The following is a 57,671-nucleotide window of genomic DNA, read 5'->3' as shown; positions in this document are numbered from 1 at the left end:
CGAAGGAGGGATTTATTCCTTTCGCCACCACCTATGCCGCCTTTGCAACCCGTCGCGCCTATGATTTTATTCATCAGGTCATCGCCGAAGAGCATCTGAACGTGAAGATCTGCGCGGCGCTGCCGGGCCTGACGACCGGTTATGGCCCCAGCCATCAGGCCACTGAAGATCTGGCGATTATGCGCGGTATCCCCGGCATGGTCATCGTCGATCCTTGCGATGCGCTGGAGATAGAGCAGGCGGTGCCGGCCATTGCCGATCACCAGGGGCCGGTGTATATGCGCCTGCTGCGCGGTAAGGTGCCGCTGGTGCTGGATAAATACGACTATCAGTTCGAACTGGGTAAAGCAAAGCTGCTGGAGGACGGCAACGATGTGCTGATCATCTCCTCCGGGCTGATGACCATGCGCGCGCTGGAGGCGGTTGATAAGCTGCGGGCCGATAACATCAGCGTGGCGGTCCTGCACGTGCCGACCATCAAACCGCTGGATGAAAAAGCGATTATTGAACAGGCGTCGAAGCCAGGTCGTCTGGTGGTGACTGCGGAAAACCACACCGCGGTCGGCGGCCTGGGGGAGGCGGTGGCCGCGCTGTTGATGCGTAAGGGTGTGCGCTGTGAGCTGGATACTGTGGGGCTGCCCGACGCGTTCCTGTTAGCCGGCGCGCTGCCGACCCTTCACGATCGTTATGGCATCTCCACCGCGAAGATCGTTGAAAAACTTAAGTATCGTCTGCGTTAATCGCTTTGCCATGACGCACCAGGCCGCTGAGCGCGCTCAGCGGCCTTCTCATGCCCGCCAGCCAGGCGCGGTATTCTTTTGCAGATTTTATGCGGCCTGTCACAAAATCTGCTAGACTGCGCCCCTTCATGGCATTGTGGTTTTTGCCATTTCTTATCGCAATAATCTCCCTGAAAACTACGCCCTTCACCGGGCCGGGGCGGTTCGGAGTTGTTATGTCTTTTGATTCCCTTGGCCTGAATCCCGATATCCTGCGCGCTGTCGCTGAGCAGGGCTACGTTGAGCCGACCCCTATCCAACAGCAGGCGATCCCGGCAGTAATGCAGGGGCGCGACCTGATGGCCAGCGCCCAGACCGGTACCGGTAAGACGGCGGGCTTTACCCTGCCGCTGCTGCAGCGCCTGATTGACAAAGAGCCGCACGCAAAGGGTCGCCGTCCGGTACGCGCGCTGATCCTGACCCCGACCCGTGAGCTGGCGGCGCAGGTGGGCGAGAACGTCCGCGATTACAGCAAGTACCTGAATATTCGCTCGCTGGTGGTATTCGGCGGCGTGAGCATCAACCCGCAGATGATGAAGCTGCGCGGTGGCGTCGACATCCTCGTTGCCACCCCGGGCCGTCTGCTGGACCTCGAACATCAGAACGCGGTCAGCCTTGATAGCGTGGAAATCCTTGTGCTGGACGAAGCGGACCGCATGCTGGATATGGGCTTTATCCATGACATCCGTCGCGTACTGGCTAAACTGCCGGCGCGTCGACAGAACCTGCTGTTCTCGGCCACCTTCTCCGACGAGATCAAGGGCCTGGCCGAGAAACTGCTGCACAACCCGCTGGAAGTGGAAGTGGCGCGTCGCAACACCGCGTCCGAGCAGATCACCCAGCACGTCCATTTCGTTGATAAGAACCGCAAGCGCGAACTGTTGTCGCAGCTGATCGGCGAAGGCAACTGGCAGCAGGTGCTGGTGTTTACCCGCACCAAGCATGGCGCCAACCACCTCGCGGAGCAGCTTAATAAAGACGGCATCCGCAGCGCGGCGATCCATGGCAACAAGAGCCAGGGAGCGCGTACCCGCGCGCTGGCCGACTTTAAATCCGGCGGCATTTGCGTGCTGGTGGCGACCGATATCGCCGCCCGTGGTCTGGATATCGAAGAGCTGCCGCACGTGGTGAACTACGAGCTGCCGAACGTACCGGAAGATTACGTCCACCGTATCGGCCGTACCGGTCGCGCGGCGGCCACCGGTGAAGCCTTGTCGCTGGTGTGTGTGGATGAGCATAAGCTGCTGCGCGATATCGAGCGCCTGCTGAAAAAAGAGATCCCGCGCATCGCGATTGCCGGCTATGAGCCGGATCCGTCCATTAAAGCCGAACCTATCCAGAACGGTCGCCAGCAGCGCGGCGGCGGTCGTGGGCAAGGTCAGGGACGCGGTGGCCAGGGTCAGGGACGCAGCGGACAGCCGCGCAGCCAGAACAGCGCCCCGCGCCGTCAGGACGGCGAGGCGCCGAAAGCGCGTACGCAGGACGGCAAACCGCCGCGCCGCCGTCGTCCGCGTAAACCGGCTGGCGAATAACACGCTGATGCCCCGGCCGCGATAACGCGGCCCGGCTCAGGCCCGTCTGTCCGCTACGCGGCGGCGGGCCTTTTTCTTTCCATTACACTATTTGTCGAGCACGCTTCCACACTCAGCAGAAAGCAATACCTCCAGGCGGGCAAAAATGGCACAATAGTGGCTGTTTATACAGTATTCAGGTTTTCTCATGGCTTTGACCGCTGCGCTGAAAGCGCAAATCGCCGCCTGGTATAAGGCGCTTCAGGAACAGATCCCGGACTTTATTCCCCGCCCCCCGCAGCGGCAGATGATCGCCGATGTGGCGAAAACTCTCGCCGGGGAAGAGGGCAGGCATCTGGCTATCGAAGCGCCGACCGGCGTAGGTAAAACGCTGTCATACCTGATCCCGGGCATCGCCATCGCCCGGGAGGAACAAAAAACGCTGGTGGTCAGCACCGCCAACGTCGCCCTGCAGGATCAAATCTACAGTAAAGACCTGCCGCTGCTGCGTAAAATTATTCCCGACCTGCGCTTTACCGCCGCCTTCGGTCGTGGGCGCTACGTCTGTCCGCGTAACCTGACGGCGCTGGCCAGCACCGAGCCGTCGCAGCAGGATCTGCTGGCCTTCCTCGATGACGATCTCACCCCGAACAACCAGGCCGAGCAGAAGCTGTGTGCGACCCTGAAGCAGGACCTCGACAGCTACCGCTGGGACGGCCTGCGCGATCATACCGATAAAGCCATCGATGACGCGCTGTGGAGCCGGCTGAGCACCGATAAGGCCAGCTGCCTGAACCGCAACTGCCACTACTATCGCGAGTGCCCGTTCTTCGTGGCACGGCGGGAAATTCAGGAGGCGGAAGTGGTGGTGGCCAACCATGCGCTGGTGATGGCGGCGATGGAGAGCGAGGCAGTGCTGCCGGAGCCGAAAAACCTGCTGTTGGTCCTCGATGAAGGCCATCATCTGCCGGACGTCGCCCGCGACGCGCTGGAGATGAGCGCCGAGATCACCGCCCCCTGGTTTCGCCTGCAGCTGGATCTGTTCTGCAAGCTGGTCGCCACCTGCATGGAGCAGTTTCGTCCGAAAACCACACCGCCGCTGGCCAATCCGGAGCGGCTCACCGGCCATTGCGAAGAGCTGTTCGAGCTGATTGCGTCGTTGAATAATATTCTCAATCTCTACATGCCCGCCGGTCAGGAAGCGGAGCATCGCTTCCCGATGGGCGAACTGCCGCAGGAGGTGATGGAGATCTGCCAGCGGCTGGCGAAGCTCACCGAGATGCTGCGCGGGCTGGCGGAGCTGTTTCTTAACGATCTCAGCGAAAAGACCGGCAGCCATGACGTGGTGCGCCTGCATCGGGTGCTGCTGCAGATGAACCGCGCGCTCGGCATGTTTGAAAGCCAAAGCAAGCTATGGCGCCTGGCGTCGCTGGCGCAATCCTCAGGCGCGCCGGTAACCAAATGGGCGACGCGAGTGGTGCGCGACGGCCAGATCCATGTCTGGTTCCACTGTGTCGGCATCCGCGTCAGCGATCAGCTGGAACGGCTGCTGTGGCGCAGCGTGCCGCATATCGTTGTGACGTCAGCGACGCTGCGCTCGCTAAACAGCTTCTCGCGCCTGCAGGAGATGAGTGGTCTGAAGGAGAAAGCGGGTGACCGCTTCGTGGCGCTGGATTCGCCGTTCAACCACGTGGAGCAGGGGAAAATTATTATTCCTCAAATGCGCTATGAACCGCTGATGGATAACGAAGAGCAGCACATTGCCGAGATGGCGGCCTATTTTCGCCAGCAGGTAGAGAGCAAGAAACATCTCGGGATGCTGGTGCTGTTTGCCAGCGGGCGGGCGATGAACCGCTTCCTGGAGCATGTGACCGATCTGCGCCTGATACTGCTGGTGCAGGGCGACCAGCCGCGCTATCGGCTGGTGGAGCTGCATCGCAAACGGGTGGAAAGCGGCGAGCGCAGCGTGCTGGTGGGTCTGCAGTCCTTTGCCGAAGGGCTGGATTTAAAGGGCGATCTGCTAAGCCAGGTACATATCCATAAAATCGCCTTTCCGCCCATCGACAGCCCGGTAGTGATCACCGAAGGCGAATGGCTGAAAAGCCTTAATCGTTACCCTTTCGAGGTACAGAGTTTGCCCAGCGCCTCCTTTAATCTTATTCAGCAGGTGGGGCGTCTGATCCGCAGCCATCACTGCTGGGGAGAGGTGGTGATTTACGATAAGCGTCTGTTGACCAAAAACTATGGCGCGCGTCTACTGAACGCGTTACCTGTTTTTCCCATAGAGCAGCCGGGCGTCCCGGAGGTTATAGTAAAACGGAAAGCAAAACAGACAGCAAAACAGTCAGGCCGCAAACGTCGCTGACGCCGGCGCGTGATGCACCAGGGGGAGCCATGGAGTACAGCAAAATTATAAAAGAGGTGGGTCGCGGTAAGAATCATGCCCGCGACCTCGATGAAGAGACCGCCCGTGCGCTCTATGCGCGGATGCTGGACGGCGAGGTGCCGGAGCTGGAGCTGGGGGGAATATTAATCGCCCTGCGCATCAAAGGCGAAGGCGAAGCGGAGATGAAAGGGTTTTACGCGGCGATGCAGCAGCATACGCTGCGCCTGACCCCGCCGGCCGGCAAGCCGATGCCGATTGTCATCCCCAGCTACAACGGCGCGCGCAAGCAGGCCAACCTGACGCCGCTGCTGGCGATGCTTCTGCACAAGCTGGGGTTTCCGGTGGTGGTTCACGGCGTCAGTCACGATCCCACCCGGGTGCTGACCGAGACCATTTTTACCCTGCTGGATATTCCGGCCACCCGGCACGCCGGACAGGCTCAGGCGCAGCTGGAGGGCCATGAACCGGTGTATATCCCGGTGGGGGCTTTCTGTCCGCCGCTGGAGAAACAGCTGGCGATGCGCTGGCGGATGGGCGTGCGCAACAGCGCCCATACCCTGGCCAAGCTGGCTACACCGTTTGGCGAAGCGGAGGCATTGCGTCTCTCCAGCGTGTCGCATCCGGAATATGTTCCGCGGGTGGCGAACTTCTTTCGTGAGACCGGTGGCCGCGCGCTGTTGATGCACGGTACCGAGGGCGAAGTGTATGCCAACCCGCAGCGCTGCCCGCAGATCAGCCTGATCGATGAGCAGGGCGTGCGGGTGCTGTACGAACGCCAGACTGAGACGGCAGCGGAGGCGGTGGTCCTGCCGGCCTCGAAAGATCCCGAGGTCACGGCGCGCTGGATCGAGCGCTGCGTCGCCGGCGTCGAACCGGTGCCCCACTCGTTGAAAATTCAGCTTGCCTGTTGTCTGCTGGCCAGCGGGGAAGTCACCACCCTGGAGCAGGGCCTCAGCCGCGTCAACGACTGCTGGTGATCGGATCTGCAGGATAAAAAAAAGCCCGTCCGGTGGCTCGGACGGGCAAGGCAAGGGTATTAAAGGTCTTTTCAGGGTTAATTCAGTGGCTTACAGAGGGAACAGCGATTATTTATAGATAACCGCAGTACCGCTCAGTTTGTTGTTGGTGTTAGCGGAAGTAATGCTGTAGCCGGTCGCGCCAGCGGCTTCGGCTTTAGCAGCCAGTTTTGCTTCCAGACCATCTAAAGTGGTTGCGCCTTGCGCAGACACCACACCGATTTTATTCATGCTTTCTGCCTGAGCGGGGGTGACCGGTTCGGCGGCAAAGGCGCCGAAGGAAAGGGCGGTCAGAGCGATGGCAGCGGCAGCATATTTGATGTTTTTCATAGTTAATCTCTCGCAGGTTGTTCTGTTCAGGGGACGATGTTCCGTCGATGTGATAAGTATCACGCTTTTTTGCGGGAGATAAAATCGAAGGAAATTCACAGTCTTCATCGAATTTTTTGAATGATTAATAATTTACTGATTATTAATAAATTATTTCTCATTCTTTTCGTCACGAAGCGTAGCGAGGAAGACCGACGCGTTTAAGGGCACATATTGCGACTTTTTCCGCCAAAAAATGTGCGCGAAAAGATAATGCGAAAGGCTGTCATGAACGGTAAAGGAAAGTCAGCGTAGCTGGCTATCCTTGGATCCGCGGCGATTATATCCTGAAAATGTATTGTTATGTAAATCTTTCTCCTGCTGGCACTTCACGCAATATCTGACCCCTGGGATGGCCTGTCGACGGGCCTCCGGAATCGGCTCCCCACATTCATCACAAAATTTGTTGCTTTCGCCGCGCGGAAGCTCGCGGCGCGCGCGAGCCACCGCATCGTCAATGGTGCTGTCGATCTGATCCTGAACGGCCCCATCGCCTGCCCAACCTGATGCCATCGTCTGCCTCCTGTGAAAGGTTATTGATAAATTATAGCTGAACCGTGCAGTCGGTTACCGCTGCTGGCGGCATTGACCCGCCAGGCTATCGCCCCCTGGCGGTGGGCCTTATCCGCGAGGGCGGCCACCAGATCATCAAGGGTGCTGGCACCGGAGGCGGAGACGGTGCCGACAGGGCGGAGCGGCCCGGCATAGGGCAGTACGGGTGTCGGTGGCAGGGGAGAGGCCGCGGTGGCATGAGCGGTGAGCGCAGCGGCGAATAGCAGCGAGGTGATTTTCATCAGTATATCCTCATAAACAGCATGGGACATAGCTTAAGTGTAGGTCTTTCCAGACCGTGCGATAGGGGATTTTTAATGCAAAACAAGGCGTTTTGTAGGCTACCGGCGCAGGGCAGCGGTACTCTGGCCGGTAGATTATTTAGCGGGCGTCAGGGCGGATCATGTCAAAACGCAGACTATCATCAATACTGTAATAGGCGCTCGGACCTCCGGCGCGCAGGATCGGCTGGGCGCGGGCGGTTTGATAGATGCCGTTGTCCAGCAGTGATTCATCAATATGCACGGCGACCACTTCGCCGAGCACCAGCCACGTATCAACAGGGTTACCGTCGGCGGTGGTGAGTTGAATACACTGCGACAGACGGCACTCAAAGTTCACCGGACTCTCCGCGACTCGGGGGGCGCTGACCAGGCGGCTGGCGGCGGCGGTGAGACCGGCGCGCACGAACTCGTCCTCATCGTGCGGGATCGAGGCAGACGTTTCATTCATCGCCATGGCCAGCGGTCGCGTCGCCAGGTTCCAGACGAACTCCTTTGTTTCGACGATATTTCGCACGCTGTCTTTCCAGCCACTGCTGGCGAAACCAATGATCGGCGGGCGATAGTTAAAGCAGTTAAAAAAGCTGTATGGCGCCAGATTTCGCTGGCCCTCGGCGTCCTGCGAGGCGATCCAGCCTATCGGGCGAGGCCCGATTATCGCGTTCAGCGGGTCGTGCGGCAGGCCGTGGCCCTGCGAAGGTTGATAAAAGTACATGCTGCACCTGTCACGGATAAAGGAGATATCCAGACTCCCTTATTTACCGCGCCGCCGTCAACGGGTATCTTACGCGGCTGTTCAAAGGAGATTGTCATGAAAGCCCAGAAACCGGGGTTACACCCGCGTAACCGCCACCATCAACGCTACGACCTGCCTGCGCTCTGCCAGGCGCATCCTGACCTGCAGGGATACATTACGCTCAATCCGCTGGGTGAGCAGACCATTGATTTTGCCAATCCGCAGGCAGTAAAGGCGTTGAATAAAGCGCTGCTGGCGCATTTCTACGCGGTCAAACACTGGGACATTCCTGACGGTTTTCTCTGTCCGCCGGTGCCCGGGCGTGCCGATTATATTCATCATTTGGCGGATCTGCTGGCGCAGGATAGTGGCGAGGTGCCGAAGCAAGCCACGATCCTTGATATTGGCACCGGCGCCAACCTCATCTATCCCCTGATCGGCGTTCACGAGTACGGCTGGCGCTTTACCGGCAGCGAAATCAGCACGGAAGCCTTCGCCAGCGCGCAGGCGATTGTCAATGGCAACCCCGGATTGACCCGGCAGATCCGTCTGCGTCGGCAAAAAGAGAGCCAGGCCATCTTCCACGGCGTGATCCACAAAAACGAGACCTATGACGCCACGCTGTGTAATCCGCCGTTCCATGACTCCGCAGAGAGCGCCCGGGCAGGCGGTGAGCGCAAGCGCCGCAATCTCGGACTCGGCGCCGACAGCGCGCTTAACTTTGGCGGTCAGCAGCAGGAGCTGTGGTGCGAAGGAGGCGAAGTGGCCTTTATCTCGCAGATGATCCGCGAAAGTCAGGCCTTCGCCCGCCAGGTGAAATGGTTTACCTCGCTGGTGTCGCGCGGCGATAATCTGCCGCCGCTCTACCGCCTGCTGACCGAGGTTGGGGCCGTGAAAGTGGTGAAAAAAGAGATGGCCCAGGGTCAAAAGCAGAGCCGCTTTATCGCCTGGAGCTTTATGGACGACGCCAAACGCCGCCGTCCGTTCTAACTACTCGGCGGCCGGGCTGTCTGAGCCCGGCATCGGCAGCTGTTGCCAGGTCTGTACCGGGGCGCGAACCCCGGCGCGATCGAAGTGCTTTTTCACCTGAGTGTCGAGGGCAAAGCGCACCGTCCACTGCTTCAGCGGCAGGGTAGTGAAGCTGACGCGTAGCGTAAAGGCGGTATTGCTCAGCCCCACCAGCCCGGCGAACGACGGTTCGCCAATGATCAGGCCGCGGATCTCCTCCTGGGCCAGCAGATCGTCCACCGCCGCCTTCAGCGCCTGGCTGGCTTTATCCAGATCCTCATGACGGTCGACATCATAGTTGGCGACTACCGAGCCAATGCCGCGCACGAAGTTGGCAAAAGTGGTGATCGAGGACCAGGGAATAATGTGATAGGCGCCGGTATCCTGCCGTACCCCCACGGAGCGAATCGACATTCGTTCCACGGTGCCGGTCAAAGGGCCGATGGTGACCAGGTCGCCGGTATTCATCCCGTTCTCAAACTGGATAAATATGCCGGTGATAATATCTTTAACCAGCGTTTGCGCGCCAAACGAAATCGCCAGCCCTAACGCCCCGGCGCCCGCCAGCAGCGGCGCAATGTTAACCCCAATCTCCGAAAGCAGGATCATCACCGTGATGGTGCTGATCACCACCGCCAGCGCGTTGCGAAACAGGGTCAGCAGCGTCCGGGCCCGCGCGCTGGGCAGCGGGCGGCCATGGATATCCGAGGCCAGCCGGTTTTCGATCAGGCTGGCCAGCACCGTCCAGCCGATGGCAGAGAAGAAGAGGATGAGGGCGATGCGGATCAGCACATCCACCGTTTTTTGCCCGGCATCGTTATGCAGCCATTCGCGGAAGTCAAACAGGCCCCAGGCGCTCAGCAGCAGCATGACGGCGACGCAGACGGTGAGAATGCGCGCGGCCTTCAGCGAGGCGGAGATCCAGCCATTCAGCCGCTTTTGCAGCTCAGGATAATTGCGCTGGGTGGCGGGTGACAGGGTGATGGTTTTGGCTATCCAGCGCGACAGGATGCCGGACACCAGCGCCGCGCCGCCGATAATGGCCAGGCTGCGCAGGGTGGCGCCCATCATGAATTTCAGGCTATTGCCCGGGTCGAACAGGGAGAAGAAAAAGAGCACCACAAAGTAGGCGCAGGCCAGCCAGTGCCAGACCAGCGCGAAGGCGCGGATAAACAGGCTAAAGAAGGAGAGCGAACGGTCGGCCAGATGGATTAGACCCTGCGTAATCAAGGTCTTGTTATGAAAAATCAGGTACAGCGCCCACAGCGTAATGCACAGCATGATGACGACGTTAGCCAGCGCGCCAACCTGAACATTCACCTGATTGGAGATAATCGGCACCGCGACGATCAGGCCATAGCCAATCAGGCTGCTGAGCGCGCTCAGGCGCAGGCTCCAGTATGACGCGGCTTCGTCGCTGAGGTTAAAAGGCCGGAGCGCCGGGATGCGCGGGCAGAAAATGAGCCGCAGAATGGCTTTAAAAAACTCGATCAACGCGAAGGCATTGAGGAAAAGACTCTGCTGGAAGGCGATGGTGGGGTTATTACTATTCAGGCGATCGCTTAACAACTGGCCGACAAACAGGGTCAGCGCCAGCAGCAGCAGGTCGATAACAAACGCCCCGGCGATGGTCAGGGGCAGCTGGAGCCAGTTTCCGCGATCGCGGTTTTTATGCCGCCCCCATTCACCCATTTTGCGATACAGCGGCAGCGCCGCAAGACGCACCAGCCACCAGAAGGCAAAGACCAGGCCGGCCAGCAGTAAAAAATGCCAGGCCGCGCTGGTGAAGGTTTGCGAATTAAAAGGTTTATGCGGTGAGCCGGTTATATTGCGCCACAGTTGAGAGAAGCGAGACGAGAGCTGCTCGCCGTATTCCCGGCTGATCTGCGTGACGTTCTCCAGCACCGTGGTCTCTTCTTTCACCGCCGGCGGCGTCAGTGTCGGGGTGCTGTCTGGCGGCGGCGTGGCGGCTGCTTTACGCAGCTGGTCAATGAGCTCCTGACGGGCGCTGTCGTTAGCCAGCACGTCAGCCAGCGCGGCGTAGGCCGCTCTTTTCTGTTCCGCATCGGGTTCGCTGGCGCTGGTTTTATCGGCGTTAGCTGTCGGCACGCCGGGCAGGGCGGCGGCGGAAAGCGGGGCAGTAAACAGTGCTGCGAGCAAAAGCAGGATCCACGGCATGGGCACCTCCGTTGCAACGTAAACGGGTAAGTATAGAAGCCGATGGCGGAAGGGGAGGGAAGAGGAATCTGGAAAAGCGGCTCTCTCCGCGGAGGAAGAGAGCCGTTGCGGGTCAGGCGACGTGCTGCAGGAATTCGCGCAGGCGCGGGCTTGGCGGGTTCTTCACCAGCTCCTGCGGGTTGCCGTCTTCAGCAATGCGTCCTTTGTCGATAAAGATCAATCGCGAAGCCACTTTTTCGGCAAAGCCGATTTCGTGGGTTACGATCACCATCGTCATCCCCTCTTCAGCCAGATCCTGCATCACCTTGAGCACTTCATGGCGCAGTTCCGGGTCGAGCGCGGAGGTCGGTTCATCAAACAGCATCATCTTTGGCTTCACCGCCAGCGCGCGGGCGATGGCCACACGCTGCTGCTGGCCGCCGGAGAGTTCAGACGGATAGTGATGCGCGCGCTCGGCCAGGCCGACTTTCGCCAGCAGATCTTTCGCCTGCTTCTCTGCCGCCTGCTTGCTGGCGCCGCGCACCCGCAGCGGACCAAACATGACGTTCTCCAGCGCCGTGAGGTGCGGGAACAGATAAAACTGCTGAAATACCATCCCGGCTTCCTGACGAATCAGACGTTCGTCCACCTTCGGATCGTTGACCTTTAAGCCATCGACAATCAGATCGCCGCTGGTGATCTCTTCCAGTTTATTGATGCAGCGCAGCATCGTTGATTTACCGGAGCCGGACGGGCCGATAATGACCACCACTTCACCCTGATTAATTTTCAGGGAGATATCGTGCAGCACCTGGGTCGGGCCAAAGTGCTTGGAGACGTTTTTAAATTCAATCACAGGATTTTCATCCTTCTTTCAAGACGACGCAGAATAAAGCTCAGGACCAGGGTGATAATCAGGTAGATCACGGCTACGGCGCTCCAGATTTCCAGGGCGCGGAAGTTGCCCGCGATGATCTCCTGTCCCTGACGGGTCAGTTCGGCGACGCCGATGACGATGAACAGCGAGGTATCCTTGATGCTGATAATCCACTGGTTGCCTAGCGGCGGCAGCATGCGGCGTAGCGCCAGCGGCAGGATCACGTGGCGAATGGTTTCGCGACGCGACAGGCCCAGCGCCAGGCCCGCTTCGCGGAAGCCTTTATGAATGGAGAGCACCGCGCCGCGGGTAATTTCCGCGATATAGGCGCCCGAGTTAATCATGATGGTCACTACCGCTGCGGAGAAGGGGTCGATGCGCAGGTCGCTAAAGGCCATCGGCAGCGCAAAGTAGATGAACATAACCTGCACCACAATCGGGGTGCCGCGAATGATTTCAATAAACACCAGTGCGATGTGGTTGGCGATCCAGCCGCCGAAGCAGCGGGCGAAACCGGCCACCAGACCGATTATCAGGCCGCCGGCCAGGCCGAGGACGGAAATCCACAGCGTCATTTTGGCGCCTTCCAGCAAAATCGGAATGGCAGGCCAGATGGCACTCCAGTCAAACTGCATAATACGTTCCTGTTACCGTGTCGAGAGCAGAGGAAATCCTCCGCCAAAATACGGTCTCCCGCCGAGTCTGTGCCGGAAGACCGTTGTGATGTCGCCGGAGCTGCGTCTGGCGAAGTGTGTTCTTATTATTTTGGTTCAGTGCCGAACCATTTTTTATAAATTTCGTTGTAGGTACCATTCTCGCGCAGCGTTTTCAGCGCACCGTTCACTTTCTCACGCAGCTCGTCGCTGCCTTTCGGGAAAGCGATACCGTAGTTTTGCGCTTCCAGTGATTCGCCTACCGCTTTGAACTTGCCGTTGCCTGCGGTTTTGATGAAGTACAGAATATTTGGCGTATCGTGCAGCACGGCATCAGCGCGGCCGGTACCCAGTTCCATATAGGCGTTATCGATGTTCGGGAACTGACGCAGATCTTTGGTTTTGATATTGGCTTTCGCGTAATCAACGGAGCCGGTACCGCTCTTCACCGCGACCACTTTACCGTTCAGATCTTTCACATCTTTGATGTCGTTATTATTGGCGTTAACCATCACCAGCAGGCCGCTTTTGTAGTAGCCGTCGGAGAAGTCGATCGCTTTTTTACGTTCGTCGGTGATGGTGATCCCGGCCAGCGCCAGATCGATATTTTTAGTTTGCAGCGCCGGGATAATGCCGCTGAAGTCCATTGGCTTCAGGGTGTAGTCGAGCTTCAGCTCTTTGGCGATAGCCGCCCACAGGTCAACGTCAAACCCGACATATTTATCGCCTTGCTTAAATTCGAACGGGACGAACGCCGTATCGGTGGCGACAACCAGGGTCTTATTGGCGGCATGGGAAGAAACCGCAAAAGCCAGGGTCAGTGCAGCCAGTGAAACTTTCAATACAGACTTCATAGCATTTCCTTTTATATCCACGGGACGATCCCCTGCGAGAACGACTAGCCTAATGAAAAAATCGTGCCACTTTTACAAGCTGTTGTTTTTCAACAAACGAAGCGCGAGTGGTTGCACAATTTCGATCATGACAGGCACTCACTGCACCATGATGGGGCGTCACTTTGGTGCATTATAGAGTTGCTGAATAACGAGCACATTTTTAGCGCAAACCCTGATGGGAAAACAATCTCGACGTAACGATTGTGTGAGGTGATTATTACAATTGTTTTACTTTTGCGCGCATTTTCATCAATTTGGCGCCCTAAAACAGTGCATGGCCAGCAGGGGGACGAAAAGCATAGAAGGGGAAACGGATAGAATGGAAAACAGAAAGGTGGGCGGGAAAAGTAAAGGCGCCGCCGACCGCGCTGCGGCCGGCGGCAAAGCCTTACTCGATATTCGCTTCAATGAACCACAGGAATTTATCCAGATCGCGGGAGGCCGCGGTGAAAATATCCGCAGTATCCTCGTCTTTGGCTTCATCGATCGCCTTGCGCACATCGTTAGCGACGACGGCATAGCGGTCAGCCAGCGCTTTCAGGTGATCCTGAACGTGATGGATATCGAGCGGGTAGCTCTGCAGCGGCGTTTTGCTGTTAATGACCTGAGTGGTGCCCAGTGCGACGCCGCCCAGCTGCACGGCGCGCTCCGCCATGGTGTCCAGGTGCTCGGTTAGCGCGGTACGGAAGCCATCCAGCATTTCGTGCACGGCGATAAAGTTCGCACCGCGCATATTCCAGTGTGCCTGCTTGGTGATAAGTGACAGGTCAATGAACTGGATCACCTGGCGATTCAACAGCTCAATGGTCGCTTTCTTTTCGCTGTCAGCGACATCGTTGCGGGTATAGACCAGATTAGATGCTTTTGATTTAACCAGTTTTGCGGTACTCATCGTTTCATATCCTCTTGATATTGATGCTCGTCACACTTCAAATCTGAATGATGTGGAGCGTTGTCCCAGGTAACTTCGGGACTAAGTATAGCAAGGGTTTCAAAGAGTGAGGCATCGGCAGGCCATATCACTTCGATAGCGCAAAGTGGTTGGTTATTTTGAAAGTCGCTAAATATCATAGGGTTATATTTAGTTGAACGGCCCGGATTTCTCACGGGCCGGCGGCGTAACAGAATGTTAATTGATATCGACTTGCTCGATTTTACTTTGTCGCGGCATGGTCAGCGTGGCGCCCATCGAGGCGATAATGATCGCGCCCAGCGCCAGGGTCTGGGAGAGCTTCAACGTTTCGCCGAGGAAGACCATACCGGAAAGGGCGGCTAATGCTGGTTCAAGGCTCATCAGCGTGCCGAAGGTGCGCGTCGGCAGGCGCGTCAAGGCCATCATTTCGAGAGAGTAGGGCAGCGCGGTTGAGAGAATAGCAATCCCCAGCCCCATCGGCAGCAGCGACCATTGCCACAGCGTATCCGTAGCCTGCGCCATGCCTAACGGAACAAACACCAGCGAGGCGATGAGCGACCCCATCGCCACCGTGGCTGGCCCATGCTCTTCACCGGCGCGCTGCCCGGTCAGAATATAGACCGCCCAGCAGGCGCCGGCGCCCAGGGCAAAGAGCGCGCCGGTTAAATCGACCTGCGCCACGTTCTGCCCCAGCGGCAGGAGATACCACAGTCCGAGGATCGCCAGCGCCACCCAGACAAAATCCAGCGGTCGGCGCGAACCAAACAGCGCCACCGCCAGCGGGCCGGTAAACTCCAGGGCTACCGCCACGCCGAGCGGAATACGCTGCAGGGATAAATAAAAGAGATAGTTCATCGCGCCGAGCGCCAGGCCGTACAGTAGCAGCGGCACGCGCTGCGCCGGGGAGAAACGTAACCGCCATGGCTTGAACACGACCACCAAAATCAGCGTCCCGAGCGCCAGGCGCAGGGCGGTGACCCCCGGGGCGCCGACCAACGGGAACAGCGATTTGGCGAGCGATGCGCCGCTCTGAATCGAGGTCATGGCGATTAAAATCACCAGAATCGGCAACCATGCCGCCGCTTTTCGGGATGGACCGGGCATCCTTTCTCCTGTCAGGTTTTGTCAAAAGTCGTAAAAGTACCAGTGTACTGGAATAACCTGCTGACGGTTGAGCTAATGTTGAAAAAAACAGAGGCGAAAACAGTAGAATGGCGCACGTTGCTGAGAAATTCGCCAGGTGATTAAGATTAATCTGGATGCTTGCGAATTTCTTAATGAGCGTTAAGATGTACGTTAACGCCAAAAATTGTTGTTTTCCATATTGTTATAGAAATATGGAAACTTTTGGTTACATGAAAAAGTATGTTAGACAATGTAAACTCCAAAGAGTTTCCCAAAAGTTTTTGATATATTTAAGGCTTAGGACTTATTAGAAACACATTTGAGGTGGTTATGAATAAAATTGCACGTCTTTCAGCACTGGCCGTTGTTCTGGCTGCATCCGTAGGTACCACTGCATTTGCTGCAACTTCTACCGTAACCGGCGGTTACGCGCAGAGCGACATGCAGGGTAAAGCGAACAAAGCTGGCGGTTTCAACCTGAAATACCGTTACGAGCAAGATAACAACCCGCTGGGCGTTATCGGTTCCTTCACCTACACCGAAAAGGATAACACCAGCAACGGTACTTACAACAAAGGTCAGTACTACGGCATCACCGCAGGTCCGGCTTACCGTCTGAACGACTGGGCAAGCATCTACGGTGTAGTGGGTGTTGGTTACGGTAAATTCCAGAACAACAACTTCCCGAACCAGAAATCCGATATGAGCGACTACGGTTTCTCCTACGGTGCTGGTCTGCAGTTCAACCCGATCGAAAACGTTGCTCTGGACTTCTCCTACGAGCAGTCTCGTATTCGTAACGTTGACGTCGGTACCTGGATTGCTGGCGTGGGTTACCGCTTCTAATCACTCCGGTGATATAAAAAATCCGCCTTTCGGGGCGGATTTTTTTTGCCTGTTGCCGGCCAGCCTGAGCGACTGGCCGGGCCTGCACGATTAATTGACGGTGAACTCATCGGTACCGAGGTGAGCGTAGTCCACCTTCTGCAGCTGGAAGTTGGTGATGTACACCGGACCGGCCTTTTGCTCAGAGATAAAACGATAGCGCGGGACGATTTCCGCCGCCTTGATCCCGGTCCACTGGGAGAAGAAACTGAGGAAATCATTCGCTGAGCGCTGCGCTTTAATCACTTTATGCGCTTTGTCATCGCTGGACAGCACCATAAACGGCACCTGGAAGTTCTGCTGGAACTTATCGTCATGCGCCAGATACTGCACCTCTTTTCCCCGCTCCTTGAACGCCAGACCATGATCGGAAAAGTAGGTCAGTGAAAAGGTATCGCCGGAGTTTTGCAACTGACTGTATAGCTTAGCCAGCAGCGAATCGGTCTGCATCATGCTGTAGAGATAACAGGAGGTCTCTTTCGACTGGACGAAAACCGTGTACTTGCCTTTGGTCCGATCGCAGGCCTGCGGGTGAGAGCCCATCAGATGCAGGACAATCAGCTGCGGCTGGGTGCGCTGCGTAGAGAGTACCTGCTCGGTCAGCTTTAATAACTGCTCGTCCTGAGTATTTTTATTGGCCTCGAAATCGCCGTTTTTCAGGAACTGGACTTCATCCGCACGTTTGGCGATGCTGGCGATAGCGGTGTCGTACTCGCCAATCTGCCCCTGGTTGGAGAACCACCAGGTCTGGAAACCCGCGCGGTTGGCGAGGGTGACAAAGTTATCCTGAAACTGCGGTTTGCCGTCGACCACCCGGTTAAGCGTCAGGCCGAGCGATTTCTGCGTCGAGCCGCTGGCGGCGACATAGTTGTTAAACAGATAACCGTTTACTGAGCTGGCAAACGGCGTGTTATCCCAGTGGCCGCCGAAGGCGCCTAGGGCGTCGCGACGGGCGCTCTCGCCAATCACCACCACATAAAGATGGTACTTTGGCTTCACCGCCAGCACGTGCCAGCTGTCTTTCATGCCGGCCAGCTGCGCCATTCGCGCCTGCTCGTCCAGCACCTCGTTATTATTCACCACCACGTCTTTCACAAAACGAAAGGCCGGATAACCGGTGTCAATCACCTTGAACACGCCGCCCCAGGCGAGGTTTTGCACCGGCTGCAGAAAGAAGATCCCGACGCTGAACAGCAGGCCCAGGGTCTCCATTTTTCCCCAGCGGGAGGGCTCAACGATCCTGCGGCGGACCGCAATGATCCCCAGTGCGAAAATGAAGACCGCCAGCAGATAGTTGTACCACGGGAAGATGGTCAGAATTTCCGTAGATTCTTCCACGTTGGTCGCGTGCAGCGCCAGCAAGGTGTTGAAATTGGGGGCGCCGTAAGCCTGGCCAAAGGGGTAATACAGGGCCGCCAGCAGCGAATAGGCGCCGACTACCCCTTTCTGGACGCGCGGAAAAGCGCGCCACAGAAGATGTAACACGCAGGTAAATGCCACGGTATAGAGCAGGCTAAATTCATAGCCCAGCGCCAGGTTAATCAACAGCGATTGTAAAAAGTAGAATCCTGTCCATGGGTTCAGTGCCAGTCGGCGGGCGACCAGCGTATCTTTCAGGGTGGTGACATTCATAGTAAACAATCAAAAAGAGGCCATGCGCATCCCCTGGCGACAAGGGGTAAAACCTGCTGGACAGTGCGTGAAGAGGGTCTCTGCGAGCCGCGAATGTGGCAGGGCTGTGCAAAGATAGGGCTTGTAAATGGTAAGGTCAACCAGACATAACAGATTGTTTTGCGAGGGCGCTTACAAAACTTGAAAAAAGGTCAGGGAAACGGGGGAAACCGGTCATTTTGCCGGCAGAAGATGACAGAAAAATGAAGCGGCGTACCGCGACGCCGCCTTAGGAATGGGGTTTGCCCTGCTGTGGTTTACCGTTGATCATCTCGCACAGCATACCGATCAGCATTAATCGTACTTTAAAGGGTGAATGGCTAAACACGTTTAAGCACCTCTTGAATTCGTTCATCTGCTCTCCTCCTGCCTGTTCACGCCGTCAATCCATGATGGCTGTTTGCATTACATACAGATATAGCACAGGCTATATTTTATAGCTATGGCTAAAACGTTAATTTTTTGTGCTCTTGGCGCAATCCATTACAATGTGGATCTTTTTATATGATGCTTGACGCGTCACACGAATGAGGAAGCACAATGAACCGTCGCGCAGGTAAGCCAATAACAAAAAAAGTGACGCAGTTAGTAAATGTTGAAGAGCACGTTGAGGGGTTCCGTCAGGTGCGGGAAGCGCATCGCCGCGAACTGATCGATGACTATGTGGAGCTGATCTCCGATCTGATCAACGAAGTGGGGGAGGCGCGCCAGGTGGATATGGCGGCGCGTCTTGGCGTTTCGCAGCCCACGGTCGCCAAAATGCTCAAACGCCTGGCCAGCGTGGGTCTGATCGAACAGATCCCCTGGCGCGGGATCTTCTTAACCCCGGAAGGGGAAAAGCTGGCCCAGGAAAGTCGCGAACGCCACCAGATTGTGGAAAACTTTCTGCTGGCCATTGGCGTCAGTCCGGAAATCGCCCGCCGCGATGCGGAGGGAATGGAGCATCACGTGAGTGAAGAGACGCTGGCCATGTTCCTGAAATTTACCCAGAAACAGGGATCACAGGAAGCATGACTCTTCCCTTTGTTCAGTCGCTGCTGCGCGACCGTTTTTTACACCTGCTGCTGATTATCGCCTGCGTGCTCAGCGCCATCGTGCCGTTTGTCCCGGCAAGCTGGCCGGCGGCCATTGACTGGCATACCATCATCACGCTCAGCGGCCTGATGCTGTTGACCAAGGGCATTGAACTGAGCGGCTACTTTGACGTGCTGGGGCGGAAAATGGCCCGCCGCTTCGTGACTGAGCGCCAGCTGGCCATCTTTATGGTGCTGGCGGCAGCGCTCCTGTCCACCTTCCTGACCAACGATGTGGCCCTGTTTATTGTGGTGCCGCTGACGCTGACGCTGAAAAAGTGGTGTGCGATCCCGGTTAACCGTCTGATTATCTTCGAAGCGCTGGCGGTTAATGCCGGGTCGCTGCTGACGCCGATCGGCAACCCGCAGAACATTTTGCTGTGGGGACGGTCCGGCCTCTCTTTCGTCGGGTTTATCGGCGAGATGTTACCCCTGGCGGCGGCAATGATGTTGACCCTGCTGGTGCTGTGCTGGTTCTGTTTCCCGGCGAACCGGCTCAGCTACCAGAGTAGCGATAAGGCGCCATCGTGGCAGCCTAAGCTGGTCTGGAGCTGTCTGGGATTGTATCTGGTGTTCCTGACGGCGCTGGAGATGAATCAGGCGCTGTGGGGGCTGGCGCTGGTGTTGCTGGGCTTCCTGATTCTGGCCCGGGCGGTGATCGTCCATGTGGACTGGTCGCTGCTGCTGGTGTTTATGGTGATGTTTATCGACGTCCACCTGCTGACCCAGCTTCCGGCGCTGCATCATGTGCTGAGCGGCGTCGGGACGCTTTCCGGCGGCGGACTGTGGCTGACCGCCATCGGCCTGTCTCAGGTGATCAGTAATGTGCCCTCGACCATTCTGCTGCTCAACTATGTCCCGCCGTCGATACTGCTTGCCTGGGCGGTTAACGTGGGCGGCTTTGGTCTGCTGCCAGGATCGCTGGCCAATATCATCGCCCTGCGCATGGCCAGCGATCGGCGGATCTGGTGGCGCTTCCATCTTTACTCCATTCCTATGCTGCTATGGGCGGCCATCAGCGGCTATTGGCTCTTTAAACTCTGCGCCTGATTTCTGCAGAATTGGGCAAGAAACTGACAGAAACACCCCATTCGCACGCCTCGACACAGCGGTATAACTATACCGCTGACGTTAACCATCCTGTTGAGGAGAGTGCTATGCGATATCAAAAACTGGGCAATACCGGTCTGTTTGTCTCTGAGCTGTGCCTGGGCACCATGACCTTCGGCGGCGAAGAAGGGATGTGGGGCAAAATCGGCCAGCTGCGCCAGGCTGAAGCCGAACAGCTGGTCGGCAGCGCGCTGGACGCCGGGATCAACTTTATCGATACCGCCAACGTCTACTCGGAAGGGCGCTCTGAAGAGATTACCGGTCAGGCGCTGAAAAACCTGAAAATCCCGCGTGAAAACGTGGTGGTGGCGACCAAAGTGTTTGGCGAAACCGGCACCGCCGGCGTGAACTCGCGCGGCAGCTCACGGTACCACATCATGGGCAGCGTGAAGGAGAGCCTGCGCCGCCTGCAGCTCGATCATATCGATCTCTATCAATTGCATGGCTTCGATCCGGCGACGCCGATCGAAGAGACGCTATCGGCCCTGGATACCCTGGTACAGCAGGGGCATGTGCGCTACATCGGTGTTTCAAACTGGGCGGCCTGGCAAATCGCCAAAGCGCTGGGCATCGCGGAACGCCTTGGACTCTCGCGCTTTGCTTCTCTGCAGGCCTACTACACGATTGCCGGGCGTGACCTGGAACGTGAGCTGGTGCCGATGCTGCAAAGCGAAGGACTCGGCCTGATGGTCTGGAGTCCGCTGGCGGGCGGCCTGCTGAGCGGGAAATACCGCCGCGACGGCGAGGCGGAAGCGGGTGGTCGTCGCCTGGCGTTCGACTTTCCGCCCGTGGATAAAGCGCGCGCATTTGATTGCATCGACGTCATGCGGGTGATAGCTGAAGCAAAAGGGGTATCGGTGGCGCAGATTGCCCTGGCGTGGCTGCTGCATCAGCCGGCGGTGACCAGCGTCATTATTGGCGCCAAACGGGCCGAGCAGTTGCAGGATAACATCGCTGCGACCGCTATCCGCCTGAGCGATGATGAGTTGCGCCAGCTTGACGCGGTCAGCGCCCTGCCGCGCGAATATCCGGGCTGGATGCTGGAGCGCCAGGGGGAATATCGTCGTCATCAGCTTGACGCGCAGTAACGCCGTTTTTTCCGTGCCTATAAAGATCGCCGCTTGCGGCGATCTTTTTTGTTTGCCTGGCTCACAGAAAACGATCCGACTTTTGCTTCGGTGGCGGATCTTTTGTATATGACTAGTCATTATAGTTAAATGACTAGTCATATACCGAGGCGCAGCATGAAGAACACACTACCGGCAGATTTTTTATGGGGTAATTCCGTCTCCAGCATGCAGACGGAGGGGGCGTGGAACGAGGGGGGCAAGGGGATGTCGGTGTACGATATTCGTCAACCGGCGGAATTCGCCTCGGACTGGAAGGTCGCGACCGACTCCTATCATCGCTTTCGCGAAGATTTCGATCTGATGCAGGATCTGGGCATGAACTGCTACCGCTTCCAGATCGCCTGGAGCCGGGTGTGCCCGGAAGGGGACGGCGAATTCAATGAAGAGGGGATCGCGTTCTACCATCAGTTTATCGATGAACTCATTGCCCGCGGTATTGAACCGATGATCTGCCTGTATCACTTTGATATGCCGCTGTCGCTGGCGGAGCGTTACAACGGTTTTACCGACCGCCGGGTCATGGACGCCTTTATCCGCTATGGCCAGAAGATGATCGACTGTTACGGCGATAAGGTGAAGTACTGGCTGACCTTCAATGAACAGAACCTCTACCATTCGCCGGAAGCCTTCCTGATCACCGGCTATTTGCGTGGCGATAAAACGCTGCGCGAACTCTACCAGATCCAGCACCACGTGATGATGGCGCATGTCCATCTGACCCACTATCTGCATCAGACGAAGCCGCAGTGCCTGATGGGCGGAATGCTGGCCCATGCGCTGGTCTATCCGGCTACCTGCAAACCACGCGATATTCTCTGCGCCCAGCAACTGGACGAGTTTTTAAACCAGAACCTGCTGCGCGCCTACGCCGGCGAGGGTTATAGCCCGGAAGTGATGCATTTTGTCGCTCGCCAAGGCTTTGACGATATTTATCGCCCTGAAGATATCGCGCTGATGGCGACGGTGAAGGTCGATTATCTGGCGTTCAGCTATTATGCCAGCCGTGCGCTCAATAGCGACGCGATCCCGCCGGGAACGGCGGTCAACAATTACATGCTATTCGGTAATCAGGATAACCCGTACCTGAAAGCGACGGAATGGAACTGGCAGATCGATCCGCTGGGATTTCGCATGATCATCACCCGCTATTACAATGACTGGCGGCTACCGGTGTTCCCGATTGAAAATGGCATCGGGGTGATCGAATCCTGGGATGGCGAACATCCCATTGCCGATGATTACCGCATCGCCTACCATCGCGACCATATTAACGCCATGAAAGCGGCGATATTTGAGGACGGCGCGCAGGTGATTGGCTATCTCGGCTGGGGATTAATCGATATCCTCAGCTCTCAGGGCGATATGCGTAAGCGCTACGGCGTGGTGTACGTCAATCGTGAGAACCATGACCTCAAGGATCTGCGGCGGGTGCCGAAGAAGAGCTATGCGTGGCTAAAGCAGGTGATCCACAGCAACGGCGAAGCGATGTAACAGTGTCCTGGCGGTCAGGTCAAGTATGCTGTCCGCCAGCCACACACAGAATGTAAAAGGACCGGGAATGACGGCGAAGTATCTGCAAATCGCGCGGGAAATAAAAAAACGCATCATCAGCCAGCAGTATCCTGCCAGCGCGCCGCTACCCGACCAGTTTGCGCTGGCGGCGGAGTTCAACACCAGCCGGATGACGATCCAGCAGGCGATGCGTCAGTTAATCGTCGAAGGGCTTATCTATACCCGCAAAGGACTGGGTACCTTTGTGCGGAAAAATTTTCTCCAGCTGTCGCAGTGGGAGTTGCCCGGCAGCGACTATTTTGGCGCCACCAAAACCTGGGAGCATCTTGGCGAGGTACAAAGCGAAGTGGTGCGCTTTGAGGTGCGTTTTCCCAGCGACAAAGAGCAGAGTTCGCTGCTGATTGACGCCGATGCGCCGGTGTATGACTTCGTTCGCCTGCGGTTGCTCAACGGGGAACCGGTGTCGCTGGATCTGACGGTCATGCCGGTGGGGCTAGTGCCGGGGCTCAATAAAAGCCATCTGGAAAGCTCGGTGTTTCGCTATATCCAGGAGACGCTGGGGCTGAAGCTGATGGGATCTTACCGCGTGGTGCGTGCGATGAAGCCGGATGAACTGGATAAATTACATCTTCACTGCGACCTCACCGACCCGGTGCTGGAGGTTGAACAGGTGATCTACCTCGAAGACGGTACGCCGCTGGAGTATGCCCACTGTCACTATCGCTACGATCACGGCGGGATTATTCTGGTGAATAACGGCTAGACCGGGGACCCCTGTTTGCGCAGCGCTTAGCAGGCCCAGGGTGTTGTCAGGTTTGGTAACCCAGGCAAGGCGTCAGCCGCAGCCCGGGGAAATGCAGATAAAAAAACGGCGGGCATCAGGCCCGCCGTTTTTCTTGTCATGCAGAACTTAGTTCAGACGCACCGGCATACCGGAGCGGTTCTGGATAGCCTGCTCAACCACGTTCTGATCGACATCAGACTGGCTGGTGATCGCCTGTACCGGCTGAGTCAGGGTGATCGGCACGATTTCGCCGCCCTGGAACTGCGCTTCGGTGGTCGACAGCGGGTTGTGAACCTCAATGTAACGGCTGCCGTCCGGCTCGGTGGTCGCTTTTACCGGCTCATCGATAAACTGCACGCGGGTGCCGACCGGCACATTCTCAAACAGGAATTTGATGTCATCGTTGCGCAGACGCACGCAGCCGTGGCTCACGCGCAGGCCAATACCAAAGTTAGCGTTGGTGCCGTGGATGGCGTACAGACGGCCAATATATAACGCGTACAGACCCATCGGGTTATCCGGACCGGCCGGTACGACGGCTGGCAGCGGGTTGCCGGCAGCGGCGTATTCAGCGTGCATCTTGGCGGTCGGCGTCCAGGTCGGGCCGGCCTTCTTGCGTTCGACTTTGGTGGTCCAGTTAATCGGCGTATCTTTACCTAACTGGCCGATACCGATCGGCAGAACGATCACGGTGTTGGTGCCTTTCGGATAGTAATACAGACGCATCTCGGCGCTGTTGATGACGATGCCTTCGTGGACGGTGTCCGGCAGGATCAGCTGCTGCGGGATGTTCAGGACGCTACCGCCTTTTGGCAGATAGGTGTCCACCCCCGGGTTGGCTTCCAGCATGTTGGACAGCCCCATCTGATATTTCGCCGCAAAGTATTCCAGCGGCTGCTTGTTATCATCCGGAATGGTGATGACCTGATTCTGACCAACCAAACGGCTGCCGTCGGTCGGCAAAGGATAGGTGACAGCAGACGCTGTATTGCAAAAGCCTACGAGGGCGAAGGCTGCCGCTAAGAGTGTAGATAATTTCATAGTCTTTAATGTCGTGTGCGAAATCAACGCCACACAGGCCTTTGTTAATGATTGAGACAGTAGATGGGAGCGCATTATATGTGCATTCCGCTAAACAGGTAAATCAGATGTGTACGAAATCACATTTTTTTCCCTGTAGCCTCGGCTGACGGGGCTGGCGGATGATGCAATCGCCGCCTCTCACGCGGGTGACAGGGAGGTTATCCTTCCAGTAACCGGTCCTGTAGCGAAGCGCGTGCCGGGGCGGTGAGCTGGTACTCTTCTGCCAGCCAGGCGTCGACCGTGCCATAGCGCTGGTGGATGGCTGACAGCGCGGCGGCGAGATAGGACTCTTTCACCGTCAGGATATCCGCCAGACTCTGGCGTCCCTGGGGCGTCAGGTCGTTGCCCAGCATCTCCAGCATCCAGGCTTCCACTTGTGTCAGCATGCCGTGGGTGAGCAGATACTCCTCCATGACCGTCTCGCTGTCGCATCCGACGGCAAACAGGGTTAACGCGCAGCCGACGCCGGTGCGATCTTTGCCGACGGCGCAGTGTTGCAGTAAAGCGCCTTCAAAAGGCGTGGTCAGCCAGGCGGCGAGCTGGCGATAGGCCGGGTTATTAAAGGGCAACTGGCGATACAGTTGCAGCATAAACTGCTCCCCGTTCAGCGCGTTAAGGGTGGCAGCATTCAGCTCGGTGACTTTCGCATTCACATCGCCGAGCGGCGGATTAGCGGGCGCGTTTAAATAGTGAGTGAGCGGGCTAAGCTTGTCAGGGGTGCGCTGCACTTCGCCGGGGTCGCGATAGTCGAGCACCCGACTGAGCGGCAGCGTCGCCAGATGGTTGAGATCGTCCGCCGTCAACCGATTTAGCGCGCCGGAGCGTAGCAGCTTGCCGCTGCGTACCGTGCGTCCGTCGGCGGCGCGCTGGCCGCCGAGGTCGCGAAAATTGATACCGCCCTGCAGGGATAAAAAAGCCGGGTGTCGCGGTAGGCTGGTGGTCATGGGGTTCCTCATAATGACGTACAGAATAACCGTTTGAGCCCTGGTCTGCGGCTCATCTGACAAAGACCTTAGCACAAGCGCCGCGGCGGAATTTACCGCAGGCCGTGAAAAGTGTGTCATTTGCTGGCATAATGTCTGTTGTGTCACACCCCTCATTCTCTTTTTTCAGGATATCCCCGTGCTAGTATCCAGCAACGTTACCATGCAGTTTGGCAGTAAGCCGCTGTTCGAAAATATCTCCGTTAAATTTGGCGGCGGCAACCGTTATGGTCTGATCGGCGCCAACGGCAGCGGTAAATCGACCTTTATGAAGATCCTCGGCGGCGATCTCGAGCCGACGCTGGGCAACGTTTCTCTCGACCCGAACGAGCGTATCGGTAAGCTGCGCCAGGATCAGTTCGCCTTCGAAGCATTCACCGTGCTGGATACGGTTATCATGGGCCACGGCGAGCTGTGGGAAGTGAAGCAAGAGCGCGATAGCATCTACGCGCTGCCCGAAATGAGCGAGGAAGACGGCTATAAAGTGGCCGACCTGGAAGTCAAATACGGCGAGATGGACGGTTACTCCGCCGAAGCGCGCGCCGGCGAACTGCTGCTCGGCGTCGGCATTCCGGTTGAACAGCATTACGGCCCGATGAGCGAAGTCGCGCCGGGCTGGAAACTGCGCGTCCTGCTGGCGCAGGCGCTGTTCTCCAATCCGGATATCCTGCTGCTCGACGAACCGACGAACAACCTGGACATCGACACCATCCGCTGGCTGGAGCAGACGCTGAACGATCGCGACAGCACCATGATCATCATCTCGCACGACCGTCACTTCCTGAACATGGTCTGCACCCACATGGCGGACCTCGACTACGGCGAGCTGCGCGTCTATCCGGGCAACTACGACGAATACATGACCGCGGCCACCCAGGCGCGTGAGCGTCTGCTGGCGGACAACGCCAAGAAAAAAGCGCAGATTGCGGACCTGCAGTCCTTCGTTAGCCGCTTTAGCGCCAACGCTTCTAAATCACGTCAGGCCACCTCGCGCGCGCGCCAGATTGACAAAATCAAGCTGGAAGAGGTTAAAGCCTCCAGCCGTCAGAACCCGTTTATCCGCTTCGAACAGGACAAGAAACTGTTCCGTAACGCGCTGGAAGTGGAAGCCCTTACCAAAGGCTTTGATGAAGGTCCGCTGTTCAAAAAGGTCAACCTGTTGCTGGAAGTGGGCGAGAAGATTGCCATTCTGGGCGCCAATGGCGTGGGTAAATCCACCATGCTGAAAACTCTGGTAGGCGAACTGCAGCCGGACAACGGCACCGTGAAATGGTCTGAAAACGCGCAAATTGGTTACTACGCGCAGGATCATGAGTACGAGTTCGAAAACGACCTGACGGTCTTCGAGTGGATGAGCCAGTGGAAGCAGGAAAGCGACGACGAGCAGGCGGTACGCAGTATCCTCGGCCGTCTGTTGTTTAGCCAGGACGATATCAAAAAGCCGGCGAAAGTCCTTTCTGGTGGTGAGAAAGGGCGCATGCTGTTCGGTAAGCTGATGATGCAGAAGCCAAACATCCTGATCATGGACGAACCGACCAACCACCTGGATATGGAATCGATCGAATCGCTGAACATGGCGCTGGAGATGTATCAGGGCACCCTGATCTTCGTTTCTCACGACCGCGAGTTCGTCAGCTCGCTGGCGACCCGCGTCCTGGAGATCACCCCAGAACGCGTGATCGATTTCAGCGGTAACTACGAAGACTACCTGCGCAGCAAAGGTATCGAGTAATCCCTGTCCGTTACCCGGGTAGCGGCTACGCCTTACCCGGGCTACGCCTGGCATGTGATCTGTAGGCCCGCGCAAGCGTAGCGCCGCCGGGCAATAACTGCGGGTAAAGAGCCACTTTCGCGCCGGATGGCGGCTGCGCCTTATCCGGCCTACGGTCCGTGCCATTGTGAGCTTAAGAGCTCTATCTTGTACCCATGGTTACTGAAACTGTCCGTTACCCGGGCTACCAAACCGCACAGTGCTGTAGCCCCGGTAAGCGGTAGCGCCACCGGGGATTTTGAGGCCACCCGTTTGTAGCCCGGATTAGCGTAGCGCAATCCGGGAACATCATAAAATCCAGGCCGGGCAAGGCGTAAGCCGCCGCCCGGCATATCGCTTAGCGCCTCCACTCGGTCCCTTCAACGCCATTCACCAGCAGCTTGCGCTTTTCTCCCGCCGGTAATGACAGCTTCAGCGCTTTCCACGCCGGACGGTAGCTGCCGCGAGCGTTGATATTCAGGTTTATGCTGTTGGCGCTGCAGATCATTTCCCACTCCAGCCATAGCGCATCCCCCTCTTTATAGCCCCAGCTTTCGCCGTCGTCTTCAAACAGCAGACCGCGGGTTGAGCCGGTACCTTTCAGCGGGAACAACTGCAGTTCGCGACGATCGTCTTTTTGCGCATCGACGTGGCTGATACGTTCACTAAGCGGCAGACCGGCGCCGGCGCGGACCAGCAGCGGCAGTTTTTCCAGCGGCGCGTCCAGCGTCACCCACTGGCCGCCGGCGAACCACTGGTGGCTGTAAAAATCGTACCAGCCGTCCTGATTATCGGGCAGCCACAGCTGGCGTTGACGGGCGCCGGGCTCGACCACGCTGGCCACCAGCAGATCGCGACCCAGCAGGAAGTCATCGCACTCGGCGAAGGTCTGGGTATCGTGCTGGTGATCGAGGAAGGTCGGGCGCAGCATGGGTTCGTCATCGGCATGCGCCTGCCATAACAGGGTGTACAAATAGGGCAGCAGACGGTAGCGCAGCTCGATGGCTGAGCGGATCGCCGGGGTGATTTCCGGGTACATCCAGGCTTCATTGACCGTCTGGTCGTCATTCCACGAGTGAATGGTAAAGCGCGGATGCATCACGCCGTTTTGTACCCAGCGCACGAACAGCTCCGGCTCGGGTTTATCGCCGGAGAAACCGCCGACGTCATGGCCGACGTTAAACAAGCCGGAAAGACTCATCCCTAATCCCATACGGGTGTTATAGCGCAGCGTATCCCAGTTGGTGCGGTTGTCGCCGCTCCAGGTCTGTACGTAGCGCTGCATCCCGGCGCAGCCGGAGCGGGAGATCAGATACGGGCGCTTTTGCGGCGCAAAGCGTTGCTGCGCTTCCAGCGAGGCGCGCATCATCAATAGCGGCATCACCGGACGAATATGCTTAATGGCGATTTCGCGGCCAAAGCCGTAGCAGCGCGCCTCGCCGTCCCACACCTCATACTCGTTATTATCGTTCCAGGTCGAATCGATACCCATCTCCAGTAGCTGGGTGGTCACGCCTTCCTGCCACCAGGCCACGGTGTGCGGGTTGGTGAAGTCGAGATGCGACCCTTCATCATCCCAGAAGCTGGAGCGCTCCGGCGCGTCGGTTTGCGAATCGCGAATAAACAGGCCGCGCTCCGCCACTTCGCCATAGCGCGGATGATCCTGCAGCAGGCAGGGTTTGATATTGGCGGCCAGCTTCAGCCCGGCGTCGTGGAACGACTGGCTCATCACTTTTGGCTGCGGCACTTTGTCGTAGTTCCAGTTAAAGACGTAGCGCTTGCCGTTGATCGAGGTATAGCCGGAAGAGAGCTGGAACGAATCGCAGGGGATCGCATGCTGCTCGCACAGGCGGATGAAGTTCATCAGCTGATTTTGCGCATCCGGCGCGTCGGTGTAGTGCATCGTGGAGCCGCTGTAGCCGAGGCTCCATTTTGGCCCGAACAAGGTTTTACCGGTCAGGCGGACGAAGGCTTTGGTCACATCCAGCACCTGTTTACCGGTAAACAGGTAATAATCGATATCGCCGGCCTCCGCCTGCCAGCGGCGATAGGCGGTGTGGTAGTTGTCGATTTCATTGCCCAGATCCAGCCAGCAGCTGCTCAGGTTGTCATAGAACAGGCCGTAGCTGATATCGCTGCGCTGGGTGATGGTAAACGGAATATGTTTATAAAGTGGATCGGTGCTGACGGCGTTGTAGCCCATGGCATCGAGGTTACGCATTTCATAGCGCTTACCGTTGCGCTGCAGGTCGCCGGCCTTTTCGCCCAGGCCGTAGAAACGCTCATCTTTGCGGCGGCTCAGATAATGGGCGACGCCGTCGCCGTGAGCGTTTGCCAGATAGGCGCTGGTGGGGCGGTCACTGGCGAGCGTCTGCCACTCGCCGGCGTCGTCGCGATAGCTCCACTCCAGCCAAAGCGGCTGGTGGACGGTGACGCGCAGCTGGCGGGTGGCGATGGTCAGCGCGTCATCTTCTTTGGTCATCTGCCAGGCCGGGAGGCTAAAACCGCTGAGGTCATCCCGCGCGCGGCCTTCCCACGGCACATCCTGCTGCGGGGCGATACTCCAGGTGCGATCCAGCGCCAGTTGGCCCTGGCGCTTCAGCAGGACGCGGAATAAATTCTCTTCCAGCACGTACAGACACAAAGTGTGCTGACCATCAACGGTCAATTCAACGTGATGCTCCAGCTGTTGGTGCAAACTCCAGTGTTTCAACGTCTTCATATTTTACATCCACTCTCAGGCGCGCTTGGCGCGACGTTCAGCAATAAATGCCACCAGGAAAACGGCGCCAATCAGGTCAAAGAACCCCATGGCGATAAACAGCGGGTTGAAGCCAATTTTGTCGGCGGTCACCCCGATTAATAATGAGAACAGGAAGCTGGCGATCCACGCCGCGGAGCCGCGCATACCGTTGACCGTCGCCATTTGTCCCTTGTCGAAAGACTCCACCACCAGCGCGCTGAGCATGCAGGAGATGATCTGATGGCCGAAACCACCAATGGAGATCAGGATGATGGTGATATAGGGATCGCGAGTAATGGCGACCAGGGCCAGCGAGATCATCAGAAACGCGCCGGTTACCGAGCTGGCGATAACCGAGTTGACTCGCGTGCAGCCGAACCAGCGAACGTACAGGCGGGTGAGATAGCCGCTGACCACGCTGCCAAGATCGGCGGCGAGGAACGGCAGCCAGGCGAACATCGCGATCTGCTTCAGATCCATGCCGTGCTCTTTCGCCAGGTACAGCGGCACCCAGAAGCTCAGTACCGCCCAGGCAGGCTCGGCCATAAAGGCGGGGATGGCGATCCCATAGAAACGTTTATTCTTCGAGACGGTTTTGAGCGCGGTAAAGAAGGGCTGTTTCACCGGCGGGGCTTCGTTATCCTGCTTGATGTACTCCAGCTCGCTTTTGCTGAGGTTCGGGTGCTTTTCCGGGTTCTGATAGAAAGCCCACCACAGCACTACCCACAGCAGCGCCAGCGCGCCGGTAAACATAAACGCCCCCTGCCAGCCGAAGGAGGCGTGGGCGAAGTAGATAATCGGCGGGGCCAGCATTGCGCCGATAGAGAAGCCGACGCCAGCCCAGCCGGCGGCGATTGGCCGTTCAGATTTCGGGAACCACTCGCCGATGGTTTTGGCGTTCGCCGGCGTGGCGGCCGCCTCGGCGCCGCCCATAAAGAAGCGCAACATAGCCAGGTGCAGCCAGCTGCCAGCCCCGGCGTGGGCGATACAGGCCAGCGCCCACAGGGTAGCGCAGATCATAAACCCGAGCTTCAGGCCGATGACGTCGATAAGCCAGCCACAGAGCGGCTGGAAAATCGTGTAAGCCAGCTGAAACGCGCCGACGATCCAGGAATATTGTTCGGTGGTAATACCGAGCGTCGCTTTCAGTTCCGGGGCGATAATCCCCAGCGAGTTACGTGTGATGTAGTTGACGGTGACGCCGAGTAAAAACAGGACCAGCACCCACCAGCGCAGGTTTTTTACCACCCGGCGCGTTTTACTGACCGCGATATCATTGTTGAGGCCTTGACTCATAGCACACTCCACAAGACGTTGTAGGGGGAAAGTGACGGCCTCTTTCCCTGAGTGGTCACATAGTTTTTTTAACTATTTGAATAGTCTATTTTTTATCTCAACATCATTGGTATAACTAGTATGGGAGATGTTGGACCAATTCAGGCTAAGGGAGAAAAAACGTCGGGCAAAGTGCTATTTATGCAACTTTTTTCATGAAATGACCGAGATCTCAAATTTCGCTCTGTCATTTGCTTACAGGAAGCGCTTTGGCGATTATGAAAATTCTTTCATTTTCCAATCGGAGCTGGATCACAAAATGGATAAAAAGCTGCGCGTCGCCGAAATCGCCGCCCGCACCGGGCTGTCGGCCAGCACCGTTTCGCGCGTCCTGGCCGGAAAGGCGAATACCAGCGATAAGGCGCGCCGGGCGGTGCTGGAGTGCGCCCGCGAGCTGGGGGTCATGCAGGGACTGGCCGCCGGGCGTCTGCTGCTCAATAATCTGCTGGTGTTTGCTCCGCAGCGCGCCTTCGATGAGCGATCGGATATCTTCTACTACCGGGTGATCCAGAGCATCAATAACGCGCTGGCGGCGCATGAAGTGCGCCTGCGCTACTGCGCACTGGACGAGAACGACAGCGACGCCAACCTGTTTCTTGCCCGCATGAACGAAGCGGAGACCCAGGCCGCGGTGCTGCTGGGGATCGACGATCCGCATATTCATGGCCTGGCGGCGGATGTGGGCAAACCCTGCGTATTGATCAACTGTCGGGATGAAGGGATGCGGCTGCCGTCCATTGCCCCCGACCATCGTCTGATTGGCCAGTGCGCCGCCCGCTATCTGTTTGATATGGGCCATCGGGCGGTGATGAACGTGATGTGCCTGCGCCGCTATACCATGGAGCTGCGGCTGGGCGGGATCCAGGAAGCATGGCGCGCGCGCAATCTGCGCTTTACCGCCAGCCGGGATCTCATCAGCGTCGCCAACTTTAGCGCCAGAGAGACGGAAGAGCAGGTAGGGGCCTGGCTTGACGGCTTACAGGGGCGCCCGATGCCTACCGCCTTCCTGGTAGGCGGCGATTTTATGGCCGCCGGCACCGTCAGCGCCCTGCAAAAACGAGGCCTGCGGGTGCCGCAGGATGTTTCGGTAATGAGTATCGACGGGTTTAATCTGGCGGCGATCCAGGAGGTGCCGCTGACCGCGGTGCATGTGCCGCGAGATGAGCTGGGCAGCGAGGCGGTGCATCTCCTGCAGCAGCGCCTGCTGCGCCCGGAGGCGCCGCACGGCTCGCTACTGTTGCACGGCACGCTGGTGGTACGTGATTCGGTACGGCGGATCCGGCCGGGCAAAGGCCATACCGCCGTGGAGCCGCAGGGGCTGTATGACGATTAAACCGGGATACCCAGCGCCCGTTTCCCGTGAATATTCAGATCTTCCAGGGTGAAGCGCCCCTGCCAGCTGGCCTCATAGTCCTCGCGCGGGAAATCCCCCGGCGAGGCCCCTTTTTCCAGAGCAATTTTCACTTTCTGCGCGTAGGCGAGGTTCTTTTCGCACATCGGCGCGGCCGGGATGTACATCACGTTGCCCCAGCCCTGTTGATTTTCCACCGGCGCCACTGAGTGAATAACATCGCAGTGCCACCAGACGGAATCGCCAGCGTTCAGCGCCGGAATCGAGCTTAACGCTTTAATTAAGAGTGGGTGCCATTGCTCAGAGATCGGCAGCACTCTGCCCGGCGCGACGCCGCACAGCTCATCTTCCGGCACATCGTCGAGCAGGGGGCGCAGCAGCACATAAGCCATCGCCTCCGGGATCGGCACCACGTGTAGCAGCCCCTGACCCGGGATCATGTCCGACAGCGCGGTCCAGCCCTGGAAGGTGCGGAACACCGAGCATTTGGTGGTGTTGTCGACGGTGTACTCTTCCACTTCGGTACGGTGCGCGGCGTCCCACGGATCGTAGGCGTCGATATTGCCATTAAAGACGTTGGCGAAAACCTGCTGATAGGCGGGAAGCAGCCAGCGCTCCAGCGCGCCAGAATCGGTATGCGCCCCCAGCCCCTTTGACGTGGTTCCCGGCGGGCGGCGGCGGATACGGTCAGGGTAAATCACGCTGACATCCGGATCGAACCAGCGCTTGCCATTCTGTTCAAAGCGCCACAGGCGATTGAGGAAGGATTGCACCGCCGCCATTTCATCACTCTGTCGCGCCTGCATTTGCGAGGGGGACCAGTAGATCGGATAGATTTCCGGACGCGAAGCCTCCAGCGAACCGAAGAAGCTGTCGCCAGGTCCTTTGTAAACATCATCGAAATGGTTCAGATCGAGGTATTCCAGCATCGCGTTGTCCCAGGCCAGCGCCTGTTCGCGCGGGTAGTGTCCTTTGATCACTGCGCAGCCCCGGCGCTTAATCGCCGCGCGCTGCTCATCGCTCACTTTTCCTTCGGCGATATCGCTGAACGGGATCGTCGGCCAGACCTCCTGGCCTGTGGCTTTCAGGGCATTAATCTCGTCCAGGCGCTCGCTGATACGCGCCGAGAGTTTATCGAACACTGCCTGGACATCGCCAATTTGTGCCCGTAAGGCCTGTTTCATCTGGCGAATTGCCGCTTTGTGGTCGGCAGGTAATGTTTCGTGGGTCGGGAGAGCAGCCATAATAACCTCGCTGTATCTTTCATTCGAAAGTGTTAAATCTTACAAACGTTAATTTAAGTTAAAATGGAGTTAATGCAAGTTTAAAATCTTGCTACGGCGCACAAAATGGAAAAACCGGGGCGCGATGCCCCGGCGAAGGGTCACGCGTTGAAGGGAGCGGTATTATCGAGGACGGCCTGAATGACGTTCAGCGCGCCGTCATGGTTATTATCGTCAGTGGCGTAGCCGGCGATAGCCTTGATGGTGTCGGCGGCGTTACCCATGGCGAAAGCGTATTTCACCAGCTTCAGCATTTCGGCGTCGTTGCCGCTGTCGCCGATGGCCACGCACTGCTGGGGTGAAAGGTTCCAGCGTTTGAGCAGGCGGCTGATGCCGTTGGCTTTATGCAGGCCGGGGATAATCAAATCGACAAAGCCAAAGCCGCTGGTGACCGGCTTCATGATCCCGTCGAGCGACACGTGCAGTTTATCGATCAGCTGTGGGATCTCGCTGTCCGGCAGGTTGAGGGAGAATTTGAACAGCGTGTCGTCGATGCGATGGTAATCGCTTACCCGCTGCAGACGGTGGTAGTGCTTTGACATCAGGTCGACGAAGGCATCCGGAGCTTTATCGCTCACATACGCGCTCTGCAGGCCGCAGGCGACAAAGTTGAGCTGCGGATCTTTGAGCAATTCGCCAATCACCACCTGTGATTCGTGGCGGGTCAGTTCGCCGTGGAACAGCTGCTTGCCATGCTCAAAGACCAGCGCGCCGTTTTCGGCGACGAACGAAATCTGCTCGCGGATCTCCGGGAAGAAGGAGATCAACTGATAGTACTGGTTGCCGCTGGCGACAACAAATTCAATGCCGCGCTGCTGCAACTGGGCGAATTGCGCCAGAAACCGTGAGCGATCGTAGGTTTTGGCGTCATTGAGAAAAGTTCCGTCCATATCGGTGACGATAACTTTAACGGTCATAAGGGGATGCTCCTGGCTTAACTTCGACCAGTAACATTCTAATTACAATGTGATGGGGAGCACAAATTTATTTCGAATGAAAGTTCACTCAGCGCAGAAAATGCCGGGTGGCAACGTTGCCTTACCCGGCCTGCAGAACAGGGTAGGCCCGCTAAGCATAGCGCCAGCGGGCACGAAGGGTTACAGCGTATGTTCGGTTCGGGCGATGATATCGTCCTGGGTATCCGGCGACAGGGCGGTGAAGAACGCCGAGTATCCGGCGACGCGGACCACTAAATCGCGGTACTGGTCAGGGTGTTTCTTCGCCTCCAGCAGCGTGTCGCGGGACACGATGTTGTACTGGATATGCCAGCCTTTGTGCACCTCGAAGAAGGTGCGCAGCAGCACCATCAGCTTCTGCTTGTCGGACTCATTCTCCAGGGTGGACGGATTCAGCTTCTGGTTAAGCAGCACGCCGCCGAGGATCGCGCCGGTGGGGAGTTTGCCCACCGAACTGATGACCGCTGTCGGCCCCAGATGGTCGGTACCGGAGGCCGGGCTGGCCCCTTCCGCCAGCGGGGTGTGCGCTTTACGGCCATCCGGTGTCGCCATCGTCTGGGCGCCGAACGGAACGTTGGCGGAGATAGACGACGTGCCAGCGTAATAGTTGCCGCCGATTGGGCCGCGGCCATAGCGCGGGTTGTGATACTGCTTCAGCTCGTAGATATAGGTCTGGTAGGCCCGCGCCAGCAACTCGTCGACGCTGTCATCATCGTTACCGTACTTCGGCGCGCCGTTGATCAACCGCTGGCGCAGTTGCTCGTGGGTCAGACCGTCGAAATCTTCCGCCAGCGCCTTCGCCAGTTCCTGCTGGCCGATGGCGCCCTGATCGAAGACCAGTTTTTTCACCGCCGCCAGGCTGTTGCCGAGGTTGGCGATACCCACCTGCAGGCCGGAAACCCAGTCATATTTCGCGCCGCCTTGCTTGATGCTTTTCGCCCGTTCGATACAGTCATCCACCAGCGCCGAACAGAGAATATCGTGGACGTTTTCCTCCAGCATGGTATCGACCACGTACTCAATCTCAATGGATTTACGGGTGTAGTAGCGGATCTGGTTATCCCAGTCTGCCAGCACCTGGTCGAAATTAGCGAAGTTGCCTTTCGACAGGGCATGCTCCTGGGGCAGGAATACCTGACCGCTGGTGGCATCGCGGCCACCTTCCAGCGTCGCCAGCATCACCCGCGCGAAGTTGATAAAGCTCATGCCGGTGCAGCGGTAGCCCCATTTGCCGCCAACCGCGGTTTCGATGCAGCCGATGGCGGCGTAATCGTAGGCGTCCTGCGGCTCGATGCCGAGTTTGATAAATTCCGGGATGACGATTTCGTCGTTATTAAACGCCGGCATGCCGAAGCCGCAGCGGATCACCTGGACGCAGGCGTCGAGGAAGTCGTTGCTCATCCCGGCATGGTAACGCACGCTGAGGTTCGGCTGGGTAGAGCGCAGACGACCACAGGATTCCAGGATGGCATACGACAGCGGGTTGACGGCGTCCTGCGGCTGGCCGTCGACCAGGTTCTGGCCGCCAATGGTGACGTTCTGGTACAGCGGGCTGCCGGCAGAGGCCTTGGAGTGCGAGCCGGAGCGAATTTTGTTGACCTCCAGCAGCTTCAGCCAGCAGCTGTGCAGCAGCTCAATGGCCTGTTCGCGATCCAGCGACTGCTGCAGTTCAACGTCGCGACGGTAGTACGGATAGAGGTACTGGTCCATACGGCCAAAGGAGACCGAGTGGCCATTGGATTCAATCTGCAGGATAAGCTGAATGAAGTAGCACAACTGCAGCGCCTGCCAGAAGGTTTTCGGCGGCTCATGGGCGATGATGTCGCAGTTTTCGGCTATCGTCAGCAGTTCGTGGCGGCGTGATTCACGGGATTCTGCTGTCGCCATCTCGCGCGCCAGCGCGGCGAAGCGTTTGCTGTGGTCGCTGACCGCTTCCAGAACGATATCAATCGCTTTCAGGAACTGCTCGCCGTGCAGGTCTTCCAGTACCGTCAGGTTAATGCGCGACCGGCGTTCAGCAACCTTGGCGCGCATGCCGTCGAGGCCTTTCTCCAGCAGTAACGGGAAGTTGACCGCCAGGTGGGCGTCACCGGAAGTCATGTTGCCTTCCGCCTTGATAATACCGGTGGCGAGGAGCGCCTTCTGCTCATCGGTAAACATACCGTAGCAGCGGTCCTGTACGGTCTGCCCGCGCCACCATGGGCACACTTCATGCAGCACGCGTTTGTTCTCTTCGCTGACCGAGAAGCCGGCGCCGGGGCGGTCGGCAAGATCGTCGATCTCTTTCTCAATCCAGCTGACGGTGTATTCCGGGAAAATCGGCGCAGCGCGCACTTCGCTGGCTTGGTTGCCGACGATCAGTTCGTCGTGCTTGATCCAGATGGTGCGCTCGGCAAGGTGATGCGCCAGCGCCAGGGCGCGACGCACCGGGATTGGCTTATCAAGATGCTGCTGATACATCTCGGTGTAGTGGCGGGCGCGTTCGGTACAGACCGGCGGTTTGACAATATGCACCAGCGCCATTTTATGGGCCTGGATGCGGGCGCTGAGGGTATTGAGTTTGAGAGTCGTCATAAGGTTATCCTCGTAAGATCGCCGTTAGCCCCTTGCTCCGCGCATAATCCTGCGCGAAGGCGAGCAGCTCAGGAGCATCCAGCGGTTTGTCCGGTGCGGTGTAGGGCTGACTGAGTAACTGGTATTTGTTCATTCCCAGCGTGTGGTACGGCAGGAAATGGATCTCGCTGACCTGCAGGCGGTCGGCGGCAAAATCGGTGATCGCGGCAATGTCGGCTTCACTGGCGTTGAATCCCTGGATCAGCGGCACGCGAATAATCATTTTTTTCCCTGCCTGCGCCAGTCGCTGCAGGTTATCCAGCACCCGGCGGGCGCTGCCGTCGGTCCACTGCTGGAAAACGGCCTCGTCGACGTGTTTCAGGTCGGCGAGAAACAGGTCGACAAAGGGTAAAGCCGGTTCAATGTATTTCCACGGCACGTGCAGGCAGGTTTCCACGGCGGTGTGAATACCTGCCTGATGGCTGGCTTCGAAAAGCGCCTGCGCCAGCGTCGGGTTCATAAAGGGTTCGCCGCCGGAAAGGGTGATGCCGCCGCCGCTGCGATCGTAGAACGGTTTATCACGCAGCACCGTCGCCATGATCGCTTCGACGTTTTTCTCCTCGCCGCAGACCGTTAGCGCGGTGGTGGGGCAGCAGTCACGCAGCGCAGTAATATGCTTGTCGTTAACGTTTTGCCGATCAATGATCAAACCATCGAGGGTACGGGTGATAACCTCCGGCGCCGCCTGCTGGCACAGATCGCAGCCGGCCAGGCACAGCCGCGAGTCATACAGCAGATCTTCGCTGCGGGCGCGGCTTTCCGGGTTCTGGCACCAGCGGCAGCCCAGCGAGCAGCCTTTCAGGAAGACGACGGTACGGATCCCTGGGCCGTCATGGGTGGAGTAGCGCTGGATGTTGAAGATCATGGCTTATCCTCTTGTTTGCGTATGAATATAAAAACACTTTCGAATGAAAGTTATATTGACGCAAATCAACAAGCGGGATGGGGCTAAGCTCCTGGGGATAAAAAAACGAGAGAGGTCACAAAACCACCGACGACCCTCGTCGCCGGTGTGGGGGTTAGTGCGAGCCGCATACCTCGCACTGCGGATGACGCATCAGCTTCATTTCACGAAACTGGCAGGTCATGGCGTCGTACATCACGATTTTTCCGCTGGCAGGGGTGCCGTAGCCGGTCAGCAGTTTAATGGCCTCCATCGCCTGCAGCGAACCGATGGTGCCCACCAGCGGGGCCATTACCCCGGCTTCGACGCAGGTGAGGGCATTTTCGCCGAACAGACGGCTCAGGCAGCGGTAGCAGGGTTCGCCATCCTGATACGTGAAGACGCTGATTTGCCCCTCCATGCGGATCGCCGCCCCGGAGACCAGCGGGGTGGTGTGCTGGAAACAGCCGGCGTTGAGCTGGTTACGAATGGCGACGTTGTCGGTGCAGTCCAGCACCAGATCGTGATCGGCAATCTGCCCCGCCAGCGCGGTCTCATCCAGCAAGGCATTGAGCGGGACCAGCCGGACGTGCGGGTTAATGCGCGCCAGCGCCTCGCGGGCAGAATCCACCTTCGGTTGGCCGATGGTCGCGTCGCTGTGCAGCGTCTGGCGCTGGAGGTTGGACAGCGAGACGGTGTCGAAATCGAGCAGGGTGAGCTGACCCACGCCGGCCGCCGCCAGATATTGAGCGGCGGCGCAGCCGAGCCCGCCGAGGCCGACCACCAGTACGCGAGCGGCTTTTAGCCGCTCCTGACCGTCGAAATCAAAACCGCGCAAGATGATCTGCCGGTTATAGCGCAGCATCTCCTCGTCGCTCAGCTCAACGGCCATTACAGCCCCCCAAACAGATGATTAAAGGGCTCGACTTCGACCCATTCGCCCGCTTCGACGTGGCCGCGTTCGCGCTCCAGTACGATAAAGCAGTTACCGAGGCTGAATGAGCTGAAAATGTGCGAGCCCTGATGGCCGGTGGTGGTCACCACCAGCTCGCCGTCGGGGTTGCGCTGCAGAATACCGCGCTGGAAGTCGAGACGGCCCGGCGACTTCTTCAGTCGCGTGGCGGCGCGTACCCGCAGGCGGGTTGCCTGAAGCGGGCCGTGCTTGCCCGAGAGTTTCGCCAGCAGCGGCTGCACCAACTGACAGAAGGTGACGGTGGCGGAAACCGGGTTACCCGGCAGGCCGCAGAACCAGCTGCTACTGAGTTTGCCGAAGGCGAAGGGTTTCCCCGGCTTGATCGCCAGTTTCCAGAAGCCGATCTCCCCCAGCTCTTCAAGAATGGTTTTGGTGTAGTCGGCTTCGCCCACCGAGACGCCACCGGAGCTGATGACCACGTCGGCCTGCTGGTCGGCGGCGATAAACGCGTCACGCAGCTTCGCCGGGTCGTCAGGAATAATGCCGAGGTTAATGACCTCGTAGCCCAGCTGCTGCAGCATCAGGTGCACCGCCAGGCGGTTGGTATCGTAAATCTGGCCGTCGCCGAGCGGTTGACCCGGCAGCTGCAGCTCATCGCCGGTTGAGAAGACCGCGACGCGGACCTTGCGCACCACCTCGACCTCGGCAATGCCCAGCGAGGCCAGCACCGGCAGCTCGGCCACCGTCAGGGGCGTCCCCGCCGGGAAGACCACCGCGCCGTGGGCGATATCTTCTCCGCGACGGCGAATGTGCTGCCCGGCTTTCACCGGCGCGGTAAAGTGCACGCCGGCGTCGGTCTGTTCGGTCTCTTCCTGCATGACCACCGCGTCGCAGCCCGCAGGCACCGGCGCGCCGGTCATGATGCGGATACAGGTGCCGGTGGGCCAGGTCTCGTGAAACGGTTGGCCGGCAAAGGCCTTACCGGCGACCGGCAGCGCCGCGCCGTCGCGAAGGTCGCTTAGCCGGACGGCATAGCCATCCATCGCGGCGTTATCAAAGCCGGGCACATCCAGCGGGGAGACGATGTCATGGGCGGTCACACGCGAGAAGGCCTGCAACAGCGGTACAGTTTCCGTCGCGTTCAGCGGCGTAATACGATCGAGCATCTGGGCGAGGGCTGTGTCGAGCGGCATCAGTCCGGCGGTAAAATCCATGGGTCACTCCTGCGGGCAAAACAGCGAAAACGCCTATTATGGCAGAAAAGCGGCGCGGGCTGTATGCCACCTGGGTACGAGGCTTTACATCGCCCGCCGCTCTTTCTATATTCAAAAATTGTATAAGACATTCAGCAATATAATGATATCAATACCCTTATTCCTGACGTGACCGGCGCCGCGCCGCGCTACGACGGGGCAGGGGCGATCCACTTCATCGTTAAGGACTGGCGAAATGGGCAAGGCGGTTATAGCAATTCACGGCGGCGCAGGGGCGATTTCTCGCGCGCAGATGACGCCGGAGCGGGAGCGAGAGTATGTGGCGGCGCTGTCGACTATCGTCGAAAGCGGGCAGAAGATGTTGGCTGCGGGCGCCAGTGCGCTGGATACCGTGACCGAGGCCGTTCGGCTGCTGGAAGAGTGCCCGCTGTTTAACGCCGGGATGGGCGCGGTATTTACCCACGATCAAACCCATGAGCTGGACGCCTGCGTAATGGATGGCTACAGCCTGCAGGCGGGCGCGGTGGCCGGGGTCAAACATTTGCGTAATCCGGTGCTGGCGGCGCGTCTGGTACTGGAGGAGAGCCCGCACGTGCTGCTGATTGGCGAGGGCGCGGAAAATTTCGCCTTCTCCCGGGGGATGGAACGCGTGGAAAACGATCTCTTCTCCACGCCCGAGCGCCTGCTGCAGCTGCAGGAGGCGAAAGCGGGCGGGGAGATTATCCTCGACCACCACGCCGCCCCGCTCGATGAACGCCAGAAAATGGGCACCGTCGGCGCGGTGGCGCTCGACCTGGCTGGCAATCTGGCGGCGGCAACCTCCACCGGCGGCATGACCAACAAATTGCCCGGACGCGTCGGCGACAGCCCGCTGCCGGGCGCGGGATGCTATGCCAACAATGCCAGCGTGGCGGTCTCCTGCACCGGCACCGGCGAAGTCTTTATGCGCACCCTGGCGGCCTACGATATCGCCGCCTTAATGGAGTATGGTCAGTTGAGTCTCTACACCGCCTGCGAGCGGGTGGTGATGGAGAAACTGCCGGCTCTCGGCGGTAGCGGCGGGCTGATTGCCGTCGATCGCGAAGGTAACGTCGTTTTACCGTTTAACAGTGAAGGCATGTACCGCGCCTGGTGCTATGCCGGCGATACGCCGACCATTGGCATTTATCGCGAATAGAAGAAGGGAGAGGGAGAGTGTCGCAAACTCACGAAACCGATACCTGCGAAGTGCTGGTAGTGCGCAACCTGAACGTGGCCTTTCGCCAACAGGATGCGCCAGAGGTGCAGGCCGTGCGTCAGCTATCCTTCAGCCTGCGTCGCGGCGAGACGCTGGCGATAGTGGGTGAGTCCGGTTCGGGAAAATCGGTGACCGCGCTGGCGCTGATGCGTTTGCTTGACGCCGCCAGCAGCGAAGTGAGCAGCGAGGGGCTGTGGCTGCGGCGGCGTAACCGGCAGGTGATCGCGCTCAATGAGCAAACGGACGCCGAGATGCGCCGGGTGCGCGGCGCGGATCTGGCCATGATTTTTCAGGAGCCGATGACCTCGCTGAATCCGGTTTTTACCATCGGCGAACAAATCGCCGAATCCCTGCGCCTGCACCAGGGGCTGGGGCGCGAAGAGGCGCTGCGCGCGGCGAAAAAGATGCTCGACCAGGTGCGTATTCCCCAGGCGGAAGAGATGCTCTCACGCTATCCGCACCAGCTCTCCGGCGGCATGCGCCAGCGGGTGATGATCGCCATGGCGCTCTCCTGCCGGCCGGCGGTGTTGATAGCCGATGAGCCGACCACGGCCCTGGATGTCACCATCCAGGCGCAAATTTTGCAACTCATTGCCGTCCTGCAAAAGGAGATGGCGATGGGGGTGATCTTTATTACCCACGATATGGGCGTCGTGGCCGATATCGCCGATCGGGTGCTGGTGATGTATCGCGGTGAGGCGGTAGAGACCGGCAGCGTTGAGGAGATCTTTCGTTCGCCGCAGCACCCTTATACTCAGTCGCTGCTGGCGGCGGTTCCGCGGCTGGGGGAGATGCGGGGTCAGGATCTGCCGCGCCGTTTTTCGCTTCCCGGTCAGCCGCAGGCGGAGACCGAAACGCCAGACACGGTGGCGGCGGGGGAGCCTATCCTGCAGGTGCGCGACCTGGTGGCCCGTTTTCCGGTGCGCGGTGGGCTGCTCAATCGCGTGACGCGCGAAGTGCATGCGGTGGAGAAGATCAGTTTTGATCTCTGGCCGGGAGAGACCCTGTCGCTGGTGGGAGAGTCCGGCTGCGGCAAGTCGACCACCGGCCGGGCGCTGCTGAGACTGGTCGAAACCCAGGGTGGCACCATTACCTTCGACGGCCAACGGATTGATACGCTCTCCGGCAGCAAGCTGCAATCCCTGCGCCGTAATATTCAGTTTATTTTTCAGGATCCTTACGCTTCGCTTGACCCGCGTCAGACGGTCGGTGACTCGATCATGGAGCCGCTGCGGGTGCATGGCCTGCTGCATGGTGAAGCCGCGCGTGAGCGGGTTTCCTGGCTACTGAAGCGCGTGGGGCTTCAGCCGGAGCATGCCTGGCGTTACCCCCATGCCTTTTCCGGCGGCCAGCGGCAGCGGATCTGCATTGCCCGCGCGCTGGCGCTGAATCCGAAGGTGGTGATAGCCGATGAGTCGGTGTCGGCCCTGGATGTCTCCATTCGGGCGCAGATTATCAATCTGATGCTCGACCTGCAGCGCGAGATGGGTATCGCGTTTCTGTTTATTTCCCATGATATGGCGGTGGTGGAGCGCATCAGCCACCGCGTGGCGGTGATGTATCGCGGTCGCATTGTCGAAATAGGCCCGCGCCGTGCGGTGTTTGAAAACCCGCAGCACCCCTATACCCGTAAGCTAATGGCCGCCGTACCGGTGGCCGACCCGGCCTACCGTCATCCGCAGCGAGTCCTGCTGTCTGATGACGTCCCGGGCAATATCTATAAGCGGGGCGAGGAGATGGCCAGCGTGCCATTGCAGCAGGTTGGGCCGGACCACTTTGTCGCCCGCGAATCCGCCGATGTGCTGGGCAGAGCATAACAACACATAACGCACCTTTTCAGGAGAATACAATGACACAACCTGTTTCACGCAAATGGTGGCTGGCGCTGAGTATCGCGGCGGCCCTGGCGAGCGCCCCTGCCTTTGCCGCCAAAGATGTGGTCGTGGCGGTCGGGTCTAACTTTACGACGCTCGATCCCTATGATGCCAACGATACCCTGTCGCAGGCGGTGGCGAAGTCCTTTTATCAAGGCCTGTTCGGCCTTGATAAAGAGATGAAGCTACAAAATGTTCTTGCCGAGAGCTATACCGTGTCACCGGACGGCCTGGTGTACACCATCAAGCTGCACAGCGGGGTGAAATTCCAGGATGGCACCGACTTTAACGCCGAGGCGGTCAAGGCTAACCTCGACCGCGCGAGTAACCCGGATAACCATCTCAAGCGCTATAACCTGTATAAAAATATCGCCAGCACCGAGGCGGTCGATCCGACCACGGTCAAAATTACCCTGAAGCAGCCCTTCTCGGCATTTATTAACATTCTCGCCCATCCGGCGACGGCGATGATTTCGCCGGCGGCGCTGAAAAAATATGGCAAGGATATTGGCTTCCATCCGGTGGGTACCGGGCCGTATAAGCTCGACACCTGGAACCAGACAGATTTCGTGAAGGTCAGCAAGTTCGATGGTTACTGGCAGCCAGGCCTGCCGAAGCTGGACTCCATCACCTGGCGTCCGGTGGTGGATAACAACACCCGGGCGGCGATGCTGCAGACCGGCGAAGCGCAGTTTGCTTTCCCGATCCCTTACGAACAGGCGCCGCTGCTGGCAAAAAACAGCAAACTGGAGCTGGTGGCCAGCCCGTCGATCATGCAGCGCTACATCAGCATGAACGTGACGCAGAAGCCGTTCGATAATCCGAAGGTGCGTGAAGCCATCAACTATGCGATTAACCGTCAGGCGCTGGTCAAGGTGGCGTTTGCCGGATACGCCACCCCGGCGACCGGGGTGGTGCCGCCGTCGATTGCCTACGCCCAGACTTACACCGCCTGGCCCTACGATCCGGCGAAAGCTCGCCAGTTGCTGAAAGAGGCTGGCTACCCTAACGGTTTCAGCACCACGCTGTGGTCATCACATAATCACAGCACCGCGCAGAAAGTACTGCAGTTCACCCAGCAGCAGCTGGCGCAGGTGGGGATTAAGGCGCAGGTGACGGCGATGGACGCTGGTCAGCGGGCGGCGGAAGTGGAAGGTAAAGGGCAGAAAGAGAGCGGGGTACGGATGTTCTATACCGGCTGGTCCGCCTCCACCGGTGAAGCCGACTGGGCGCTGTCGCCGCTGTTCGCCTCGCAAAACTGGCCGCCGACGCTGTTTAATACCGCGTTTTACAGCAACCCGCAGGTGGATAACGCGCTGAGCGAGGCGCTGAAAACCACCGACCCGCAAGAGAAAACCAAACTCTATAAAGAGGCGCAGGATATTATCTGGAAAGAGTCGCCGTGGGTACCGCTGGTGGTCGAGAAACTGGTCTCCGCCCACAGCAAGAACCTCACCGGTTTCTATATCCAGCCGGATACTGGCTTTAGTTTTGAACAGGCAGATTTAACACCGTGAAGGATGGGATGATGCCCTCCGGCGCCAGCGCGCGGGGGGCGGTTTTTCCGCGGGGCGGGTTGCGGAGGTATGATGCTCAACTATGTGATTAAGCGCCTGCTGGGGCTGATCCCCACCCTGCTTATCGTCGCAGTACTGGTGTTTCTGTTCGTCCATATGCTGCCCGGTGACCCGGCGCGGCTGATTGCCGGACCGGAGGCCGATGCCCAGGTGGTGGCGATGGTGCGCCAGCAACTGGGGCTTGACCAGCCGCTGCATGTCCAGTTCTGGCACTACATCACCAACGTGCTGCGCGGCGATTTTGGCATTTCCATGGCCTCGCGGCGTCCCGTTTCCAGTGAAATAGCCAGCCGCTTTATGCCCACGCTGTGGCTGACGCTGGCCAGCATGAGCTGGGCGGTACTGTTCGGGATGGCGGCGGGGATCGCGGCCGCGGTGTGGCGCAATCGCTGGCCCGACCGTCTGGGAATGGCGCTGGCGGTGAGCGGCATTTCGTTTCCGGCTTTTGCTCTCGGCATGCTGCTGATGCAGGTGTTTTCGGTTGAGCTGGGCTGGCTGCCGACGGTGGGGGCCGACAGCTGGCGGCACTATATTTTGCCATCGTTGACCCTTGGCGCGGCGGTAGCGGCGGTCATGGCGCGCTTTACCCGCGCGTCGTTCGTTGATGTGTTGCATGAAGACTATATGCGTACCGCGCGGGCGAAAGGGGTGAGCGAAACGTGGGTGGTGCTCAAGCATGGCCTGCGCAATGCGATGATCCCGGTGGTGACCATGATGGGGCTGCAGTTCGGCTTTCTGCTCGGTGGGTCGATCGTCGTGGAAAAGGTGTTTAACTGGCCGGGGCTTGGGCGCCTGTTGGTCGATTCGGTAGAGATGCGCGATTACCCGGTAATTCAGGCGGAAGTCCTGCTCTTTTCGCTGGAGTTTATTCTTATCAATTTAGTGGTGGATGTGCTGTACGCGGCCATTAACCCGGCTATCAGGTATAAGTAAGGTGCGATTGCTCAACTGGAGAAGGCAGGCGGCGCTGAACGCCATGCCGGGTATCAGACCCGGCGAGATCCATACCCCATGGCATGAGTTCTGGCGGCGCTTTCGTCGCCAGCCGGTGGCGATGGGCGCTGGTATTTTCGTGCTGTTGCTGATTGCGGTAGCCATCGTTGCGCCATGGATAGCGCCGTACGATGCGGAAAATTATTTCGATTATGACCGGCTTAACGAGGGGCCCTCGCTGGTGCACTGGTTCGGTGTCGACTCGCTGGGGCGCGATATTTTCAGCCGGGTGCTGGTCGGGGCGCAGATCTCGCTGGCTGCCGGGGTACTGGCGGTGCTGATTGGCGCGGCTATCGGCACGGTGCTTGGGCTGCTGGCCGGCTACTATGAGGGCTGGTGGGACCGGCTCATTATGCGACTTTGCGACGTGCTGTTCGCCTTTCCGGGGATCCTGCTGGCGATCGCGGTGGTCGCTGTCATGGGCAGCGGGATGGCCAACGTGATCATCGCCGTGGCGATCTTCTCGATCCCGGCGTTTGCTCGTCTGGTGCGCGGCAATACGCTGGTGTTAAAGCAGCAGACCTTTATTGAATCGGCGCGCAGCATCGGCGCCAGCGACGCCACCATTCTGTTCAACCACATCCTGCCGGGGACGGTGTCATCGATCGTGGTTTACTTCACGATGCGTATTGGGGTGTCGATTATTTCGGCGGCCAGTCTGTCGTTTCTCGGCCTCGGCGCGCAGCCGCCCACGCCAGAGTGGGGCGCGATGCTCAACGAGGCGCGGGCGGATATGGTGATGTCCCCGCACGTAGCGCTGTTTCCGGCGGTGGCGATTTTCGTGACCGTTCTGGCGTTTAATCTGCTGGGCGATGGCCTGCGCGATGCGCTGGATCCGAAGTTAAAGGGGTAGGGTGAGGGAAAGCACCGCCGTGCGGTGCTTTATATTATTTGTGGCTTCAGCGCACATTGCGCTCCCGGTTAATCTTCTGCGTTATGCCTGGCATGGCGCAGGGAGCGCACAGGGGGCGGCCAGTCGCCGCCGCCCCCTGTACCCCCGGGCTCCGGCCAGCAACATCGCCGCTGCGCGGTGCCTTCGACTTATCCCTGCAGGCTTCGGGTCGGGCCGAGGCAGCGTCCCTGCAAAACACGGCCCTCAGCCCGCATCCATGCGGGCTGCCCCGGCCTTCCGGGAACGTCTCAGCGATGTTGAGGCCGCCAGCACCGGCAGTTTCAGCAAGACTGGTGAATAAATTAGCGACAGGTCGCACGAACTGTAGGCCGGGTAAGGCGTTAGCCGCCACCCGGCAATATAAAGGCTTGATGACTGATAAATTACCCGGCGGCGCTGCGCTTGCGCGGACCTGGGGGGTGCCTACGGGAGGACCCCGTAGGCTGGGGAATGCGATAAGCCGCTATCCGGGAAGCTGGACTAGACCCGGGTACCCCACAGGTCGTATTCGTCGGCATGCTCGACTTTCACCCGCACCACGTCGCCCGGCTTAACGCGGGTTTCGCCGTTCAGGTAGACCGCGCCGTCGATTTCCGGGGCGTCGGCCATGCTGCGGCCAATGGCGCCTTCTTCGTCAACTTCATCCACCAGCACCAGGATTTCGCGGCCCACTTTCTCCTGCAGACGCTCGGCAGAGATCTGCTGCTGCAGCTGCATAAAGCGGTTCCAGCGCTCCTCTTTCACCTCTTCCGGCACCTGATCCGCCAGTTCGTTGGCGGTGGCGCCTTCAACCGGGCTGTACTTGAAGCAGCCGACGCGGTCGAGACGCGCCTCTTTCAGGAAGTCGAGCAGCATCTGGAAATCTTCTTCCGTTTCGCCCGGGAAGCCCACGATAAAGGTAGAGCGCAGGGTCAGATCCGGGCAAATTTCACGCCACTGCTTAATGCGCGCCAGCTGGCGGTCTGCAGAGCCAGGACGCTTCATCAGCTTCAGAATACGCGGGCTGGCGTGCTGCAGCGGAATATCGAGGTACGGCAGAATTTTGCCTTCCGCCATCAGCGGGATCACATCGTCGACGTGCGGATACGGGTAAACATAATGCAGGCGCACCCAGATGCCGAGCTTCGCCAGCTCTTCGCACAGGCTGACCATGCTGGTCTTCACCGGCATGCCGTTGTGGAAACCGGTACGGTGCTTGACATCGACGCCGTAGGCGGAGGTGTCCTGAGAAATCACCAGCAGCTCTTTCACGCCGGCGTCAGCGAGGCGTTTGGCTTCCGCCAGCACTTCGCCAATCGGACGGCTCACCAGATCGCCACGCATGGACGGGATGATGCAGAAGGTGCAGCGATGGTTGCAGCCTTCAGAAATTTTTAAGTAGGCGTAGTGACGCGGCGTCAGCTTAACGCCCTGTTCCGGCACCAGGCTGAGGAACGGGTTGTGCTTCGGCTTCGGCGAGTAGTGGTGGACGTGCTCCAGCACCTGCTCATAGCTGTGCGGACCGGTGATCTCCAGCACCTTCGGGTGAACTTCGCGGATCTGATCCTCTTTCGCGCCAAGGCAGCCGGTGACGATCACCTTGCCGTTCTCTTTTAACGCTTCGCCGATCGCTTCCAGCGATTCCTGCACAGCGCTATCGATAAAGCCGCAGGTGTTAACGATGACCATATCGGCGTTGTCGTAGGTAGGGACGACGTCATAACCTTCGGTGCGCAGTTCGGTCAGGATACGCTCTGAGTCCACGAGATTTTTCGGGCAGCCCAGGGAGACGAAGCCGATTTTCGGCTGGTGCGTGACATTGCTCATAGCTTAAAAAGTGTTCAATTATTGGAATGGTCAGGGCAGGAATTCTACAGATCTTTGCGAAAAAGAGTATAGCTCCGTCGCGGTTAATGGTGAAAAAGCGCTCGGGTGAGGAGCGCGTGGGCTTCAGCACCGGGTCAAAACCGCCATTCCTGATAAAAACGCCCGTCATTTACGTTGTAATCTACAAAGTGATAACAATTTCTTTACTAAATACCTCGATGACCGCGAGGAGAAGAGGCAAGGAAATGACACCAACAGGCTCCCCGGTGGCGATAGCCACCCTGCCATTCAGTAATCTGGAGATCCCCCCGCAACCGCCGCAGATCCAACACTCCCTTGAGCAGGGAAATGTGCTCTATCTGCCGCAGCTGGCGTTTTCATTAACCGCCACGGAGCAGGCATTGCTGACCCCTGAGCTGGTCGCGCCGCGGCGCAAGAATATCAGCTATCAACCCGACACCCGCATGCTCAGAGGCGTGGCGGATAAGCAGAAAACGGCTGCCATCGCCCGGCTAATGGCGCGTTACCACCAGATGACGCTGCAGCTGATCGACGCGTTATTGCCAGGCTATGGCGAGTCGCTGCACCATCCGCAAACCAGTCTGCGTCTGCATCCCATTACCGCCTGGCGTGAAACGACCTCCTGGCGCAAAGACGATTCGCGCTTGCATGTGGACGCATTCCCGTCGCGCCCGGTCAAGGGTGATCGTATTCTGCGCATCTTTTGCAATATTCATCCCCGCGGCGAACCGCGAACCTGGCGGACAGGGGAGCATTTCGATACCCTCGCGGCACGCTTTCTGCCGCGGCTGAAACCCTGGTCGCCGTCAGGCGCCTGGCTGCTGGCAGCGCTGGGGATCACCAAAAGTCGGCGTAGCCATTACGATCATCTGATGCTGGCCCTGCACGATGCGATGAAAAGCACACCTGAGTACCAGCGACAGGGGGTGCAGCAGGAGATCGACTTTGCCGCCGGCAGCACCTGGATCTGCTTTTCCGATCAGACCCCGCACGCCGCGATGCGCGGCCAGTATCTGCTTGAGCAGACCTTTCTGTTGCCGGTGAAAGCGATGAGTCACCCGCAGCTCTCGCCGCTGCGGGTGCTGGAAACGCTCCTGCAAAAGCCGTTAGTCGCGCGCAACGTGTAGCGCCCGGCGTGGCTACCGGGCAGAGGATTATTGCGCCGGCGTAACGGCCCCGGAAGGCCTGGCGCTGGGCTTTTTCGGCTCGCGCTTATCCTTCAGGGTGAAAATGGAGATCAGCGTAAAGAGCCCGGCGATACCGCCGAGGATCAGATAGGTATCGGCGAAGCCAATGGTATCGTACAGATAGCCTGCCAGCGGAGAGTAGATGGCGGTGGCGATCGAGGCGACAAACAGCACCAGCAAATAGACCGTCGAAGAGAGCTTGTGGTCGAAGTTGGCAGCGATGAATTTAAAGACCGATACCAGAATTAACGGTTTCTCCAGGGCATGCATCATTTTCACCGCGCCAATCCACACCGGACCGAGGGGCACGGCTGACCCGACAATACGTACCGACATGATCAACCCGGCGATGATCAGCGCCCATTTGGCGCCGGTCCGGTTAACAAACCACGGCATCAGGCATAAGAACAGCGTTTCGCCGCACACCTGAATGGAGGCGAGGATCCCATACCAGCGGTTGCCTTCCTCCGGCGTCGGGAACTGCAGCGAGAAATACTGGGCAAACTGCTGATCGTAGGTGTCATAAATTTGCGTGACGAACAGGGTAAAGAGCAGCAGCATCCAGAACTGACCATTCTTCGCCAGCTCGAGGGCATGGGAGACCTTCAGCGATTCGCTTCGCGCCACATCGGCGTCGGTTAATTCAATTTTGGTCAGCATAAAGCAGATGGCGGCGATGACGATGGCGAGGCTGGCGAGCCAGAAGGCCAGATTAGGATTGCTGTCGATATATTTACCCACAATCCAGGCCGCCGCTGCCCAGCCTAACGAGCCCCACATCCGCACCCGACCGTATTCGAACTGGTAGCGACGGGAAATCTTATCGATGTAAGAGTCGATCACCCCGCAGCCGGAGTTAAAGATGATCCCCAGATAGATCCCCCCCAGCAGCGCGCCGAACCAGAAATTGTGCACCAGCAGCGGCGCGTAAACATAGATAAAGAAGGGGCCCACCGGCAGGAGCAGGGCGACCAGCAGCCAGATAAGCCGTTTTTTCAGGCCGAACTTGTCGGAGATAAAGCCGAAGAAAGGTTGCATCAGCAGGGCGATAAAAGCGTTGACCGAGTACAGCAGGCCAGTCTTCGTGGCGCTGATGCCAAGATGCTGGGTGGTCCAGATGACGAAGAAAGCCATGGTCGACGACCAGGCGAACAGGTAGAGGAAATCGAAAAGACTCAACAGGAGGTAGTTTCTTTTACCGGGCGTCATGTTTCAGTTCCTTGCAAACGGGCAGAGAGATTATCAGCGATCCGCGGGCAGCGTTCGCTGTTTTTATGAAATGTTATACGTATTACATTAATGATTTGTTATGGCATTCTGGCTGGCGATCGCGCAATAGCATTTGTGGTATAGTGTGATCTTAGCAGCACTATTTCCGCCTTTTAATGGTAATAATCGCGAGTTGATTTCTTTTTGAAATTAATTGTGATCGTATACCATTGTTTTTGGTGTATATCCTACAAAGCGGTAAGGTTGTCACATTGTAAAGGGTGTTACAGGCTTGGGAATAATTGACCTGGCGCATCATTTTGCACAAAAAATAACCGTATCATGAGAAGGGTAAAGGACGACAGAGGAGGAACTGTGATGACCGTTGACAGACAATATCGCCACCTTTTGCAGAAGCTCATCAATGCCAATATCGATATTGATGCCTATCTGCAGTTGCGAAAGGCTAAAGGCTACATGTCAGTCAGCGAAAATGACCATCTGCGTGATAACTTGTTTGAGCTTTGCCGTGAAATGCGTGCGCAGGCCCCGCGCCTGCAGAATGTCGTTTCACCGGAGGAGAAGGAGGCCCTTCGCCTGGCGGGCGAGTCCCTCGCCGCCGCTGCAGTATGCCTGATGAGCGGGCATCATGATTGTCCGCTGTACATCGCTGTTAACGTAGAGAAGCTAGAACGCTGTCTGACAGGATTGACTTCAAATATTCATAAATTGAATAAATTGTCGCCAATCACTCATGCCTGATCGGCTGAAACTCAGGGGAAGTGGACGCTTCCCCTGTTAAAGGTTATGTAAAAATCCCCGCGCAAATTTCCCCGCTGGCTACCCTTTAGCGCAGAGCTGACTAAAGGAGAATGCCATGCGTCCAATCCCGCTGCTGTTGATATTGAGCGCCTTAGCGCTGCCAGCCCTGAGCCAGGCCGCGGTGCGGGTGGAGGTATTGCAAAACCGGCTGGCCCATCCGTGGGGTCTGGCGTTTCTCCCCGACGATCAGGGCATGTTGATTACCCTGCGCGGCGGCGAGCTCAAGCGCTGGCAGCCAGGTAAAGGCCTGTCGGCGCCGATATCCGGCGTGCCGCAGGTGTGGGCCAACGGCCAGGGCGGCTTACTGGATGTAGCGCTGGCGCCGGATTTTGCGCAGTCGCGACGGGTATGGCTGAGCTATGCGGAAAGCGACGCCAGCGGCAAAGCGGGCACCGCGGTAGGCTACGGGCGGTTAAGTGAGGATGCCACGCAGCTGTCGAACTTTACCGTGGTGTTTCGCCAGCAGCCGAAGCTCTCCGTGGGCAATCATTTCGGTGGCCGGCTGGTGTTCGACGGCAAAGGGTATCTGTTTATCGGTCTGGGAGAGAACAATCAGCGTGCCACCGCCCAGGAGCTCAGCAAGCTGCAGGGGAAAGTGGTCCGCCTGACGGAGAGCGGGGACGTTCCACCGGATAATCCCTTTGTCGGCCGGGCTGACGCCAGGCCAGAGATCTGGGCCTACGGTATTCGCAATCCGCAGGGCATGGCGATGAACCCATGGAGCGACGCGCTGTGGCTCAATGAGCACGGCCCGCGCGGCGGGGATGAAATTAACATCCCGCAGGCGGGGAAAAACTACGGCTGGCCGCTGGCGACGCATGGCATTAACTACAGCGGCCTGCCGATCCCGGAGGCCAAGGGCAAGACGGCCCCGGGTACCGAGCCTCCCCTGTATGTCTGGCCGGTCTCCCCCGGGGTGAGCGGGATGGCCTTTTACGCGGCGCAGACTTTTCCCCAGTGGCAGCATAAGCTGTTTATCGGCGCGCTGAAGGAGACGTCGCTTATCGTCTTATCGGTGGACGGTAATCAGGTCCGCGAGGAGGGGAGGTTACTGGAGGCGCGCGGGAAGCGTATCCGCGACGTCCGCGTGGGACCCGACGGCTATCTGTACGTATTAACCGACGAGTCTAACGGCGAACTGTTGCGCTTGAGTCCGGAGGGTTAACCTCAGGTGACCGGGATCTTCACGACCGCGTGCCAGGCGGGGCGCTGGCTAATCTGCTGATACCAGCGCTGCAGATGGGGTCGCGGTTGCCAGGTATCGAGGATCGTCAGCAGATTGTAGACGAAGGGGGCAACGGCAATATCGCCAAGGCCGAAGTGCTTGCCAGAGAGCCATGGCGTTTTCGCCAGTTCGTCATCAAGCATGGCAAACAGCGATTCACAGGCGCCGATCCCCGCGGCGATGACCGCCGGATCGCGCTGCTCCGGCGGCGTCCTGACCAGGCCCATTAACACCGGGCGATGGGCGGGAGAGAGCGTGCCGTTGGACCAGTCCATCCACTTTTCCCCTTGCGCGCGCTGCGCCGGTGCGGCCAGCCACAGGCGATCGACGCCGTACTGGGCGGCAAGGTAGCGAATAATGGTATTTGATTCCCACAACACCACCCCGGTAGCATCGTCTTTTAACAGCGGCACCAGCCCGTTCGGGTTCATCGCCAGATATTCCGGGTCATGATTGAGACCAAACTCCAGCCCGGCGAGGATCTGCTCATAAGGAAGATCCAACTCCTCCAGCACCCAGCGTACTTTCTTCACGTTGGTCGAGTTATTACGTCCCCACAGTGTAATCATTTTCGCTCCTGAGTTTGTTTCACTGCCGTTGCAGCGCGATCGGCGATCATGTTGGGATAAAGTTAATATTTAGGCAATCACGATCAAAAAAGTTGTTCTGATTAAAGCACAGCGGCACGTTATTGCGTAAACTTTAAAAACTTTACCAACTCGCTGTTTCTTTAAGGTCATTTGTACGCTTTACTCACCGGTTGCTGCGGCGCGGTCAGAGTGGTGCGGCATATTTTGTTTGGAAAGGATACTTGGGTGGCTCTTATGATGCATGACGCTTTTTCCCTTCGCGGCCTCGCTGCAGGTTGCGCGCTGTTATTTCTTGTCGCACCTGCGGTGCAGGCTGCAGAACAACTCCCCGACGCCCCTTCGATTGACGCTCGCGCCTGGATCCTGATGGACTACGCCAGCGGGAAGGTGCTCAGCGAAGGCAATGCCGATGAAAAACTCGACCCGGCCAGTCTGACGAAGATCATGACCAGCTACGTGGTGGGGCAGGCGATAAAAGCGGGAAAAATCAAGCTCACCGATATGGTGACCGTCGGACGTGATGCCTGGGCGACCGGCAACCCGGCGCTGCGCGGCTCATCGGTGATGTTCCTCAAGCCCGGCATGCAGGTCTCGGTGGAAGATCTGAATAAAGGGGTCATTATTCAGTCCGGTAACGACGCCAGCATTGCCATTGCCGACTACGTGGCGGGCAGCCAGGACGCATTCGTCAGCCTGATGAACGGCTATGCCAAAAAAATGGGGCTGACCAACACCACCTTTATGACCGTCCACGGCCTTGATGCGCCGGGTCAGTTCAGTACCGCCCGCGATATGGCGCTGCTGACCAAAGCGATGATCCACGATGTGCCGGAAGAGTACGCGGTACATAAAGAGAAAGAGTTCACCTTCAATAAAATTCGCCAGCCGAACCGCAACCGTCTGCTGTGGAGCACCAACCTCAACGCCGATGGTGTGAAAACCGGGACCACCGCCGGGGCCGGCTATAACCTGGTCTCCTCAGCCACCCAGGGTGATATGCGTCTGATCGCCGTGGTACTGGGGACCAAAACTGACCGCATTCGCTTTAACGAGTCAGAAAAACTGCTGACCTGGGGCTTCCGCTTCTATGAAACCGTGACGCCGATTAAACCGGATGCCACCTTCGTTACCCAGCGCGTATGGTTTGGCGACAGCAGCGAAGCGAAACTGGGAGCCGGCGAGGCGGGCTCTATCACCCTGCCGAAGGGCCAGCTGAAAAACCTGAAAGCCAGCTACACCTTAAATCAGCCGCAGCTTACCGCGCCGCTGGAGAAGGGGCAGGTGGTCGGGACTATCGACTTTAAGCTGAATGATAAAACCATCGAGCAGCGCCCGCTGATCGTCATGGAGCCGGTGAAAGAGGGCGGTTTCTTCAGCCGGATGATCGACTTCGTACTGATGAAACTCCACGGCTGGTTCGGCAGCTGGTTCTCCTGATGCCATGACCGCGCCCGGCGGGGCGCGGTCAGTGACGCCTCAATACAGCAGGGAGATCTGCTGCGCCTTCGCCAGCGCGACCAGCTCATCATCCGGGCAGATATCGCTGGCGATCACGTCAAATTTCGCTAACGCCCCCATGCGCGCCGGACGCACTTTGCCAAACTTGCTGTGGTCGACCACCAGCACGTGGTAGCGCGCGTGACGCATCGCCCAGTGCTTGACCGGCAGCTCCTCCAGGTTATAGCAGGTCGCCCCCTGCTCGCAGTCAATGCCTGCCGCCGAGTAAAAGGCGATGTCAGGGCTCAGATGGCTGAGGGTGTCCTCAAGGCTCAGCGGCATAAAAATCGCGTTGCTGGCGTGAAATTCCCCACCGCACAGGACCGCGCGACACTGCGGTTTCTCCTGCAGGGCCAGGAAGGTATTCAGGGAGTAACAGACGCCGGTGAAGGGCAGGGCATCATCGATGGCGTCAATGATCCACGGCGTGGTGGTCCCGCAGTCGAAGAAAGCCATCTGATGGGCCTCTAGCAGCGCGGCCGCATGGCGAGCGGCGCGGCGCTTTTCCTCGACCAGCCGGGTTTTTTGATCGCTTAGCAGGTAATGGGTGGCGCTGCGCGGCTCCAGCACAATGTATCCGCCGAGCAGCACAACCGGGCCGCTGTGGCCATTGAGGTCGCGACGAATGGTCATTTCCGACACCCCAAGCAGGGAGGCGGCTTCTTTCAGATGTAGCTTATCGCTGCGTTTGAGTGCCTGAATGAGCTGACTGATACGTTCGTCACGGCGAGTTTCCATATTCCCTCTGCGCTAAAATCGCCCTGCGGGGGCAGGGCGTTAGCGGGATTTTACCTGTCGCTTACGGGTTAGTCACGCGGTGGCCGCAGCGACGGCTGGCGTTTAGCCGCGTACCCAGCCTTTGCGGATCGGCAGGGAGAAGCAGAGACGATACAGTCGCTGCAGCTGGCGATACAGCGCCGGTCCGAACGTATGCCAGATCAGCGCCGCACCGAGGCAGCCGCACATTCCGGCCAGCAGACCGCCGACCATATCCAGAGGCCAGTGCACGCCGAGATAGACGCGGGACCAGGCGATGGCGGCGGCGATGGCCATCAGCAGCGCGCCGGACCACAGGCGGTGCCAGAACAGAAAAGCCAGGGCAAAGGTAAAGCTGACGGTGCCATGATCGCTGGGGAAGGAGTCGTCCGCCGCGTGATGCAGGAAGTTATAGCCTACGCCGGCGACAAACGGCCGATCGTGCGGATAGAGGTGGCCGATCGCCCACGACACGGTCAGGCTAATCATCAGCGCCAGCATCAGCTTAAACACCATCTGCCGCTGGGCAGGCCCCCACAGCCATAATGTCACTACCAGCAAGGGCACGATCAGAATCAGATCTTTGGCGATCAGGATCGCCACCTCAATGGCCCACTGCGGCGAGGCCGGCGTCGCGTTAATCAGGGCGAACAGCGCGTAGTTAATATTTTCCAGCATAGACTTCCAGGCTCGTTGGTCCGATAGCAAATAAGCCGCCTACCCTAAAAAAAAGCGGTGTGGAGATAAAGCAGCATTGTCTTAAAGATCAGGTTGTTAAGAAATCTTGCAAATGGATTTCAATGCTAACCGCCTGAAAAGCGCCAGTATATCGTTTGTCACATTGCTGAAACATAAACGGAATATATACGCAGGCTGAATAGCAGGGGGAGAGTCCGGACGGCGGCGCGCAATTCGCAATATTGTGCGGTGTCACCCACAATTCACTATCTCCGCGCCGGGAGTTTCATTACACTTTGCGCGATTTTTGATAGATAAGAGATTTCATGCAAAATTATTCGCTTTCAGGCCGCCGCCTCGGAAGGCAGGCGTTGCTGTTCCCGTTATGTCTGGTGCTGTACGAGTTTTCCACCTATATCGGCAACGATATGATCCAGCCGGGTATGCTGGCCGTGGTTCAGGAGTTTCAGGTGGGCAACGAATGGGTACCTACCTCGATGACCGCCTATCTGGCCGGCGGCATGTTTTTACAGTGGCTGCTGGGGCCGCTGTCGGACCGTATTGGCCGCCGCCCGGTGATGTTGACCGGGGTGGTATGGTTTATCGTCACCTGCCTGGCGACGCTGCTGGCGCAGACCATTGAGCAGTTTACCCTGCTGCGCTTCCTGCAGGGGATCAGCCTGTGCTTTATCGGCGCGGTAGGCTATGCGGCGATCCAGGAGTCCTTTGAGGAGGCGGTGTGTATCAAAATCACCGCCCTGATGGCCAACGTGGCG

Annotated in this window: 49 protein-coding genes and 1 pseudogene (2 of these 50 cut by a window edge); 23 read left to right on the top strand and 27 right to left on the bottom strand. The window is 58.3% G+C overall.

All coding sequences use genetic code 11. From position 1 onward, the window contains the following. The 4 genes from DTA24_RS19795 to ybiB form a co-directional block, all read left to right on the top strand. Positions 1-740, top strand: partial view of a transketolase family protein gene (locus DTA24_RS19795; RefSeq protein WP_023297256.1) — the 3' portion only. The gene continues 253 nt to the left of window position 1, outside the view; 740 of the gene's 993 nt are visible here — the last part of the coding sequence; its start codon lies off the left edge, out of view; it ends in the stop codon at positions 738-740. A 215-nt stretch (positions 741-955) separates the two neighbouring features. Continuing rightward, positions 956-2,311, top strand: coding sequence for an ATP-dependent RNA helicase RhlE (gene rhlE / locus DTA24_RS19790; protein WP_123837037.1), 1,356 nt, complete (start codon positions 956-958; stop codon positions 2,309-2,311). Positions 2,312-2,498: 187 nt separating this feature from the next. Beyond that, entirely contained in the window at positions 2,499-4,655 is a 2,157-nt protein-coding gene (gene dinG / locus DTA24_RS19785) for an ATP-dependent DNA helicase DinG (protein ID WP_032735011.1), read from the top strand. Positions 4,656-4,684: 29 nt separating this feature from the next. After that, a complete protein-coding gene (ybiB, locus tag DTA24_RS19780) occupies positions 4,685-5,653 on the top strand; it encodes a DNA-binding protein YbiB (protein ID WP_008805768.1) in 969 nt (322 codons plus the stop codon). 108 nt (positions 5,654-5,761) lie between these two features. Here ybiB and ybiJ read toward each other — a convergent pair whose 3' ends face one another. The 4 genes from ybiJ to DTA24_RS19760 form a co-directional block, all read right to left on the bottom strand. Next, on the bottom strand, positions 5,762-6,022 hold the full coding sequence (gene ybiJ / locus DTA24_RS19775; RefSeq protein WP_004176772.1) for a DUF1471 family protein YbiJ: 261 nt from the start codon (positions 6,020-6,022) through the stop codon (positions 5,762-5,764). Positions 6,023-6,307: 285 nt separating this feature from the next. Continuing rightward, positions 6,308-6,574, bottom strand: coding sequence for a DksA/TraR family C4-type zinc finger protein (locus DTA24_RS19770; protein ID WP_002895824.1), 267 nt, complete (start codon positions 6,572-6,574; stop codon positions 6,308-6,310). Positions 6,575-6,594: 20 nt separating this feature from the next. Then, entirely contained in the window at positions 6,595-6,855 is a 261-nt protein-coding gene (locus DTA24_RS19765; protein WP_016160534.1) for a DUF1471 domain-containing protein, read from the bottom strand. Between the two features lie 139 nt (positions 6,856-6,994). Beyond that, complete coding sequence (locus tag DTA24_RS19760) at positions 6,995-7,609, bottom strand: flavin reductase family protein (protein ID WP_023339820.1); 615 nt, start codon at positions 7,607-7,609, stop codon at positions 6,995-6,997. A gap of 96 nt (positions 7,610-7,705) precedes the next feature. Here DTA24_RS19760 and rlmF point away from each other — a divergent pair, with 96 nt between their 5' ends. Beyond that, positions 7,706-8,620 carry a 23S rRNA (adenine(1618)-N(6))-methyltransferase RlmF gene (rlmF, locus tag DTA24_RS19755; protein ID WP_123837036.1) on the top strand — a complete coding sequence of 305 codons (915 nt, stop codon included), beginning with the start codon at positions 7,706-7,708 and terminating at the stop codon, positions 8,618-8,620. Here the strand turns inward: rlmF and ybiO are convergent, their stop codons facing one another. The 6 genes from ybiO to rhtA all read right to left on the bottom strand — a co-directional run bounded on the left by ybiO (position 8,621) and on the right by rhtA (position 15,238). Next, the gene (ybiO, locus tag DTA24_RS19750; protein WP_123837035.1) at positions 8,621-10,816 is read right to left on the bottom strand and encodes a mechanosensitive channel protein; all 2,196 of its coding nucleotides are present in this window, start codon (positions 10,814-10,816) and stop codon (positions 8,621-8,623) included. Between the two features lie 112 nt (positions 10,817-10,928). Then, the gene (gene glnQ, locus DTA24_RS19745) at positions 10,929-11,651 is read right to left on the bottom strand and encodes a glutamine ABC transporter ATP-binding protein GlnQ (protein WP_008805775.1); all 723 of its coding nucleotides are present in this window, start codon (positions 11,649-11,651) and stop codon (positions 10,929-10,931) included. Beyond that, positions 11,648-12,307, bottom strand: a complete 660-nt coding sequence (glnP, locus tag DTA24_RS19740) for a glutamine ABC transporter permease GlnP (RefSeq protein WP_002895837.1) — start codon at positions 12,305-12,307, stop codon at positions 11,648-11,650. The genes glnQ and glnP overlap by 4 nt, the downstream gene beginning before the upstream one ends. A 125-nt stretch (positions 12,308-12,432) precedes the next feature. After that, positions 12,433-13,179, bottom strand: coding sequence for a glutamine ABC transporter substrate-binding protein GlnH (gene glnH / locus DTA24_RS19735; RefSeq protein ID WP_087824353.1), 747 nt, complete (start codon positions 13,177-13,179; stop codon positions 12,433-12,435). A gap of 430 nt (positions 13,180-13,609) precedes the next feature. After that, the gene (gene dps, locus DTA24_RS19730; RefSeq protein WP_002895841.1) at positions 13,610-14,113 is read right to left on the bottom strand and encodes a DNA starvation/stationary phase protection protein Dps; all 504 of its coding nucleotides are present in this window, start codon (positions 14,111-14,113) and stop codon (positions 13,610-13,612) included. Positions 14,114-14,350: 237 nt separating this feature from the next. After that, entirely contained in the window at positions 14,351-15,238 is an 888-nt protein-coding gene (gene rhtA, locus DTA24_RS19725; protein WP_023339822.1) for a threonine/homoserine exporter RhtA, read from the bottom strand. Between the two features lie 351 nt (positions 15,239-15,589). On the opposite strand from rhtA, the gene ompX reads away from it, so the two are divergent. Then, positions 15,590-16,105, top strand: coding sequence for an outer membrane protein OmpX (gene ompX, locus DTA24_RS19720; protein WP_008805777.1), 516 nt, complete (start codon positions 15,590-15,592; stop codon positions 16,103-16,105). 90 nt (positions 16,106-16,195) lie between these two features. Here ompX and DTA24_RS19715 read toward each other — a convergent pair whose 3' ends face one another. Continuing rightward, entirely contained in the window at positions 16,196-17,776 is a 1,581-nt protein-coding gene (locus tag DTA24_RS19715) for a phosphoethanolamine transferase (protein ID WP_039102993.1), read from the bottom strand. A 268-nt stretch (positions 17,777-18,044) separates the two neighbouring features. Next, positions 18,045-18,170, bottom strand: a complete 126-nt coding sequence (mntS, locus tag DTA24_RS19710; protein ID WP_012542374.1) for a manganase accumulation protein MntS — start codon at positions 18,168-18,170, stop codon at positions 18,045-18,047. Between the two features lie 185 nt (positions 18,171-18,355). Here mntS and mntR point away from each other — a divergent pair, with 185 nt between their 5' ends. The 5 genes from mntR to DTA24_RS19685 all read left to right on the top strand — a co-directional run bounded on the left by mntR (position 18,356) and on the right by DTA24_RS19685 (position 23,403). After that, positions 18,356-18,829, top strand: coding sequence for a manganese-binding transcriptional regulator MntR (gene mntR, locus DTA24_RS19705; RefSeq protein WP_008805779.1), 474 nt, complete (start codon positions 18,356-18,358; stop codon positions 18,827-18,829). Continuing rightward, complete coding sequence (locus DTA24_RS19700) at positions 18,826-19,938, top strand: anion transporter (RefSeq protein ID WP_012542373.1); 1,113 nt, start codon at positions 18,826-18,828, stop codon at positions 19,936-19,938. Before mntR ends, DTA24_RS19700 begins: the two co-directional genes overlap by 4 nt. A gap of 107 nt (positions 19,939-20,045) precedes the next feature. Next, complete coding sequence (locus DTA24_RS19695; RefSeq protein WP_008805781.1) at positions 20,046-21,086, top strand: aldo/keto reductase; 1,041 nt, start codon at positions 20,046-20,048, stop codon at positions 21,084-21,086. A gap of 156 nt (positions 21,087-21,242) precedes the next feature. Next, complete coding sequence (locus DTA24_RS19690; protein ID WP_012542372.1) at positions 21,243-22,619, top strand: glycoside hydrolase family 1 protein; 1,377 nt, start codon at positions 21,243-21,245, stop codon at positions 22,617-22,619. Positions 22,620-22,686: 67 nt separating this feature from the next. Further along, on the top strand, positions 22,687-23,403 hold the full coding sequence (locus DTA24_RS19685) for a GntR family transcriptional regulator (protein ID WP_016160535.1): 717 nt from the start codon (positions 22,687-22,689) through the stop codon (positions 23,401-23,403). Between the two features lie 147 nt (positions 23,404-23,550). On the opposite strand, the gene ldtB is transcribed toward DTA24_RS19685, so the two are convergent. Together ldtB and DTA24_RS19675 are read right to left on the bottom strand one after the other, a co-directional pair. Then, positions 23,551-24,465 (bottom strand): L,D-transpeptidase, encoded by a 915-nt coding sequence (ldtB, locus tag DTA24_RS19680; RefSeq protein ID WP_008805784.1) that lies wholly within the window; start codon positions 24,463-24,465, stop codon positions 23,551-23,553. 200 nt (positions 24,466-24,665) lie between these two features. Continuing rightward, positions 24,666-25,581, bottom strand: a pseudogene (locus tag DTA24_RS19675) (tyrosine-protein phosphatase). A gap of 48 nt (positions 25,582-25,629) precedes the next feature. Between DTA24_RS19675 and DTA24_RS19670 the strand changes: the two are divergent. Further along, complete coding sequence (locus tag DTA24_RS19670; RefSeq protein ID WP_123837034.1) at positions 25,630-27,222, top strand: ABC-F family ATPase; 1,593 nt, start codon at positions 25,630-25,632, stop codon at positions 27,220-27,222. 376 nt (positions 27,223-27,598) lie between these two features. Here DTA24_RS19670 and DTA24_RS19660 read toward each other — a convergent pair whose 3' ends face one another. After that, positions 27,599-29,962: a glycoside hydrolase family 31 protein gene (locus tag DTA24_RS19660; protein WP_039102994.1), complete on the bottom strand. Its 2,364-nt coding sequence runs from the start codon at positions 29,960-29,962 to the stop codon at positions 27,599-27,601. A gap of 15 nt (positions 29,963-29,977) precedes the next feature. After that, a complete protein-coding gene (locus DTA24_RS19655) occupies positions 29,978-31,279 on the bottom strand; it encodes an MFS transporter (protein WP_012968650.1) in 1,302 nt (433 codons plus the stop codon). 298 nt (positions 31,280-31,577) lie between these two features. Between DTA24_RS19655 and DTA24_RS19650 the strand changes: the two genes are divergently transcribed. Then, positions 31,578-32,651, top strand: coding sequence for a LacI family DNA-binding transcriptional regulator (locus DTA24_RS19650; RefSeq protein ID WP_016160537.1), 1,074 nt, complete (start codon positions 31,578-31,580; stop codon positions 32,649-32,651). Here the strand turns inward: DTA24_RS19650 and DTA24_RS19645 are convergent. The 6 genes from DTA24_RS19645 to moeA form a co-directional block, all read right to left on the bottom strand. After that, complete coding sequence (locus DTA24_RS19645; protein WP_008805790.1) at positions 32,648-33,913, bottom strand: DUF1479 domain-containing protein; 1,266 nt, start codon at positions 33,911-33,913, stop codon at positions 32,648-32,650. The genes DTA24_RS19650 and DTA24_RS19645 overlap by 4 nt on opposite strands. A 140-nt stretch (positions 33,914-34,053) precedes the next feature. Then, entirely contained in the window at positions 34,054-34,869 is an 816-nt protein-coding gene (locus DTA24_RS19640; RefSeq protein WP_008805791.1) for a Cof-type HAD-IIB family hydrolase, read from the bottom strand. A gap of 180 nt (positions 34,870-35,049) precedes the next feature. Continuing rightward, positions 35,050-37,482: a formate C-acetyltransferase/glycerol dehydratase family glycyl radical enzyme gene (locus DTA24_RS19635; RefSeq protein ID WP_032735022.1), complete on the bottom strand. Its 2,433-nt coding sequence runs from the start codon at positions 37,480-37,482 to the stop codon at positions 35,050-35,052. Between the two features lie 4 nt (positions 37,483-37,486). Next, on the bottom strand, positions 37,487-38,386 hold the full coding sequence (locus tag DTA24_RS19630; RefSeq protein WP_008805793.1) for a glycyl-radical enzyme activating protein: 900 nt from the start codon (positions 38,384-38,386) through the stop codon (positions 37,487-37,489). A gap of 154 nt (positions 38,387-38,540) precedes the next feature. Then, positions 38,541-39,296, bottom strand: coding sequence for a molybdopterin-synthase adenylyltransferase MoeB (gene moeB, locus DTA24_RS19625; RefSeq protein ID WP_012968648.1), 756 nt, complete (start codon positions 39,294-39,296; stop codon positions 38,541-38,543). Next, positions 39,296-40,531 (bottom strand): molybdopterin molybdotransferase MoeA, encoded by a 1,236-nt coding sequence (gene moeA / locus DTA24_RS19620; RefSeq protein ID WP_012542361.1) that lies wholly within the window; start codon positions 40,529-40,531, stop codon positions 39,296-39,298. Before moeA ends, moeB begins: the two co-directional genes overlap by 1 nt. A gap of 235 nt (positions 40,532-40,766) precedes the next feature. Here moeA and iaaA point away from each other — a divergent pair, with 235 nt between their 5' ends. From iaaA to gsiD, 5 genes are all read left to right on the top strand, one after another. Continuing rightward, the gene (gene iaaA / locus DTA24_RS19615; RefSeq protein ID WP_008805796.1) at positions 40,767-41,708 is read left to right on the top strand and encodes a beta-aspartyl-peptidase; all 942 of its coding nucleotides are present in this window, start codon (positions 40,767-40,769) and stop codon (positions 41,706-41,708) included. Positions 41,709-41,725: 17 nt separating this feature from the next. Continuing rightward, positions 41,726-43,585 (top strand): glutathione ABC transporter ATP-binding protein GsiA, encoded by a 1,860-nt coding sequence (gsiA, locus tag DTA24_RS19610; protein ID WP_008805797.1) that lies wholly within the window; start codon positions 41,726-41,728, stop codon positions 43,583-43,585. 32 nt (positions 43,586-43,617) lie between these two features. After that, on the top strand, positions 43,618-45,159 hold the full coding sequence (gene gsiB, locus DTA24_RS19605; RefSeq protein WP_004176731.1) for a glutathione ABC transporter substrate-binding protein GsiB: 1,542 nt from the start codon (positions 43,618-43,620) through the stop codon (positions 45,157-45,159). Between the two features lie 72 nt (positions 45,160-45,231). Then, positions 45,232-46,152, top strand: a complete 921-nt coding sequence (gsiC, locus tag DTA24_RS19600) for a glutathione ABC transporter permease GsiC (protein ID WP_008805798.1) — start codon at positions 45,232-45,234, stop codon at positions 46,150-46,152. A gap of 1 nt (position 46,153) precedes the next feature. Further along, a complete protein-coding gene (gene gsiD, locus DTA24_RS19595) occupies positions 46,154-47,065 on the top strand; it encodes a glutathione ABC transporter permease GsiD (protein WP_004147729.1) in 912 nt (303 codons plus the stop codon). 519 nt (positions 47,066-47,584) lie between these two features. On the opposite strand, the gene rimO is transcribed toward gsiD, so the two are convergent. Then, on the bottom strand, positions 47,585-48,910 hold the full coding sequence (rimO, locus tag DTA24_RS19585; protein WP_008805799.1) for a 30S ribosomal protein S12 methylthiotransferase RimO: 1,326 nt from the start codon (positions 48,908-48,910) through the stop codon (positions 47,585-47,587). Between the two features lie 245 nt (positions 48,911-49,155). Here rimO and DTA24_RS19580 point away from each other — a divergent pair, with 245 nt between their 5' ends. Then, the gene (locus tag DTA24_RS19580; RefSeq protein ID WP_012968645.1) at positions 49,156-50,058 is read left to right on the top strand and encodes a Kdo hydroxylase family protein; all 903 of its coding nucleotides are present in this window, start codon (positions 49,156-49,158) and stop codon (positions 50,056-50,058) included. 27 nt (positions 50,059-50,085) lie between these two features. Here DTA24_RS19580 and DTA24_RS19575 read toward each other — a convergent pair whose 3' ends face one another. After that, positions 50,086-51,327: an oligosaccharide MFS transporter gene (locus tag DTA24_RS19575; RefSeq protein WP_012968644.1), complete on the bottom strand. Its 1,242-nt coding sequence runs from the start codon at positions 51,325-51,327 to the stop codon at positions 50,086-50,088. A gap of 378 nt (positions 51,328-51,705) precedes the next feature. On the opposite strand from DTA24_RS19575, the gene bssR reads away from it, so the two are divergent. Beyond that, complete coding sequence (gene bssR, locus DTA24_RS19570; RefSeq protein ID WP_012968643.1) at positions 51,706-52,089, top strand: biofilm formation regulator BssR; 384 nt, start codon at positions 51,706-51,708, stop codon at positions 52,087-52,089. Between the two features lie 115 nt (positions 52,090-52,204). Continuing rightward, on the top strand, positions 52,205-53,314 hold the full coding sequence (locus tag DTA24_RS19565; RefSeq protein WP_012542355.1) for a PQQ-dependent sugar dehydrogenase: 1,110 nt from the start codon (positions 52,205-52,207) through the stop codon (positions 53,312-53,314). A 2-nt stretch (positions 53,315-53,316) separates the two neighbouring features. Here DTA24_RS19565 and DTA24_RS19560 read toward each other — a convergent pair whose 3' ends face one another. After that, positions 53,317-53,943 (bottom strand): glutathione S-transferase family protein, encoded by a 627-nt coding sequence (locus DTA24_RS19560; RefSeq protein ID WP_046622758.1) that lies wholly within the window; start codon positions 53,941-53,943, stop codon positions 53,317-53,319. Between the two features lie 255 nt (positions 53,944-54,198). Between DTA24_RS19560 and dacC the strand changes: the two genes are divergently transcribed. After that, positions 54,199-55,401 (top strand): serine-type D-Ala-D-Ala carboxypeptidase, encoded by a 1,203-nt coding sequence (gene dacC / locus DTA24_RS19555; protein ID WP_004201290.1) that lies wholly within the window; start codon positions 54,199-54,201, stop codon positions 55,399-55,401. Between the two features lie 39 nt (positions 55,402-55,440). Here the strand turns inward: dacC and deoR are convergent, their stop codons facing one another. Both deoR and ybjG read right to left on the bottom strand, forming a co-directional pair. Continuing rightward, complete coding sequence (deoR, locus tag DTA24_RS19550; protein WP_004151717.1) at positions 55,441-56,199, bottom strand: DNA-binding transcriptional repressor DeoR; 759 nt, start codon at positions 56,197-56,199, stop codon at positions 55,441-55,443. A 102-nt stretch (positions 56,200-56,301) separates the two neighbouring features. Beyond that, positions 56,302-56,895 carry an undecaprenyl-diphosphate phosphatase gene (ybjG, locus tag DTA24_RS19545; RefSeq protein WP_012542354.1) on the bottom strand — a complete coding sequence of 198 codons (594 nt, stop codon included), beginning with the start codon at positions 56,893-56,895 and terminating at the stop codon, positions 56,302-56,304. Positions 56,896-57,221: 326 nt separating this feature from the next. Between ybjG and kdeA the strand changes: the two genes are divergently transcribed. After that, on the top strand, positions 57,222-57,671 hold the beginning of the coding sequence (kdeA, locus tag DTA24_RS19535; RefSeq protein WP_047666183.1) for a multidrug efflux MFS transporter KdeA. 783 nt of this gene lie beyond the right edge of the window; 450 of the gene's 1,233 nt are visible here — the first part of the coding sequence; its start codon is at positions 57,222-57,224; its stop codon lies beyond the right edge, outside the window.

It is taken from the genome of Klebsiella sp. P1CD1 (assembly GCF_003790505.1).
Classification (GTDB): Bacteria; Pseudomonadota; Gammaproteobacteria; order Enterobacterales; family Enterobacteriaceae; genus Klebsiella; species Klebsiella variicola.
The sequence above is the reverse complement of the archived record's forward strand: the minus strand, read 5'-3'. Positions and strand labels throughout refer to the sequence as shown.

What these genes read in the sequence shown, in the direction of transcription:
- rhlE (WP_123837037.1), top strand. Translation starts at nt 956, where the DNA reads ATGTCTTTTGATTCCCTTGGCCTGAATCCCGATATCCTGCGCGCTGTC.
- dinG (WP_032735011.1), top strand. Translation starts at nt 2,499, where the DNA reads ATGGCTTTGACCGCTGCGCTGAAAGCGCAAATCGCCGCCTGGTATAAG.
- ybiB (WP_008805768.1), top strand. Translation starts at nt 4,685, where the DNA reads ATGGAGTACAGCAAAATTATAAAAGAGGTGGGTCGCGGTAAGAATCAT.
- ybiJ (WP_004176772.1), bottom strand. Translation starts at nt 6,022, where the DNA reads ATGAAAAACATCAAATATGCTGCCGCTGCCATCGCTCTGACCGCCCTT.
- DTA24_RS19770 (WP_002895824.1), bottom strand. Translation starts at nt 6,574, where the DNA reads ATGGCATCAGGTTGGGCAGGCGATGGGGCCGTTCAGGATCAGATCGAC.
- DTA24_RS19765 (WP_016160534.1), bottom strand. Translation starts at nt 6,855, where the DNA reads ATGAAAATCACCTCGCTGCTATTCGCCGCTGCGCTCACCGCTCATGCC.
- DTA24_RS19760 (WP_023339820.1), bottom strand. Translation starts at nt 7,609, where the DNA reads ATGTACTTTTATCAACCTTCGCAGGGCCACGGCCTGCCGCACGACCCG.
- rlmF (WP_123837036.1), top strand. Translation starts at nt 7,706, where the DNA reads ATGAAAGCCCAGAAACCGGGGTTACACCCGCGTAACCGCCACCATCAA.
- ybiO (WP_123837035.1), bottom strand. Translation starts at nt 10,816, where the DNA reads ATGCCGTGGATCCTGCTTTTGCTCGCAGCACTGTTTACTGCCCCGCTT.
- glnP (WP_002895837.1), bottom strand. Translation starts at nt 12,307, where the DNA reads ATGCAGTTTGACTGGAGTGCCATCTGGCCTGCCATTCCGATTTTGCTG.
- glnH (WP_087824353.1), bottom strand. Translation starts at nt 13,179, where the DNA reads ATGAAGTCTGTATTGAAAGTTTCACTGGCTGCACTGACCCTGGCTTTT.
- dps (WP_002895841.1), bottom strand. Translation starts at nt 14,113, where the DNA reads ATGAGTACCGCAAAACTGGTTAAATCAAAAGCATCTAATCTGGTCTAT.
- rhtA (WP_023339822.1), bottom strand. Translation starts at nt 15,238, where the DNA reads ATGCCCGGTCCATCCCGAAAAGCGGCGGCATGGTTGCCGATTCTGGTG.
- ompX (WP_008805777.1), top strand. Translation starts at nt 15,590, where the DNA reads ATGAATAAAATTGCACGTCTTTCAGCACTGGCCGTTGTTCTGGCTGCA.
- DTA24_RS19715 (WP_039102993.1), bottom strand. Translation starts at nt 17,776, where the DNA reads ATGAATGTCACCACCCTGAAAGATACGCTGGTCGCCCGCCGACTGGCA.
- mntS (WP_012542374.1), bottom strand. Translation starts at nt 18,170, where the DNA reads ATGAACGAATTCAAGAGGTGCTTAAACGTGTTTAGCCATTCACCCTTT.
- mntR (WP_008805779.1), top strand. Translation starts at nt 18,356, where the DNA reads ATGAACCGTCGCGCAGGTAAGCCAATAACAAAAAAAGTGACGCAGTTA.
- DTA24_RS19700 (WP_012542373.1), top strand. Translation starts at nt 18,826, where the DNA reads ATGACTCTTCCCTTTGTTCAGTCGCTGCTGCGCGACCGTTTTTTACAC.
- DTA24_RS19695 (WP_008805781.1), top strand. Translation starts at nt 20,046, where the DNA reads ATGCGATATCAAAAACTGGGCAATACCGGTCTGTTTGTCTCTGAGCTG.
- DTA24_RS19690 (WP_012542372.1), top strand. Translation starts at nt 21,243, where the DNA reads ATGAAGAACACACTACCGGCAGATTTTTTATGGGGTAATTCCGTCTCC.
- DTA24_RS19685 (WP_016160535.1), top strand. Translation starts at nt 22,687, where the DNA reads ATGACGGCGAAGTATCTGCAAATCGCGCGGGAAATAAAAAAACGCATC.
- ldtB (WP_008805784.1), bottom strand. Translation starts at nt 24,465, where the DNA reads ATGAAATTATCTACACTCTTAGCGGCAGCCTTCGCCCTCGTAGGCTTT.
- DTA24_RS19660 (WP_039102994.1), bottom strand. Translation starts at nt 29,962, where the DNA reads ATGAAGACGTTGAAACACTGGAGTTTGCACCAACAGCTGGAGCATCAC.
- DTA24_RS19655 (WP_012968650.1), bottom strand. Translation starts at nt 31,279, where the DNA reads ATGAGTCAAGGCCTCAACAATGATATCGCGGTCAGTAAAACGCGCCGG.
- DTA24_RS19650 (WP_016160537.1), top strand. Translation starts at nt 31,578, where the DNA reads ATGGATAAAAAGCTGCGCGTCGCCGAAATCGCCGCCCGCACCGGGCTG.
- DTA24_RS19645 (WP_008805790.1), bottom strand. Translation starts at nt 33,913, where the DNA reads ATGGCTGCTCTCCCGACCCACGAAACATTACCTGCCGACCACAAAGCG.
- DTA24_RS19640 (WP_008805791.1), bottom strand. Translation starts at nt 34,869, where the DNA reads ATGACCGTTAAAGTTATCGTCACCGATATGGACGGAACTTTTCTCAAT.
- DTA24_RS19635 (WP_032735022.1), bottom strand. Translation starts at nt 37,482, where the DNA reads ATGACGACTCTCAAACTCAATACCCTCAGCGCCCGCATCCAGGCCCAT.
- DTA24_RS19630 (WP_008805793.1), bottom strand. Translation starts at nt 38,386, where the DNA reads ATGATCTTCAACATCCAGCGCTACTCCACCCATGACGGCCCAGGGATC.
- moeB (WP_012968648.1), bottom strand. Translation starts at nt 39,296, where the DNA reads ATGGCCGTTGAGCTGAGCGACGAGGAGATGCTGCGCTATAACCGGCAG.
- moeA (WP_012542361.1), bottom strand. Translation starts at nt 40,531, where the DNA reads ATGGATTTTACCGCCGGACTGATGCCGCTCGACACAGCCCTCGCCCAG.
- iaaA (WP_008805796.1), top strand. Translation starts at nt 40,767, where the DNA reads ATGGGCAAGGCGGTTATAGCAATTCACGGCGGCGCAGGGGCGATTTCT.
- gsiB (WP_004176731.1), top strand. Translation starts at nt 43,618, where the DNA reads ATGACACAACCTGTTTCACGCAAATGGTGGCTGGCGCTGAGTATCGCG.
- gsiC (WP_008805798.1), top strand. Translation starts at nt 45,232, where the DNA reads ATGCTCAACTATGTGATTAAGCGCCTGCTGGGGCTGATCCCCACCCTG.
- rimO (WP_008805799.1), bottom strand. Translation starts at nt 48,910, where the DNA reads ATGAGCAATGTCACGCACCAGCCGAAAATCGGCTTCGTCTCCCTGGGC.
- DTA24_RS19580 (WP_012968645.1), top strand. Translation starts at nt 49,156, where the DNA reads ATGACACCAACAGGCTCCCCGGTGGCGATAGCCACCCTGCCATTCAGT.
- DTA24_RS19575 (WP_012968644.1), bottom strand. Translation starts at nt 51,327, where the DNA reads ATGACGCCCGGTAAAAGAAACTACCTCCTGTTGAGTCTTTTCGATTTC.
- bssR (WP_012968643.1), top strand. Translation starts at nt 51,706, where the DNA reads ATGACCGTTGACAGACAATATCGCCACCTTTTGCAGAAGCTCATCAAT.
- DTA24_RS19565 (WP_012542355.1), top strand. Translation starts at nt 52,205, where the DNA reads ATGCGTCCAATCCCGCTGCTGTTGATATTGAGCGCCTTAGCGCTGCCA.
- DTA24_RS19560 (WP_046622758.1), bottom strand. Translation starts at nt 53,943, where the DNA reads ATGATTACACTGTGGGGACGTAATAACTCGACCAACGTGAAGAAAGTA.
- dacC (WP_004201290.1), top strand. Translation starts at nt 54,199, where the DNA reads ATGATGCATGACGCTTTTTCCCTTCGCGGCCTCGCTGCAGGTTGCGCG.
- deoR (WP_004151717.1), bottom strand. Translation starts at nt 56,199, where the DNA reads ATGGAAACTCGCCGTGACGAACGTATCAGTCAGCTCATTCAGGCACTC.
- ybjG (WP_012542354.1), bottom strand. Translation starts at nt 56,895, where the DNA reads ATGCTGGAAAATATTAACTACGCGCTGTTCGCCCTGATTAACGCGACG.